The following is a 56,622-nucleotide window of genomic DNA, read 5'->3' on the forward strand; positions in this document are numbered from 1 at the left end:
TCTCGCCGCTCGTGGCCGACTCGGCGTCGGGGTAGACCTCGAAGTGCAGGTGCGTCCAGCGGCCGTCGTAACAGCCCGGGACGATGGTCTTGAAGGTCACCTGACCCTCGGCGTCGGCGACCTGGACACCGCGGAGGTACGTCTCGTCCTCGACCCCCTCGGAGTACATCGAGTAGCGGCCGAGCGCGTCGCACTGCCACAGATAGACCGCGACCCCCTCGAAGGGCACGTCGTCGTCGGCCATGTCGGTCACGGTGAAGGTGAACTCGAGCGGCACCCCTTCGACCGTGGTGCCGCCGTCGAGACTGGACGTGATGTCGCTGCGTACGATCCCGGACTCGGTCAGCACGTTCGTGCCGTTCGTGCCGTCGGCCGGATAGGGCCCGTTGGTCTCCTGCGGGATCTCCCCGTCGCTCGTCGTGCTCGCCGCAGCGCCGCCCGATGATCCGGACGAGCTCGACGAGCCGGCACCGCAGGCCGCCAAGGCTGCGGCCCCGACCCCGGCTCCGAGGAGCCCGAAGATCCGGCGGCGCGTCAGCAGCGTCGTGACGTCGAAGCCGGCGCCTTGGTCGACCACCTCCTCGCGTGGGCGGGCCAGCAGACGGCCTTCATAGGCGGGGCCGTCGGGGGTGAGGTCGGGTTCGGGTACGCGGCTCACTGGATCTCCTTGCAGTCGGTCGTTCGTGACCTGACTCTGGCGAGGCAATCCTTCAGCACCTTCGGTCTCGACTGTGATGTCTCTGTGAGCGTCGGCCTCGGGCTGTCATGCGCACAGGAAGACAGCGCGTCAGCCGGCGGCCGGCCGCGGAGCTGACGTGACGAGCTGCTGGGCCTGTTCCTTGGACACCTTCGAGGCGTAGCCGCAGTAGGTGCAGTCCATGCGGCGGGACGTACCGACGGGGAAGAGCGGGATGAAGAAGAGAGTGAACTTGTTGACGTTCTCGAACAGCCGCTGCGCGGCACGCTGACCGCAGTGAGGGCACACCAAGGAGAGGGTCGCGAGCAGGCGCGTGTAGGTCTTGACCCCGAAGATGATCATGTCGTGAGTCTTGCACGCGAGGGGCTGATTTACTTGCCCGGTGGTACGTACCCCCAACCCCCTCTGGCACACCCTCATCCACCTTCGCGGCAACCCGCGCGCGTGCGTCTGGACCGAGCCGATGTGGGGTCTGTCGATGGCGCTCGTGCTGCCGTACCTCTCGGTGTTCATGCTGGCGCTGGGCGTGCACGACGCGCAGATCGGCCTGATCGCGAGCGCGGGCATGGTCTCCCAGGTCTTCTTCGGCCTCGCTGGTGGGATCATCACCGATCGGCTCGGGCGGCGGGCGACGACGGCTCTGTTCGATGTGGTCGCCTGGGTGATCCCGTGCCTGATCTGGGCGTTCACGCAGAGCTTCTGGGGTTTCCTCGCGGCGTCGGTGGTCAACGGCGCACTGCAGGTGACCCAGAACTCCTGGGACTGTCTGATGGTCGAGGACGCCGAGCGCGGGCAGATCACCCGGATCTACTCGCTGGTGCGGGTGGCTGCGGACTGTTCGGCCCTCTTCGCCCCGATCGCGGCGATCCTGGTGGCGCGATTCGGGCTGGAGCCCGCGGTCCGGTTGCTCTTCATCAACGCCGCGGTGGTGATGACGGCGAAGATCATCTGGCTCTACCTGTGGTCCTCCGAGACCAAGCAGGGCCGGATCCGGATGGCAGAGACGGACGGGCACAGCCTCTGGCAGCTCCTGGCCGGATACCGCGGGGCGCTGACGCTGCTGGTGCGCTCGCGCGGCTCGGTCCTGGCGCTCGCGATCGCAGCGCTGTTCGCCGCGGTGACGCTGATCAACGCCACGTTCTGGCAGGTCGTGGTCAGCCAGCATCTGCACGTGCCGGACCCGCTGCTGCCGTTCTTCCCCATGGTGCGCTCGCTGATGTCGGTGCTCTTCCTCTTCACCGTCATCTCCCGGCTGACCGGCGGGATGGACCTCAAGAGGGCGACGCTGTGGGGCTTCGGGACCTACCTCGCCGGCCAGCTCCTCCTGGTCCTGATCCCGGCGTCGCGGGGCGACGCCGACCTTGCCACGTACGCACTCCTGGGCATCTGTCTGCTGCTGGACAGCTTCGGAGCGGGGATGCTGTTCATGCTCTCGGAGTCTCTGGTCGCGCTGCACGTCGATGCGGCCGAACGTTCCCGGGTGATGGCGCTGCAGCGGATGTCGGTCATGCTGGCCGCGGCACCGTTCGGCTGGATCTCCGGTTGGCTCTCGGGGATCGACCGTACGTATCCGTTCTGGTTGACCGCCGGGCTGCTCGTCCTCGGCGCCGTCCTGACCGCGACGCGCTGGGTGCCGACGCACCACGAGTCGGACCCGGAACCGGAGCCGGTCGCCTAACCCTGTCGTCTAACCCCGTCGCCTAGCCCCGTCGATGGACCTCCCGGCCGTCAACGTACGTGTGGGTGACCTGGGTGCGGCCGAGGACGGTGTCGTCGCCGAGGATGTCCTGGTCGACGACGACCAGGTCGGCCGCGTACCCGGTCTCGATCCGGCCCGTCGAGCCCTCCAGGCGGTTCAGGGAGACGGTCCCGGTGGTGTAACCGGCAAGGGCGTCGGCCACCGACAGCGCCTCCTCGGGGAGCAGCGCAGCGGCGTCGGGAGACTGGTCGGGGGAGCGGCGGTTGACCGCGACGTGCATACCGAGCAACGGCGCCGGGTCGGAGACGGGCCAGTCGCTACCGCAGGCGATCCGAGCACCCGTACGCAGCAGCGACCCGAACACGTACTGCTGCTCGCGTGCGGCCGGCGCCAGGAACGGCAGGGTCAGCACCTCCACCGCCTCGTCGAGACAGGCCCACAGCGGCTGGATGTTGGCGGTGACCTCCAGCGCGGCGAACCGCGGGACGTCGGCGGGATCGACGACCTGCACGTGGGCCAGATGGTGCCGCAGCCCGCTGGCCCCGTTGACCGCACGGGCGTGCTCGATCGCGTCCAGGCTGTCGCGTACCGCCCGGTCGCCGAGCGCGTGGATGTGCGCCTGGAACCCGGCCGCATCCAGCGCCGCGACGTAGGTGGCCAGAGAGTCCGCCGGGATGAAGGAGAGCCCGCGGTTGTCGGTGAGGTGGCCGTGGGAGTCGAGGTAGGGGGAGAGCATCGCGGCCGTGTGCGTCTCGCAGACACCGTCCTGCATCAGCTTGACGCTGGCAGCGTCCAGCCCCGACCGCGCGGCCAGCGCGCGGCGCGAGATCAGCTCGGGCAGCTGCTCCAGGCCGCGGTCGCGGTCCCACCACTGGGCGAGGACGACCTTCGCGGTGAGCTCGCCGGCCTCCCGGGCAGCGATATAGGTCGGCAGCGAGTCGGGCATGCCGAGGCCGTCACCGACCAGAGCGTCCTGCCAGCCCACGATGCCGACCGAGTGGAGGTGCCGCTGCGCGGTCAGCAGCGCCGCCCTCAGGTCGCCGGTGGTCGGGGCCGGCACGAGTGACCCGACCAGCGCCATCGCCCCTTCGTGCAGCGCCCCGGTCGGGCGGCCGGACCCGTCGCGTTCGATCCGCCCGTCGGCGGGGTCCGGCGTCTGCGCGGAGATGCCGGCGATCTCGAGCGCGCGGCTGTTCACCCAGGCCGAGTGGTGATCGCGGTTGGGCAGGAAGACGGGCCGGTCGGGCAGCAGGCGATCAAGAGGCGAAGCGCTCGGCACCCCTCCCGGGAACGAGTCCATCGACCAGCCGCCGCCGGTGACCCAGGCACGCTCCGGGTTCGCGGCGGCGTAGGACCCGATGGCGTCCAGGTATTCGTCGAGCGTGGACAGGCCGGTCAGGTCGCACTGGTTCATCTCCAGCCCGGCCTGGACCGGATGGACGTGCGAGTCGTGGAAGGCAGGCAGCACCCACCGGCCGTCGAGATCCTCGACCAGCGTCTGCGGGCCGGCCAGGGCCGACAGGTCTGCGCCGATCGCCGTGATCCGTCCGTCCTGGACCGCGAGATCCCTGTCCTCCCAGCGGCCCGAGCGCAGCACCCGGCCACCACGCACCAGCAGGTCCACCGGGCGCGCGTCCATTCAGTTCACGGCCATCGTGTCGGTCACCGAGGAACCCGAACGCCTGAGCACCCACGCCACGAACCCGAGCACAAGGAGCGTGAAGACCAGCAGGATCGTGGAGACCGCGGCGATCTCGGGCTTGAGCCCCGATCGGACCGAGGAGAGCACGTAGACCGGCCACGAGGTCGTGCCGGAGACGTTGATGAACGAGGAGATCACCGTGTTGTCGAGGCTCAGTGTGAAGGCGAGCAGCCCGCCGGCCAGGACCGCCGGCCCGACCAGGGGGAGCGTGACCTTGAAGAACGTCGGGACCGGGCGCGCATAGAGGTCGGCCGAAGCCTCCTCCAGCGACGCGTCCAGCCCGACCAGCCGGGCCCGGACGATGTAGGTGACGACCGCGGTCGCGAAGAGCGAGTGACCGATCACGAGACGTACGTAGCCGTTGTTGAACGGCAGCAACGACCAGTCCTGACCGAGCGTCACGAACCAGGGCAGCAGCGCGATGCCGTCGACGATCTCGGGTGTCACCGAGACCAGCAGCAACAGCAGCGTGAACGGGCCCGTCCACCGGCCCGGGAACCTGGCCATCGCCATCCCGGCCAGGGTGCCGAGCGCACTCGCCAGGAGCGCGGCGATGACGGCGGTCTGGAGCGAGACGGCGACGGTGTGGCGTACGGTCGGCCGCTCGATGATCGCCGTGAACGGCTCCAGACTGAAGCCGTCCCAGGCGGTGAGCAGGCGACCGCCGTTGAAGGAGTAGATGCCGATCACGATGATCGGGGCGAACAGGAAGAGGAAGACCAGCGTGGTCCATGCCCCGAGCGCGAGGTTGGTCCCGGACGGCTTGCTCATGTCGTTGCCAACTCCTTCCTTCCGGAGGTCTTCGTGCCGATGACCAGCCGACTCCGTCGCCCGACGAGCCAGCCCACCCCCCACAGCAGCGCGACGGCGAGGACGACGACGAGCATGGTGAGCAGGATGAGGACGACCGCCATCGCCGAGCCCAGCGCCCAGTTCTGAGCGGTCAGGAACTGGCTGGCGATCAGGGAGCCGACCATGGTGCCCTTGGCGCCACCGAGCACGGCCGGGGTGACGTAGTCGCCCGTCATCGGGATGAAGACCAGGATCACGCCGGCGATCATCCCGGGCCGCGCCAACGGCAGCGTGACCTGGAAGAACGTGCGCACCCGGTCCGCGCCGAGGTCCTTGGACGCCTCGCCGAGCGCGCCGTCGACGCGGTCGAAGGCGACGTACAGCGGCAGGATCATCAGCGGGAGATAGTTGTAGATCAGGCCCAGCAGCACCGCGCCGCGGGTGTTGAGCAGGTCGTGCGGGTCGCCGACCAGGCCGACGTCGGTCAGGAACCCGGCCAGGGCACCTTCGGAGGAGAGGATCACCTTCCAGCCGATCGTGCGGATCAGGAACGAGGTCCAGTAGGGGACCATCACCAGCGCGACCAGCAGCCCGCGCCGGTGGGCCGGGACCTTCACCGCCATGAAGTACGCGGCGGGCAGCGCGATCAGCAGGCACGCGACCGTCCCCAGCACGCTCATCCACAGGGTTGCCCGGAAGATCGTGAAGAAGGTCGGGCTGAACGCCTCCGCATAGCGGTCCAGCGACATCACCGCGTTGCTGTGGGTGCCGAACATCCCCGGCTTCTCACCGAAGCTGAACCAGGCGATCTGCAGGAACGGGACGACGAAGAAGACGGTCAGCCACAGCCACGCCGGGACGGCGAGGACGAACCCGGGGAGCCTGCTGGACCCGTTCCTAGGCACTGGCGGCGGCCTTCAGCTTGTCGTAGACCTCCGTACGCCGGTCCTGGGCCTTGTTGACGGCGCCGTTCTTCATCGTGGCGAGCTGCTCGTCGGTGAAGAAGATCATCTCGGGCAGCTCGACCTTGCGCTCCTTGGCCATCTCCTCGATGCCGAGCGCGCCGGTGTTGTAGCCGATGTAGTCCATCTCCAGGAACGAGTTCTCCGGCTCCAGCACGTAGTCGAGGAACGCGTGCGCAGCCTCGGGGTGGGGCGCGCCGGTGGGGATGCACCAGTTGTCCATCCACAGCTCCGTCGTCGGACCGGGCAGGACCCACTTCCAGCGGTCGGGCTGCTTGTGCTCGAGGATGCCGAGCCGGGAGTCGCCGTTCCAGTTCTGCATCAGCGCGAAGGTGTTCTGCTGCATCGCTCCGGTGGCCGGGTAGGAGTCGAAGCCGGCGATGTGCGGTGCCCACTTCTCGACCGCCTCGGCCTCGTAGGCGTCGTAGTCGGCCATGTCCTCGGTGTTCCAGTCGATGTCGTTGGCCCAGAAGTAGAGGCCGGCGACACCCTGCGGGTCGTCGAGCAGCGAGGTCTTGCCCGAGGCCTCGTTCTGCATCGCGTCGATGAAGTCGTCCCAGGTCGCCAGGTCGCGCTTGATCACCGTGGTGTCGTAGACGAACCCGGTGGTGCCCCAGCACTTGCAGACCGAGTATTCGTTCTCCGGGTCCCAGTCCTGGCCGAGGAACTTCGGGTCGACCTTGGCGAGGTTGGGGATCAGGTCCTTGTTGAGCGGGACGATGATCTCGTTCTCGATCAGCTGGGGGATGTAGACGCCTGTCGGAACGACGATGTCGTAGCCGCTGGTGCCCTTGGCCGCGACCAGCTTGGAGATCAGCTCCTCGTTCGAGCCGTAGGAGTCGAGGGTCACCTTCGGGCCGGTCTTGCCGAAGGCGTCGATCACCTCGGGGGAGTCGTAGTCGCCCCAGGTGTAGATCGAGAGCGACTTCTCCACCGGCCCGCCGGTCGCACCGGCACCCGGCTCGACCGCCGCCTCGCCACCACCGCCTCCGCCCGTGCCGCAGGCGCTGAGCGCGGCACCCGCGCCGGCGAGGGCCGCCAGGCTCAGGAAGTGGCGCCGCGAGAGCTCCTGACGGATCGCTCGCGCACCCGCATGGCTGGCCAGGATGCGTACGTTCCTGTTCGTGTCTCCGGGGTTGCTCACTGGGGGCTCCTAGCGGTGGTCGGGGCGGACGGGGTGTCGAGAGGGAAGAGACGTACGTCCTCGGCGGCCCAGCCGCAGAGGACCTGGTCGCCGGGGGAGAGCCGGGTGGCTCCGTGGGTCGGGCGGCGGATCAGCAGGCTGGTCTCGTCGGTGACCTTGACGAGGTACTGGATCACCTCGCCCAGCAGGGAGACCTGGAGGACCTCGCCGGCCACGGTGTTGAGACCCTCGGCCGCTGCCTTGTTCTCGAGCGCAGGCTCGATCGAGATCAGCTCGGGGCGGATGGCGGCCTGATGCGGCTCGCCGGGTCTTCCGTCGGGCTTCGCGGGACCCTCGATCACGACGACGGGGGTCTCGACGGTGGTGCCGTCGGCGCTGATCTCGCCGTGCAGGAAGTTCTGCTGACCGACGAAGCCGGCGACGTACGCGCTGGCGGGCTGGTTGTAGACGGTGTCGGCGTCGGCGAGCTGCTCGATCCGCCCGGCGCGCATGATCGCGATCCGGTCGCTCATCGCGAGTGCCTCGTGCTGGTCGTGGGTGACGAAGACGAAGGTGATCCCGAGGCGGGACTGGAGCAGCTTGAGCTCGAGCTGCATCTCCTCGCGCAGCTGGCGGTCCAGGGCGCCCAGCGGCTCGTCGAGGAGGAGGACGCCGGGCCGGTTGACGAGCGCCCGGGCGAGCGCGACCCGCTGCTGCTGGCCGCCGGAGAGCTGGGTCGGGCGGCGGTCGGCGAAGTCGAGCATCCGCACCATCCGCAACGCCTCGACCACCCGTTCGCGGATCTCGGCCTTGGGCGTCCTGCGCTGCTGGAGGCCGTAGGCGACGTTCTCGGCGACGGACTTGTGCGGGAACAGCGCGTAGGCCTGGAAGACCGTGTTCACGTCGCGCTGGTAGGGCGCGAGCCGGACCACGTCCTTGCCGCCGATCATGATGCTGCCCGAGTCGGGCTTCTCGAAGCCGGCGATCATCCGCAGCGTCGTCGTCTTGCCGCAGCCCGAGGGGCCGAGCAGCGAGATGAACTCGCCGGCCCGGATCTCCAGGTCCAGGCCGTCGACCGCCGTGGCCTGGCCATAGGTCTTGGTCAGGCCGCTGATGGACACTGAGCCGGAGGGTGGGGGTTCCGGGGAAGCTGTCGTGGTCATCGCTGCTCCAGTCGATTGTTCACTTAGCGCTGCATTCCACCACAGGATTCGGAGAAAAGTACGGAATCGGTTGTAAAGGAACGGTTACGAACTGGATTCCGTGCTCGGCGTCGTCGGTGGAGTCATCGGCAGAGGCTGGCCCTAGGGTTACACCATGCCGACCCTGTCTGCCGTCACCTCGTTGCTGGACGAGTGGTACCCGCCCGAGACCGCCGACGACTGGGATGCTGTCGGGCTGGTCTGGGGCGACCCGTCGTCGCCGGTCTCGAAGATCTTGCTCGCCGTCGACCCGACCCTGCCGGTCGCCGAGGAGGCGGCTGCGTGGGGAGCGGACCTGGTGGTGGTCCATCATCCGCTCTTCCTCAAGGGCGTGCACGGGTTCGCGGCGACGACGCCGAAGGGACGTACGCTCTCGACGCTGGTCTCCGCGCAGTGTGCCCTGCTCACCGCGCACACCAATGCCGACCAGGCCCTCGGCGGTGTCTCGGAGTCGTTGGCGCTCGCGCTCGGGCTGAGCTCCCTGCGGCCGCTGGTGCCGGGGCTGACCCCCGAGGTCGGCACCGGGCGCGCCGGGACGGTGGAGCCGACGACGCTGGGCGCGTTCGCCGAGACCGTGGCCGCGGCTCTCCCGGCCACCGCGTCCGGGATCCGGGTCGCCGGCGACCTCGACCGGCCGGTCTCCTCGGTCGCGCTGTGCGGCGGTGCAGGCGACTTCCTGCTCGACCAGGTGGCTGCGTACGACGTCTATGTGACCAGCGATCTGCGGCACCATCCGGCCTCGGAGTTTCTCGAGAAGGGCGGTGCGCTGATCGACATCCCGCACTGGGCCGCCGAGTGGACCTGGCTGCCTGTGCTGGCGAGGCGACTTCGGGAGGCATTCGGAGATACGGTGGACACCCGGGTCTCGGAGATCGTCACCGACCCGTGGACCAAGCGTCTGTGAATGCTGCGTTTGTGAATAGCTGAGGAGAATCCGCTGAAAGCCGACCCGTTCGCCCAGGTGAAGCTGCTCGACGTCTGTGAGCTCGACTCGCGTGCGCTCCAGCTGCGCCACCGCCGTGCGCATCTGCCGCAGGCCGCCGTCGTGGCAGAGCTGCAGGCATCGAAGAAGACCACCGACGATGCCGTGCGCGACGCCCGGGTCACCCGCGACGACCTCGAGCGGGTGCAGAAGAAGGCCGACGCTGACGTCGAGGCCGTCAAGACCCGCCGCCGGCGTGACCAGGAGCGGATGGACTCCGGGGCGATCAGCAGCGCCAAGGACCTCGAGCGCATGCAGCACGAGCTGGCCACCCTCGACCGCCGGATCGCGGTGCTCGAGGACGAGGAGCTCGAGGTCATGGAGCAGCTCGAGGAGGCCCAGGCCAAGGTCACCCGGCTCGAGGCCGAGCTCGCCGAGATCGACGAGAAGCTCGCGGTCGCGGTCGACTCCGTCGACGTCGAGACCGCGAAGATCGACACCGAGCTCGCCGGGGTTCTCGAGGAGCGTACGCCTGCGCTCGAGGGCATCCCCGATGACCTGCTCGCCCTCTACACGCGGCTCAGCGACAAGATGGGTGTCGGTGCGGCCGAGCTGCGCGCCCGCCGCTGCGGCGGCTGCAACCTCCAGCTCGACCCGGCCGAGATCTCCCGCATCCGCGGTCTCGCTGCCGACGAGGTCGTGCGCTGTGAGGAGTGCTCCCGCATCCTCGTCCGGACTGCCGAGTCGGGGCTGTGAGCCGGACGTCCACGTCGCGTGGCTGGGGCGGCGACGTCGCCGCCACCACGCTCGTGCTGGTGCGCCACGGAGTCACCAAGCACACGGCTGCGAAGGCGTTCTCCGGCGGGCTCGGCGGCGACAACCCGCCGCTGACCCAGGAGGGGCGTGAGCAGGCCCTGCTCACCGCGAAGTGGCTCGAGCCGCTGGCGCCCTCGGTCTCGACCGTGGTGACCTCACCGGTCCTGCGGGCCTTCGAGACCGGCGAGATCGTCGCCGGCGCGCTCGGTGCGCAGCTGGTCGAGGAGCCGGGGTTCGCGGAGATCGAGTTCGGCGAGTGGGAGGGCCTCACCTTCGGCGAGGTCGCCCAGCGGCACCCGGAGGAGATGAAGGAATGGATGGGTGCGACCGAGGTCGCACCGCCGGGCGGGGAGTCCTTCGACTCCGCGCAGGTCCGCGTCCTCGACGGCCTCGAGCGGGTGCTCGAGGCTCACACCGGGGAGACCGTCGTGGTCACCTCGCACGTCTCGCCGATCAAGCTGCTCGTCGCGCACGCGCTCGGCACCCCGATCGGTGGCGTCTTCAATATGGAGCTCTCGCCCGCATCCGCCACCGTGGTCTCGTTCTTCTCCGACGGCCGCGCCTCGATGCGCCTGTTCAACGGGCTCCCTCCCGCCCGCGACCACTTCGCCGCCACCACTTTCTGAGGCCGAGTCGGCCCGGCTCGGCGCGAGATGGTCAGATCTCGGTGACGACCACGTCGAGCTGGGTGCCCTTGGTGGTCGGGGCGCCCACCTCGACCGTCCAGCCGAGGTCGCGGAGAGCCTCGGCGAGCGCGGCCGGGGTGCGGGGGTTCGAACCGGACTCGAGGAGCGCTCGGACGAGGCGGCCCTTGGTGGCCTTGTTGAAGTGGCTGACCACCTTGCGCTGGCCGTTGTGCTCGTGGAGCACGCGGACGGTGGCGGTGCGGGCCGGCACCGTGCTGGAGCCGTCGGCACCGGGGCGCCAGAAAGCGGCGTACGTCCCGGACCGGAGGTCCACGAGCAGGCCGTCGCCGAGTGCCTCGGTCATGCCGGGGCCGAGGTGGGCACGCCAGTGGGCCTGGATGCCGCCGATACCGGGAAGCGTGGTGTCCCCCGAGAGACGGTACGCAGGGATGCGGTCGGCCAGCCCGACGAGGCCGAACAGCGAGCTGGTGACCATGACCCGGCTCGTCGCGCGACGCTTGGCGGCGGGCGACAGGGTCGTGGGGGAGAGGGCGTCGTAGAGGACGCCGGTGTAGATCCGGTCGGCGCGCGCGGTCGGTGCCTCCGTCAGGCGGGCGTTGAGGGTCACCAGCTCGGGCTGGGTCTTCGGGATGCCCAGGATCTCGACGGCGGCGTCCGGGCGGGTGGTGCACAGCTCGACCAGCGCGTCGACGACCTTGGCGCGTGCCGGGTTGAGGACCGGGAGCGAGAGCTCGTCCGACGAGAGCGACTTGCCACGACTCGGAGCGGTTTTACCTTCGGACGGCGGCAACAGGATCAGCACGTCGAATATCGTGCCTCGTATGTCATCAGCCCGCATCATCCGGGTGGCGCGCGCCGACAGCGGTGTCGCCGCCACCACGCTCCGCGACGGGATCGCCGCGCTCCAGGCGGAGCTGGGAGTGACCGCCGAGTTCCCGCCCGAGGTCGAGGAGGCTGCGGCCGCCGCTGCGGCCGCCCCGAGGCTCCCGGAGCTGGACCGCACCGACCTGCCGTTCGTCACGATCGATCCCGAGACGTCGATGGACCTCGACCAGGCGCTCCATCTGGAGCGCGACGGTGACGGTTACGTGGTGCACTACGCGATCGCCGACGTGGCCGCCTTCGTGGCGCCCGGCGACCCGGTCGACCTCGAGGCCAACAAGCGCGGCGAGACCCTCTACGCCGCCGACGCGAAGATCCCGCTGCACCCCAAGGTGCTCTCCGAGGACGCCGCCTCGCTGCTCCCGGACCAGGTGCGACCCGCGCTGCTGTGGACCCACAGGCTCGACGCCACCGGTGAGGGGACCGAGACCGTCGTCGAGCGGGCGCTGGTGCGGTCGCGGGCGAAGCTCTCCTACGACGGCGTACAGAAGATGTTCGACGGCGACGGGTTCGACGACACCGACTACGCCGAGTCGCTCCAGCTGCTGAAGGAGATCGGCGAGAAGCGGATCGCTCTCGAGGCCTCCCGCGGCGGTGTGAACCTGCCCCTGCGCGACCAGGAGATCTCGGTCGAGGGTGATCAGTGGTCGCTCGAGTATCGCGACCTGCTGCCCGTGGAGGAGTGGAACGCGCAGATCTCGCTGCTGACCGGTTTCGCCGCGGCCGACCTGATGGTCCGCGCCCGCGTCGGACTGCTGAGGACCCTCCCCGATCCCGATCCTCGCGACGTACAGCGCCTGCACCGCACGGCCCGCGCGCTCGGGCTGGAGTGGCCTGCGGAGATGCCCTACCCCGACTTCATCCGCTCCCTGGACGGCAAGAACGGCAAGCACGCCGCGATGGCGATCGCCTGCACCCGGCTGCTGCGCGGGAGCGGGTACGCCTCCTTCGACGGCGAGCTGCCGGAGCTGACCGAGCACTCGGCGCTCGCCAACGAATACATGCACGTCACCGCTCCGCTGCGCCGGTTGATCGACCGCTACGCCGGTGAGGTCTGCCTCGCGCTCTGCGCCGACGAGCCGGTCCCCGACTGGGTGACGAGCGCGTTCGCCACGCTCCCCGAGACGATGAAGGCCTCCTCGCGCACCAGCGGTGCCTACGAGCGCGGTGTCGTGGATCTGGTCGAGGCCGGACTGCTGTCCAAACGGGTCGGGGACACCTTCGCGGCGGTGGTCGTCGAGGTCGACGACGAGGACAAGACGAAGGGTTCGATCACGGTCGAGGAACCGGCCATCGAGGCCCGGGTGACGAGCACCGAGGCCCTCCCGCTGGGTGAGGAGGTCCAGGTGCGGCTGGAGTCGGCCGACGTCGTCGCCCGGAAGGTCGGCTTCACCATCGCCTGACCTCCCGGGCGTACGTCGGCCGAGCTTCAGGAGATCAGGTCGTCGAGGCGGTTGTAGACCTCGGCGGAGCCTTCGATCACCCGGCTGTGCTCGCCCTCGATGGAGACGGGGACGTCGCCCTGGACGGTGATGCGCCGCACCTCGCGCGGCAGCTCGTCGAAGTCGGCGACGGCGTAGTGCTGGGTGGCGCGGTTGTCCCAGATCGCGACGTCGCCCTGCTGCCAGTGCCAGCGGACGGTGTTCTCCAGGGCGGTGACCCGGTCCTGGAGAAGGTTGAACAGCGTCGCGCTCTCCTTCTGGTTCAGGCCGGAGAAGTGCTTGACGAAGTGGCCCAGGACGAGCGCGCGCTCGCCGGTCTCCGGGTGGATCCGCACCACAGGGTGCTCGGTCCGGTAGATCGTCGAGACGAACTCCTCGCGCCGACGCGCGGCGACGTCGTCGGTGGCCTCGGCCTGGTCGGGGCGTACGTAGTCGTAGTCGTTGGAGTGGACCGCCCACAGGTTGTCGACCAGCGCCTTGAGCTGCGGGTGGAGTCGCTCGTAGGCGGTGACGGTGTTGGCCCAGACGGTGTTGCCGCCGTACTCCGGGATCTCCGCGCCGCGCAGGATCGAGAACGCCGGAGGCCGGTCGACGAAGGTGACGTCGGTGTGCCAGGAGTTGGCGGCCATGCCGCGGTTGGCCTTGAGCGTCAGCACCCGGGCGCTGCCGGTGTTGACGGTCGGGTGCGCGGTCGTCAGCGGACCCAGGCGCTCGCCGAAGGCGATCTGTGCACGGTCGTCGAGGTGGTCCTGGCCGCGGAAGAACACGACCTTGTGCTTCAGGATCGCGGCCCTGATCTCGGCGACCGTCTCGGCGGGGAGGTCGCCGGAGAGGGTCACGCCGTCGATACGGGCGCCGATCCGGCCGCCGACCTTGCGGACGGTGAGCTCGTCGAGGTCGCGGGTGGGGGATGCTTCGGTGACGGTCATTCGTGGTCTCCTCTGGGACGGCATCGGACTTGATCTAAATAAAGTCTAGTGAATTACCTGACTTAAGACTACGGGTGTCTCACGAGACGTTTGTGCACTCCGGCCGATGATCCTCGTGCGGGCCGGTGGATATCGTGCGCTCATGACGCATGCCACCCCCGAGACCGTGTTCACCTATGGCTCCCCGCAGCTCAAGTTCGGCACCGGCGCATCGGCCGAGATCGGCTACGACCTGGCCTCGCTGGGCGCCCGCCGCGCCCTCGTGGTGACCGATCCCGGCATCTCCGCGACCGGGCTGCCGCAGCGGGTGGGCGAGCAGATGAAGGCGTACGACGTCGAGGCCGTCGTCTTCGACGGCGTCCATGTCGAGCCGACCGACGAGAGCATGCGGGCCGCGGTGGAGTTCGCCCGCGAGAACGGGCCGTTCGACGCGATCGTGGCTGTCGGGGGTGGGTCGAGCATCGACACCGCGAAGGCGGTCAACCTGCTGACCACCAACGACGGTGACCTGATGGACTACCTCAACGCGCCGGTCGGTCGCGGGCTCGCGCCGGCACGCCCGCTGCTGCCGCTGGTGGCGGTGCCGACCACCACCGGGACCGGCGCGGAGTCGACGACCGTGTGCGTGCTCGACGTGCTCTCGCTCAAGGTGAAGACCGGGATCTCGCACGCCCGCCTGCGACCCACGCTGGCCGTCGTCGACCCGGACCTGATGATGACCCAGCCGGCCGGGGTGACGGCCGCGTCCGGGATGGACATCCTGTGCCACGCGCTGGAGAGCTACACGGCCCGCCCCTACACCTCCTACGACCGCAAGGAGCCGGCCCAGCGGGTGCCCTACTGTGGCGCCAACCCGATCTCCGACATGTGGTCCGAGAAGGGTCTGTCGCTGCTGGCGGGCTCGTTCCGGCAAGCGGTCGCCCACGGCGACGACACCCTTGCGCGCGGTGATATGGCGTTCGCGGCGACCTTCGCGGGCCTGGGCTTCGGAAATGCGGGCGTGCACATCCCGCACGCCTGCGCCTACCCGATCGCGGGCCGGGTGCGGGACTTCCACCCGGCCGACTACCCGGGGGACGAGGCGCTGGTGCCGCACGGGATGGCGGTGTCGCTGACCGCTCCCGAGGCGTTCCGCTACACCTTCGACGCCGCCCCCGAGCGACACCTCCGCGCGGCCCGTCTGCTGGCGCCCGGCTTCGACGAGTCCCAGGAGGAGCCGCGCGACCTGCTGCCCCGGGTGCTGACCGACCTGATGCGGGACATCGGGATCCCGGCGGGGATCGGCTCGGTCGGCTACGGAGCCGCAGACATCCCCGACCTGGTCGAGGGGGCGCTCAAGCAGCAGCGGCTGCTCGCCACCGCCCCGAAGCAGCCGTCGGCGGAGGACCTGACCGGGATCTTCGAGAGGTCCGTCACGCTCTGGTGAGGAATGCCCGGCGGGGCTACGACGTTCGGTTGGTTGTCTTCTTCAACCACCCCTCCGGAGGTCTCCTCGGTGACGTCAGTCCCGCCGCGGCTCTTGCTCGCCCTCGCTCTGCTCTCGGCATCCGCGCCGCTGGCGATCGACTTCTACCTGCCGTCCTTCCCCCAGATCGGGTCCGATCTGGGAGCAGCGGCAAGCAACGTACAGCTCACCCTCACCGCCTTCCTGATCGGCCTCGCGCTCGGCCAGATCGCCTGGGGGCCGATCTCCGACCGGTTCGGGCGGCTCAAGCCGCTGCTGATCGGGTCGGTCGTGGCTGCGGTGGCCGGCGTGCTGGCCGCGCTGGCGCCCTCCGTCGAGCTGCTGATCGCCGCGCGCTTCCTGCAGGCGCTCGCTGCCGCTGCCGGGATCGTGATGGCGCGGGCGATCGTGGCCGACGTGCTCCACGGCTTCGCTGCGGCCCGAGCGATGTCGATCATGATGTCGATCAGCGGGATCGCGCCGATCGTGGCCCCGGTGGTCGGTGGTGCCATCGCCGGGTTCGTGCCGTGGCGCGGCGTGCTCGGCATCGTCGCCGCGATCGCCGTCGCGCAGGTCGTCGTCGTGCTGCTGGTGATCCGCGAGTCGCTCCCGGCCGAACGGCGCAGCCCCCGGGTCGAGTACGCCGACCTGGGCCGTCTCCTCGCCAAGCCCGCCTTCCTCGGCTACACGCTGACGCAGTCGCTCACGTTCGCCACCCTGATGACGTACGTCTCCTCGTCCTCGTTCCTCTACCAGTCGGTGATCGGCACGTCGGCCGCGGTCTACGGCATCGGGTTCGCGGTCAACGCTGCGTTCCTGACCGTCGCCGGCCTGTTCTCCGCGCGGCTGGCCAGGCGGCAGGTGCATCCGGCGCGGATCGTCCGGTCGGCGCAGCCGGTGCTCGCCGCGGCGGCGATGCTCGTGCTCGTCGTCGCGCTCCTGCCGGTGCCGAAGGCGCTCATCCTGCTGCCGATCCTGGTCGTCACCACCTGCGTCGGGCTGATCATGGGCAACACCGGGGCCCTGGCCATCGAGCAGGCCCGGCCGTCGGTCGGCTCGGGCTCGGCGCTGATGGGCGGGATCATGTTTCTCGGCGGTGGGCTCGCCTCGCCGCTCGGCGCCGTCGCCGGTGAGCACACCGCGGTGCCGCTGGCGATCACCATGGTGGTCACCTCGATCCTCGGCGCGGTCGCGTTCTCCTTCGCGCGGCGCTCGATCGCTCGCAACCCGGAGTCGGAGGCGGTCTTCGCGACGGCTGCCTGAGGTCCTCAAGGCCGCACCGGTAGGTTTGCCGCCATGGCGGAGACACCTGCGGTGACGGCCTCGGAGGCCGCGGAGATCCTGGCGAACCAGCCCTTCAGCAGGCTGATCGGCGTCGAGGTCGGTGAGGTCGGCTACGGGCACGCCACCCTGCGCATCCCGCTCCGGGAGGAGCTGCTGCAGCAGTTCGGCACGGTCCATGGCGGCGTACTCTCCTACGCCGCCGACAACGCACTCGCGTTCGCCGGCGGCACGATCCTCGGTCCGCACGTCCTCACCCGAGGCTTCTCGATCGACTTCCTGCGCCCGTCCAACGGCGACCACCTGCGGGCGTACGCCGAGGTGATCAACCACACCAGCCGCAACGCGCTGACCCGCTGCGAGGTCTTCACGGTCGCCGCGGACGGCTCCGAGGTGCTCGTCGCCGCCGCGCAGGGGTCGATCGCGCGGATCGACCGCTAGCCCTGCCGAGGCGTCGGCCAGGTCGGCCGAGGCGTCAGGTACGTCGGCCGAGGCGGCACCGTGCTGCCCAGTCGGGCGACGTACGCGACGCCTCGGGCGACGCGGGTGACGCCTCGGCTGACTAGGCTTCGCGACGTGAAGCTCCGGGTCCATCAGCAGCGTGCACTCTCCGCGCTGGGCGCGGCCTGGGAGGAGGGACGCAGGCGCGCGTGGGTGGCGCTGCCACCAGGGGCGGGGAAGACGCTCGTCGGGCTCGAGACCGCGCGGGAGACGATCGCGGACGGCGCGAAGGTCGTCGTGCTCAGCCCCAACACGGCGATCCAAGGGCAGTGGCTGCGCCAGGCGTCCGCGACCGGTGTGGCGGCGTCCGGGTCGCGGGAGCTCGAGGCGCCGCTGACGTCGCTGACCTACCAGTCGGTCGCGGTCTTCGGTGACCCCGACGACGAGGCGGAGACCGGCGAGAGCCACCTGGCCCGGCTGCACGACAACGGGCGGGCACTGGTCTCGGCGCTGCGTACGGCCGGACCGCTGCTGCTCGTGCTGGACGAGTGCCACCACCTGCTCGAGGTCTGGGGCGAGCTGTTGGGCGAGATCCTCCAGCTGCTCCCGGACGCGCGCGTGCTCGGGCTGACCGCGACCCCGCCCGAGGCGCTGACCAAGGAGGAGTCCGCGCTGGTCGGGTCCCTGTTCGGCGAGATCGTCTTCGCGACCTCGATCCCGGCCGTGGTGCGCGAGGGCGACCTGGCGCCGTTCGCCGACCTGGTGTGGCTGACCGCGCCGACGCCGGACGAACGGGAGTGGCTGCGGGGGAGCGCGGAGCGCTTCGAGGAGCTGCTCACCGCGCTGACCTCCGACGATCTGGGCAGCGTGCCGTTCCTGACCTGGCTGGACCGCAGGTTCGTGATGCGATCAGCCCCCGCCCCCTCCTGGGCCGAGCTCGCGAGGTCGTCGCCCGACCTCGCCACCGCCGCCCTGCGGGCGCACCACCGCGGTCTGATCGCGCTGCCCGAAGGGGCGACCCTCACCGAGGCGCACCGTCGCGACCCGTCCGCCGAGGACTGGGTGGCGCTGATCGGCGACTGGGTGCGGGGGCACCTGACGTCGTCCGAGGCGGAAGCCGACCAGGAAGCCCTGGCCGTGATCAAGAAGGCGCTGCCAGCGGTCGGTTACTCGCTGACGCGGCGCGGGATCCGCGCGGGGCGTTCGCCGGTCGACCGGGTGCTGGCGCGTTCGGAGGCCAAGACGACGGCGACCGCCGCCATCATCGACCACGAACGGCTGGCGCACGGTGACTCGCTGCGACTCATCGTCGTCACCGACCACGAGCGGGCCTCGGCCACGCTGCCGCTCGACCTACGAGGCGTGATCGCCGAGCAGGCGGGCTCGGCGCGGGCGGTGCTCGCGACGCTGTGCGCCGCCCACGACGACGTGCTGCTGGTCACCGGCGCCACCGTCGCCGGGCCCGCGCCGACCCTCACCGCGCTGGTCGCGCACGTCGCCGAGACCGACCCCGCGCTGGCGAGGGCGCTGGTCGTCGAGCCGGGGGAGGCGTACGCCACGCTCGTGGGGCGCTGGACGAGCCGGCAGTGGGTCGCGCACGTGACCCGGTTCTTCGAGACCGGCGGCTGCCGGGTCCTGGTCGGGACGCGGGGTCTGCTCGGCGAAGGCTGGGACGCCCGCTCGGTCACCGGGATCGTGGACCTCACCGCTGCCACCACCACGACAGCGGTCGTGCAGCTGCGCGGGCGGTCGCTGCGTACGGATCCCGAGCGGCCTGACAAGGTCGCGGTCAACTGGACGGTCGTCTGCGTCGAGGAGGAGCACCCGCGCGGCGACAACGACTGGAAGCGGCTGGTCCGCAAGCACGACGGCTTCTTCGGCGCCGACGAGGACGGCTCGATCGTCGACGGCGTCGGCCACATCGACGAGTCCTTCTCCCCGTACGCAGCGCCGCCGGAGTCCACGTTCGACGAGGTCAACGCCCGGATGGTCGCCCGGTCCGAGGACCGCGCGGCGATCCGGGAGCGGTGGCGGATCGGGGAGCCGTACGCCGACGTCGCCGGCCGCACCGTCCGGGTCCGGCTGCGCCGCGCCGGAGCGCTACGTGCGCCGGCGGGAGTGGTGCTCGCGCCGAGGCCGCCGGGCTTCCGGCTGCTGGAGGGCCGGGTGCCGGAGTGGCGGCTGCCGGCGAAGGCCGTCCTGGCGCCGGCAGCGCTGCTGAGCATCGCCGTGGTCGTGGTGACGGCCGTCGGCGTCGGTGGCGGCGTCGCGGCGCTCGGTGGCCTGGCCGCCGCGATGTGGGCGCTCTGGGCCGCGTACGTCTATCGCGACGGCACCAGGATCGCCTCCCAGCTGCGCCGCCGCCCCAGCGTCGGAGCGGTCGGAGCGGCTGTCGCCGACGCGCTGGTCGCGACCGGACGGACCTCGGTCGGCGCCGACGGGCTGGAGATCGCCGTGGACACCGACGGCAGCTACCGCCTTCACCTGGCCGGGGTGCCCGAGGAGGAGTCGGCACTGTTCGCGGCCTCGCTCGAGGAGGCGCTGTCCCCGATCGCCGCTCCTCGTTACCTGGTCTCGCGGCCCGTCGTCGGCGACCTGGACGTACTCGAGAGGTTGCGGCTCGGGATCTCGGGCCACCATCGCGCGCAGGCCGAGGCGTGGCACGCTGTCCCCGCCGCGCTCGGTCGCCGTGCCGCCGACGCGAGAGCCTTCCAGAACGCCTGGGAGCACTGGGTCGGCGGCTCCGGACTCCTCTACACCGCCTCGCCCGAAGGCGCCGGCATCCTGGCCGCCCAGCGCGGCGCCGACCCCTTCGACCTCACGACCGTCATCCGCCGCCACTGGTCCTGACCGTTCACCCTCGCCGAGACGTCGCTCCGGTCGGCCGAGGCGTCGCCGGCGTCGGCCGAGTGGGCGCAGCGCTGACGCCTCGGCCGACGTGCGTGACGCCTCGGCCGACGGGGCTGACGCCTCGGCTCTCAGCCGGCGATCGGCGTCCAGGTGGGGAACTTGGCGGAACGACCGTCACCCGAGGACCGTCCGGTGAGGCGGCGGTGGATCCAGGGGCCGACGAACTCGCGGTAGTAGGCCAGACCCTTCTTGCCGACCGCGGCCTCGAAGTCCAGGTCCCACCAACCCTCGGGGACGTCGACGCCGAGCGAGTCGAGGACGCGGGCGGCGACGCGGTGGTGGCCGCGGGCGTTCATGTGGAGCCGGTCCTCGGACCAGAAGCGACCGTCCATGAGCGTGGTGTCGGGCCAGTTGTAGGCCCGCACGATGTCGTCGCGGTCGGCGACGCGCCGCTCGACGAGGTCGCAGAGCTCGTCGCCGCGACGCTGGAAGACCCTGCCGAGCGGCAGCCGGGCCGACGGGTTGGCGCCGGAGAGCAGGATCAGCGTGATCCCGTTGGCGTCGCAGGCCTCCAGCACCGGGTTGAGCATGTCGGCGATCGCGTTGGCGTCGGCCTTCGGGCGGAGCATGTCGTTGCCGCCGCCGTTGAAGGACAGGTGGGTCGGCTTCAGCGCCAGCGCGGCGGGAAGCTGCTCCTCGACGATCGGGCGGATCAGGCGCCCGCGGATGGCGAGGTTGGCGTACTCCACCGGCGTCCCCGACGCCGCCCAGCCCTGGGCGACGAGGTCGGCCCAGCCGCGTACGTGGCCGTCGGGCATCTCGTCGCCGACACCTTCCGTGAACGAGTCACCGATCGCGACGTAGCGCACTGCCTCCACGAGTCCTCCAACCCCAACGATCCAATGCCGGATCCATCGCCAGCCTCTGGATTCTAGTCCGCCTCGGGTCTGACGAGCACATCCGTCCCCAGGCTGACGTCGCGACCGCCTCGGCTCCTCTACGGTGGGTGCGTGGAGGAGTTGGTACGCCCCTGGCGGCTCGGCCCGCGTGGGCGATGGTGGTTCGACGTACTGCTCGCCGGCACCCTGTTCCTGATCATCCCGTTCTACGCGATCCAGGCGCTCGTCGACGGCAACGCCGCCCAGGACGTCACGAGCACGAGCCACGTCGTCGACCTGCTCCTCGTGATCACCCAGCTCGTACCTCTGCTGTGGCGTCGCCGACATCCGCTGATCGTCTACACCATCGTGGCCGGCGCCTGTGGTCTGCAGGTGCTGCTCATCGACTATCCGCTGGTCTCGCAGGTCTCCTACCCGATCGCGGTCTACTCGGTGGCGCGCTACGCCAGCCCGCGCTGGGGCCTGGCCGCGCTCGCGGTCGGTCTGTTCGGCTCCGTCCTCGGCACCCATGACTGGATGCAGGCCGTCGACGCCTCCTCCAACGGCGAGCCCCAGGACGGCATCAACTGGAGCACGTACGTCCCGGTCGTCCTCTCGCTCGCCACCTTCCCGGTCGCCGCGTGGGCGCTGGGTGCGCTGGCGCGCACCAGAGCGGCGTACGTCGACTCGCTCATCCAGCGCAACGAGCAGCTGCGCCGCGAGGCCGAGCAGCGTGCCGAGCTCGGCGCGACCCAGGAGCGGGCGCGGATCGCCCGGGAGATGCACGATGTGGTGGCGCACGGGCTGAGCGTCATCGTGGTGCAGGCCGACGGAGCGCGTTTCGCGGCCGAGCAGGACCCGACCGTGGCTCCGCAGGCGTTGGAGACCGTCGCGCAGACGGCACGGGAGGCGCTGACGGAGATGCGTCAGCTGCTCGGCCTGCTGCGTGACGGGGACACGCTGACCCGCCCCCAGCCCCGGCTGAGCGACATCGCGACCCTCGTCGAGGAGACCCGGGCGGGTGGGATGGAGCTGACCGCGACGCTTCCCGAGCCCGGCCTCGCGGTGCCCGAAGGCGTTGCGCTGACCTCCTTCCGGGTGGTGCAGGAGGCCCTCAGCAACGTACGCAAGCATGCCGGTCCCGGCGCCGCGGCCACGGTCTCGGTGAAGGCCGACGGGAACGTGCTCGAGATCGAGGTCATCGACGACGGCCGAGGCGCCGCCGCGGACACCGTCGCGGAGTCCGGCGGCCTCGGGCTCCTCGGGATGCGGGAGCGGATCTCGGCCCACGGCGGAACCCTCGAGGCCGGCCCCGCCCCCGGCGGCGGCTTCCGCATCTACGCGAAACTCCCCGTGACATGACTGGCGCTGATATGACTGGCGCCATGACGCTCAGTGCCGAACCCATCAGGGTGTTTCTCGTCGACGACCAGGACCTCGTACGCGCCGGGTTCCGGATGCTCATCGACTCCCAACCCGACCTGAGCGTGGTCGGCGAGGCCGGCGACGGGCAGGAGGCGGTCACCGCACTGGCCCGCACCGACGCCGACGTGGTCCTGATGGACGTACGCATGCCGCGCATGGACGGCGTCGAGGCGACCGGCCTCATCGCCGGCCGTGAGGGCGCGCCGCGGGTGATCGTGCTGACCACCTTCGACCTCGACGAGTACGCCTTCGCCGCCATCCGGGCCGGCGCCGCTGCCTTTCTGCTCAAGGATGCCCGTCCCGAGGACCTGCTCAGCGCCATCCGCACCGTGCACTCCGGGGACTCGGTCGTCGCGCCCAGCACCACCCGGCGACTCCTGGAGCACTTCGCCGCCGCCGCACCGCTGACCCCGGCGACGGCCGCCGCCGAGCAGCGCCTGGCGATGCTGACGGAGCGCGAGCGTGAGGTGCTCACCCTCGTCGGGCGCGGCCTGTCCAACACCGAGATCGCCGACACCTTCGTGGTCGCCGAGGCCACCGTGAAGACCCACGTCGGCCGGTTGCTGGCCAAGACCGGTTCTCGTGACCGCGTCCAGCTCGTGGTGCTGGCCTACGAGACCGGCCTGGTCGGCCGCTGACTCCCTGCTGGGGACCTGACGGCGAACGAACTTCGTTCGCGCGTCGACCGCCCGCGGTCCAGTCCGCTACGCGAGATGATGCACCGGCGCCAGGTTGTAGACCGGCGTCTCGATCCCCTCGAACCGGGCCTTGAGCTGCAGCGCCAGATAGAGCGAGTAGTGGCGCGACTGGTGCAGGTTGCCGCCGTGGAACCACAACGCCTCCTGCTGGGTCGGCTTCCACATGTTGCGCTGCTCGCCCTCCCACGGCCCGGGGTCCTTCGTCGTGTCGGAGCCCAGGCCCCAGCACTTGCCGACGCGATCGGCGACCTCCTGGCTGATCAGGTCGGCGGCCCAGCCGTTCATGGAGCCGTAGCCGGTGGCGTACACGACCAGGTCGGCGGGCAGCTCGGTGCCGTCCTCGAGGACGACCGACGTCTCGGTCAGGTGGGAGACCTGCCCCTGGGCCAGCTTCACGTCCCCGTTGGCGACCAGCTCGGCCGAGCCCACGTCGATGTAGTAGCCCGAGCCGCGGCGGAGGTACTTCATGAACAGGCCCGAACCGTCGTCGCCCCAGTCGTGCCGGAAGCCGGCCTTCTCCAGGCGGGCGTAGAAGTCGGCGTCACGCTCGGCCATCTGCTGGTAGAGCGGGATCTGGAACTCGTGCATGATCCGGTAGGGGAGGGAGGCGAAGACCAGGTCGGCCTTCTCCGTGGTCATCCCGGAGGCGACCGCGCGCTCGGAGTAGAGGTCACCGAGGCCGATGTCCATTAGGGTGTCGCTCTTCACGATGTGGGTCGAAGAGCGCTGCACCATCGTCACGTCGGCGCCGTGCTCGAACAGGGCCCCGCAGATGTCGAAGGCGGAGTTGTTCGACCCGATCACGACGACCCGCTTGCCCTCGTACGCATCCGGGCCCGGGTGCTGGGAGGAGTGGTGCTGCTCGCCCTGGAAGATGTCCATGCCGGGCAGATCGGGGATGTTCGGCTTGCCGGACATCCCGGTGGCCAGGATGAGCTGCTTCGGGTGCAGTGTGATCTCCTCCCCGCCGCGCGTGACGTCGACCGTCCACTCACCGTCCTCATCGGAGTAGGAGGCACTGGTGGCCGTGGTCGAGGACCAGTAGGGCACCTCCATCACCTTGACGTAGGACTCCAGCCAGTCGCCGATCTTGTCCTTGGGCGCGAAGACGGGCCAGTTGTCAGGGAACTTCAGGTAGGGCAGGTGGTCGTACCAGACCGGGTCGTGCAGGCACAGCGACTTGTAGCGGCCGCGCCACTGGTCACCGGGCCGCTCGTAGCGGTCGATGACGAGCGACGGTACGCCGAGCTGGCGCAGGCGCGCACCGAGCGCGATGCCGCCCTGCCCGCCACCGATGACCAGCACGTACGGCTGCTCGGTCAGGCCCAGTGTCTCCGCCTCGGCCTGGCGCTTCTCGGCCCAGGTCACCCGGTCGCGGTTGACGCCGTGCTCGGCACCCTTCGGGCGCCGCTCGCCACGAGGCTCCTCGTGTCCCTTGAGCTCGTAGAGGGTGGTCAGGAACGTCCACGCCTTGGGCTGGCCGTCCTCGATCTTGAGACGGAGCAGCCCACGGCCACGGCCGATGGCCGTCTCGAAGGTGAACCACGCCGTCGTCACCCCCGCATCGGTGGCCTCCGGCTCCTCGAGCGCGAAGCCGGAGGGATCGACCCGGTCCAGCGTGGCCGTGAGCAGGTCGGCGACCCCGGTCGGGTCCTCGACCGTGGTGATGTTCCAGGAGAAGGCGACCAGGTCACGCCAGAAGCTCGTGGTGGCGAACAGGCCGGCGGCCCGGGGGATGTCGCGCGCCCTCAGGGCGGCCTCGAAGTCGGCGAGCCAGATCTGCGCCGGGCCGGACTGGGCGGCCACGGGAGGGGAGTCGAGTGTCTGCGTCATGCCTCCAGCACACCGTCGCGCGGGCGCTCGAGAAAGGGTTGCAACGGATTGCATGTGGCGCAGGTCACAGCGAGCACCTACCCTCGGAGGCGGAGGTGGACGCCAGATGACCGTGACCGGAGCAGTGCCGGCGGGAGCAGATCTGCCGCGTCTGGCCCGCGACCTCGTACGCGTGCACGACGCCGTCCTGTCCGGCAGCCGCCCGCCGAGCACGCCCAGGATCCTGGTCGAGCGCTCCTGGCGCCGCGTGATGAGCATGGGCCTGGAGCCCGGCAGCAGCAACGGCAGACGTACGCCGTCAGCCGCCGAGTGCGCGGCCAGGAGAGCCCGCTCGCCGCTGGCGACGGTGATCGGCGACCTGCGGGCGGTGCTGACCTCGGCGGCGGATGCCGCGACGTACCTGATGGTGGTCACCGACGCCGAGGGCGTGGTGCTGTGGCGCGAGGGCTCGGCGCGGGTGCTCAGGATCGCCGACCAGCTCGGCTTCGTCGAGGGAGCGCTGTGGACCGAGCGCGCGGTCGGCACCAACGCGATCGGCACCGCGCTGGCCGAGGCGGCACCGGTCGAGCTCTTCTCCGCGGAGCACTTCGAGCAGGCACAGCATCCCTGGTACTGCACGGCCGCCCCGATCCATGACCCACGCACCGGAGCGCTCCTCGGCGTCGTCGACGTCAGTGGGCCGGCCATGACGCTTCATCCGGCGATCGGTGCCCTGGTCGAGAGCGCGGTGCGCCTGGCCGAGATGAGCCTGTGGCGCCACCACCTGGAGTGGCTCGAGCGCCTGCGGCGCGAGACCGATCACGTCGTCTCCGGTGTCGAGGGCCCACTCCTGGTCGTCGACGACGACGGCTGGGTCGCCCACCACGCCGGGATGGCCGCCCGTGACCGGATCGCGGCGCCGCGACAGGACAAGATGCTGACCGTCCCGGGCCTGGGCCTGTGCCTGCCGGAGCGGGTCGGCGAGCGTGGCTGGCTGGTCCGGCCGACCTCGTCGGGCTCGGGAAGCCTCACCGCCCGACTCGATCCCGACGGCACCCTTGAGGTCGTCTCGGGCTCGGGCAGCTGGCGCACCACGCTGACCCGGCGCCACGTCGAGATCCTCTCCCTCGTCCACGCGGCCGGCCCCTCCGGCCTGACCGCGCGCGGGCTCAGCGAGGCCGTCTTCGGCGACGCCGAGCACATCGTCACCGTGCGCGCCGAGGTCTCCCGGCTGCGCCGCTCGATCGGCGCCCTGGTCTCGACCAACCCCTACCGCCTGGCTGACGGGGTGACCCTGACCCGGGGAAGACCCTGAGCCGACCCTTGCCGATCAACCCCAGGTCGTACGCCGGGATCAGCCCCCAGCCCGATGCGCGCTGATGCCTCCAGAAGAGAGGCTCGGTGGCATGACACAGACCTCTGTTCCCACGATGACGGCCGCCGCCCGAGCGGTGGGCCTGACCAAGACCTACGGCAAGGGTGCCACCGAGGTGCATGCGCTGCGTGGCGTCGATCTGGAGATCCGCCGGGGCGCGTTCACCGCGATCATGGGCCCGAGCGGTTCGGGCAAGTCGACGTTGATGCACTGCCTGGCCGGTCTCGACCGCCCGACCTCGGGCGAGGTGGCGGTCGCCGGGCAGCCGTTGGAGAACCTCAACGACGACCAGCTGACCATCTTCCGGCGCGAGAACGTCGGGTTCGTCTTCCAGGCGTTCAACCTGCTGCCGATGCTCACCGCCGGGCAGAACATCCAGCTCCCGCTGGAGCTGGCCGGCAAGCGGGTGACCGACGAGACCCGTGCGCGTGCCCAGATGATCGCCGACACCCTCGGTATCGGTCAGCGCCTCGGGCACAAGCCCTCCGAGCTCTCCGGCGGCCAGCAGCAGCGGGTGGCCATCGCCCGCGCGCTGGTCACCCAGCCGGCGATCCTCTTCGCCGACGAGCCCACCGGAAACCTCGACTCCGAGACCTCGGCCGAGGTGCTCGACCACCTCCGTCGCAGCGTCCGCGAGCTCGGCCAGACCGTGGTCATGGTGACCCACGAGGCCTCGGCCGCCGCGTACGCCGACGAGGTCGTCACCGTGAAGGACGGAATCATCGAAGGGGTGACGCGCTGATGCGGACGGTGTTGTTCGCATCCCTGCGAACCTACGCCCGTCGATACGCAGCGGCCGTGGTGGCGGTCGTCGCCGCGGTCGCCCTGATCGTGGTCACCAACGCACTCACCTCGGCGACGAAGTCGGGCCTGTTCGCGGGCATCGACGCGCCGTTCCGGAATGCCGCAGGCGCGGTCGACCTCCCCTCCGACGAGGTCACCGAGAAGTACGTCGACGAGGGCGGCTGGGTGCTGGCGATGTCGATGCAGCCGGTCCGCACCGACACGACCATGCTCGGCCAGGACATCATGGTCGGCGCGGTCGCGACCGAGAAGCGCTGGCAGTGGCAGGACCTCGAGAAGGGCCGGTTCCCGACGAAGGCCGGCGAGTCGGTCGTGGACGCCAACGCTGCCAAGACCAACGAGGTCGCCATCGGCGACACGCTGAAGGTCGGCAGCGGCCCGTCCGCGATCGAGACGACCGTGGTCGGCCTGGTGGATGCTCCGGCGATGTGGTCCTCGCCGATCTACGTCACCTGGCCCGAGATGCAGGGCTGGAAGGACCAGTACGTCCAGGCGGTGATGACCGCCGGCACCGGCGACGAGGCCGACACGTGGCTCGACACCGACGACTACCTCACCGAGCTGCAGACCCAGCTCAACCAGGAGGTCAACGTCGTCGCGTACATGGTCCTGATCTTCGCCTTCATCGCCCTGTTCGTCTCCGTCCTGGTCATCACCAACACCTTCTCGATCCTGTTCGCCCAGCGGATGCGTGACTTCGCGCTGCTGCGCGCGATGGGTGCGACGAAGCGTCAGGTCCTGAGGTCCGTACGCCGCGAGGCGCTCGCCCTCGGCCTGATCGCGTCCGCGCTCGGGCTGGTCGTGGGCACCCTGCTCGGCTGGGGGATCGTGGCGCTGGTGCGTCAGTTCGCCGAGACGGCGCCGCTGGGCGAGGTCGCCCTGGAGTGGCCGTGGCTGGTGAGCGCCTTCGTCCTCGGCACCCTCACCACGCTGGTCGCCTCCTGGCTGCCGACGCGTCGGCTGATGCGGCTCAGCCCGCTGGCCGCGCTGCGTCCCCAGGAGGGGTTCGACGTACGCGGCGCCGGGATGCTCCGGCTCGGCCTGGGCATGCTCGGCGTGCTGGCCGGCATCGCGATCATCTTCGTGGCCGTCGCCTGGGACGACGCCCAGACCGGGATGCTGATCGTCCTGGCCGGCTGCGCGGCGACGTTCCTCGGGGTGCTGTTCCTCGGACCGGCGCTGGTGCCGGGTCTCGTGCGGCTGGCCGGCGCAGCCCTCGCGAAGGTCGCCGGCTCGCCGGCGAAGCTGGCCGCGGCCAATGCCGGCCGCAACCCGAAGCGCACCGCCGCCACCGCGGCATCCCTGCTCGTGGGCGTCACGCTCACCACCGGCGTGCTCACCGGGATGAACACCATCCGCGCCGCGATGCTCGACGAGATGGCCGAGCAGCACCCGATCGACATCGCGCTGCAGGCGGAGTCCCAGCCGTTGGCGGACTCGGTCGCCGGTGACGCGAAGGCGGTCCCGGGTGTCGCGGACGCGGCGGCCGTGCCGGGTGCGCTGGCCACGGTGTCCTCGGCCGAGACCGAGGGCAAGCCCGTCCCGCTGCCGGTCGTCGCCCCGCCCGCGGGGGACATCGCGCTCGAGGATCTCAGCGTGAAGCCCGGCACGATGGTGATCTCACCGGTCGCGGCCTCCGCCTTCGTCGAGGACTCCTTCGAGGCGTCGGGGGAGAAGGTCGAGCTCGTCGTCGGTGACCGGACGGCCACGGTGACCCTGGACGTACGCGAGATCGACGGCGCCCCGCAGATCTCTGCGGAGACGCTCCGCGACCTGACCGACGACCCGCAGACGTACGCCGTCTGGGTCCGCGCCGACGCCGGGGCCGACCCGGAGGACGTGGCCGGAGCCGTCGGGGTGCTCGCCCCGGACGCCGAGCTGATCAACGGCAAGGGGCAGCGGGCCTGGGTCGAGCTGCAGCTGGACGTGTTCACCTGGGCGGTGATCGGGCTGCTGGCGATCTCGGTGCTGATCGCACTGGCCGGCATCGCCAACACGCTCGGCCTCTCCGTGCTCGAGCGCGGTCGGGAGCACGCGCTGCTGCGCGCACTGGGGCTGACCAAGCGTCAGCTGCGGCGGACGCTCGCCGCCGAGGCGGTGCTGCTCTCCGCGGTGGCTGCCGTCGTCGGCACGGCGCTCGGCGTCTTCTTCGCCTGGGGTGGTAGCGAGGTCCTGATCGGCGACATGCTGCCCGACGCCAGGTTCGACCCGCCGGTGCTGCAGCTGATCGGGGTGGTCGTCATCGCCGGCATCGCCGGCCTGGTCTCCTGCGTGGCGCCGTCCAAGCGGGCCACCAAGGTCAGCCCAGCGGAAGGACTCGCGCTGGACTGACCCGGAGCGGACCGCTCGATCAGACCTCCGCGTGCTCCTGCTGCTCCTCCTCGGGAGCGGTGGAGCGCGCGGAGGCGATCAGGCTGGTGGTCACGGTGACGGCGAGGATCCCGACGATGATCACCAGGGAGAGCCAGGTCGGCACGACCGGGACGCCGTCCCAGTGGCCGTGGGCCCAGTGCAGGCCGAGCTTGACGCCGATGAAGGCGAGGATCGCGGCCAGACCGTAGGAGAGGTGGACCAGCTTGGACAGGGCGCCCTCGAGCACGAAGTAGAGGGCCCGCAGGCCGAGCAGCGCGAACGCGTTGGTGGCGAAGACGAGGTAGGGGTCGCCGGTGATGCCGTAGACCGCCGGGACCGAGTCGACGGCGAAGATGATGTCGGTCGCGAAGATGGCGAGCACCACGATGGCCATCGGCTTCAGGCCGAACTTGCGGCCGATGCGCACGGCCAGCATCTCCTCGGGGTCAACCTTCTGGTCGTGACCCTGGAGCGCTTCGACGAAGAGCTTCACGGCGGTGACGAGCAGGATCGCGCCGAAGAGCAGGAAGACGATGTCCCACTGCGAGAGCGCCGCGGCGCCCAGGGCGATGAAGATGCCGCGGAGCACCAGTGCGCCGACGATGCCGAAGAGCAGCACCTTCTGCTGCAGGTGGCGGGGCACCGCGAAGGCCGCGAGCAGCAGCATGAAGACGAACAGGTTGTCGACGCTGAGCGACTTCTCGACGATGTAGCCGGTGTAGTACTCGAATCCGGTCTGGCTGCCGTGGGCGTTCCACACCCAGACGCCGAAGGCGAGCGGGAGCGCGATGTAGAAGGCCGACCAGCCGATCGCCTCCTTCATGGTGACGTCGTGCGGACGCCGGGTCAGGATGAAGTCGAGGGCGATCAGCACCACGACGGCAGCGATGGTGACCGCCCACAGGGTGGGCGTGGCGATGGAATGCATCAGGCAGGGTCCTCAGGCGTGTCGATGAAACGTCTGAGGTCTCCCTCACCCCGAGACCGGGGCGCCAATCCGGGACGGTGTCGGCACCGACGTACTGACCGGAATGAGCTTGGTGAGGTACTCCCCTCGAGGAGGAGCCTATCGGGTGGGTGGACGAAGCACTCAAACGCGGGTGAATCGAGGCCGGAACCAGGCACATGACACCCTGTATCCGTGCGTGTCGGAATTGCTGCTGTCGTCCTGACCCTCGGTCTCGCGGTCACCCTGATCGCCTGCGGTGGCGAACCGGAGGCCGCGGCCCCGTCGTCGAACCCCGGTGCGTCGGCCAGCGTGGCGACGGTCGTGACCGAGGTCAAGGGTGCCGACGGCACCTCGCCGACCGCGGGCGGCTACACGCTCGGTGACGTCAGCCTGCCCGCCGAGGCGGGCACCCCGGGAAAGGTGAGCTTCACGGTCACCAAGGGTGGCGACCCGGTCACCGATTACATCGAGGAGCAGACCAAGGACCTCCACCTCTACGTCGTACGTGACGACCTGGAGGTCTTCCGACACCTCCACCCGACACAGGACGAGTCCGGTACGTGGTCCGGCGATCTGACGCTTCCCGCAGGGGGGACCTACCGGGTGATCGTCGAGTTCGCCGCGCGGACCCCGGACAACAAGGGTGAGCAGGCGATGCTCGGCGCGTCGGCGAAGGTGGCGGGGCCGACCGAGGTCGCTGTACCCGGCTCCGACGACGGCACTGTGATCGCGGCGCTGGAGGAGACCCCGAAGCCCGGGATCGACCAGGAGATCGGGCTGCTGATCTCCGACGAGGCAGGGAACCCGGTCAACATGGGGACCTACCTCGGGGTCTACGCCCATGTGACCGCGTTCAGCCAGGAGACCGGCGAGGTGATCCACCTGCACCCGCTCGGCGGCCCCGAGAACGCCGAGGACGGCACCCGCCTCGGCATCCATGTGAAGCCGCCGAAGGCAGGTGACTACGTCTTCTTCGTGCAGGTGCGCGTCGACGGGATGATCCACACGCTTCGGCTCCCGGTCACTGTCTGACCGGGAACTCCAGCACCGCCAGCGGGCTCTCGAACTCACCCAGCCGCAGGCCGACGGTCGCCTCCCAGGTGCCGCCCTTGGGCAGGACGACGTCGGCCTCCCAGGTGCCGGCCGCGACCGAGGTCAGCGTCAGGCTGCCCAGGTCCAGGTCGCCGGAGCGCAGCTTGGCGGTCGGGATCGCTGCGGCCTCCACCGGCTCCCCGGCCACGTCCTGGATCTGCAGCCGGAGCACATTCGGACCCGCTCCAGCGGGGGTCAGCGTCCCGTAGACCCGATGGTCCTCGCCCAGCTCGGCGGCCTGGGTGTTGGTCTGCGCGACCGTGGCCGTGCCCGCGCCGGCCGAGCCGGCATCCGCCTGCGGCGGCTGGTCGACCAGGAAGCCGGTGACGCCGAGGACGACGACGAGCACGCCGGCCTCCATCAGCACCGCCCGGCGCAGCATCGAGCCGGCCTCGACGGTGTCGTCGTGCCCGGCCGCCTGACGGACGCGGGGGAGGACCAGCAACCGGTTGCCGGCCGCCATCACCGCGACCGCGACGACCAGGGCGACCTTGGTCATCAGCATGGTCCCGTACGTGCTGTTGAGCAGGTTGTCCCAGGAGCCCAGGATCCGCCAGCCCAGGAGCACGCCGGAGACGGCGAGCGTGGCCAGGGAGACGGCGGCCACGGTGGAGAAGCGGGTCACGATCTCGGCCGCGACCGTGCCGCGGCGCGTGATCAGCGGCAGGGTCAGCGCGAGGCCGACCAGACCGCCGAGCCAGAGCGCTCCGGCGATCAGGTGGATGACATCGGTGACGGTGACCAGCCAGGCGGGTACGACCGCGCGGGAGTGCCCCACCAGCGCCGGTGAGGCGATCGCGACCAGGCCGGCGGCCGCGGCGAGACGGGGTCGCGCACGCAGCGCAAGGGTCGCCACGATGCCCAGGATGCCGACCAGAGCGCTGAGCCACTCCTTGCCGACCGAGGCCGGTGACCAGGCATCGAAGGTGAGGATCGCACCTGGGCCGCTCTCGCTCTGCAGGGCACCGCTGGCCGGGGCCAGGAACACCAGCGCGAGGACCGCGACCATCCCGGCAACGATCTGGACGCGCTCGACCCGGGCGATCGCCCGGTCCGGGACGCGACGCTCACCGACACCGTGCCCACCCAGGATGATCGCGCGGAACCAGACCAGACCCACGACCAGCAGCAGTGCTGCGTACTGGATGAACTGGAGCGTCCCGTGGATCACCGCCGTCGCTCTCGACGGCTCCGATGATGGCGGTGGAGCGACGCTGAGGCTCGGTGCGCCGACCGCGAAGGTCAGCGAGCCCGAGATCGGGTGACCGTCGGCCGAGACCGCTCGCCAGGCGACGACGTACGTGCCGTCGGCGAGGCTGCTCGCGTCGGCGAGCTCGACCTTCATCTCGGTGCCGCTCGCGGTCGCCTCGGAGGTCACCTCCTCGCCCTTCGCGTCGTAGACCGTCACGCCGTCCGGGGGCAGCGTCACCGCCTCGTCGAAGGTGAAGGTGATCGTCTCCGGAGCCGCCTCCAGCACCGCACCCTCCTCGGGGTCGGTGCCGATGAGCGTCGCGTGCGCCTGGGCGGGCGAGATGCTGAGCAGGACCGCGTACGCAGCGGCAGCAAGCACCACCAGCAGCCGCCCCAGGGCGCGCCGGCCCGGACGGTCCAGACCGGGCCGGCGCGTCAGGGGAGCACTCACGCCTTACGACGCCCCAGTGCGAGAGCGGTCGTGCCGGCGATCAGACCGAGGATCCCGGCGCCGGCACCGATGCCGGCCCACAGGTTGCTGTCGCCGCCCTCGTCGACGTCCGCGGCGACCGGCTCGGCCTTCTCCGAGGACTCCTCCGCGCCGTGGCCGTCCTCGGCGGTCGCGGCGGTGACCTCGAAGGCCGGGGCCGGGTTCTCGGGCTCCTCGGTGGAACCCTCAGGGGCCTCCTCGATCCAGGCGGTCTCGCCCTTCTCGCAGGTCTGGATGACCGGGAAGGCGAGCATGCCCTCCTTCTCGGGCAGCTGCAGGGAGACCTCGAAGGCGTCGCGCTGACCGTCGGGCAGCGGCGTCTTGGCGGTGTAGACGACGCGCGCGTCGCGCTCCGTCAGCTTGTTGCCGTGGGCGTCCTCGATCGGCTGGTCCAGCTTCTCGGTGACGACCTTGACGTCGTAGAACGGCTGCCGGGTCGGGGTGACGTCGTTGATCCCCTCGGGGACCTGGATGGTGATCTGCTTGGTCGGGGAGCCTTCGCAGCCGTGACCGTTGCTGAAGGTCAGCACGGTGTAGGCACCGGCCGCCGTCTCGGTCGGGGTGACCGTGACGTGCGCCGAGGCCGGAGCAGCGACGAGGAAGGTGACGGCCGCGGCAGCGGGCGCGCCGAGGCGCGCGAGGGTACGTCGAGACATGTTGGTGCTTTCTTGTGGAGTGTCCTGGGCCTGAGGCCCAGTGGTCGGGGTCGGGGTCCTCAGCCGAGGACCGGCGGCCCCCGCCCAGCAGCGACGTACGTCCACGGGCCGGTGCGCGGCACGACCGGCTGCGCCTGCGTCGGCAGGCGGAACGGGATCGGGATCAGGGGTGCCGTCAGCGCCCGGGCGATGACCTGCCAGGCCCGGCGGTGCAGCAGCCACACGACGACGGTCAGCACCGCGGCCGCGGTGTGCGCGACCAGCATCGAGGGGCCGCCCGCGCCGGCGTCGTGCGCGTGGACGGCCGGTGCTGCGTACGCTTCGAACGCCTCGTGCATCCCCAGCTGTGCCGCGCCGGCCAGCACCGCTCCCAGAGCGATCCCGACCCTGCGCTGCAACACGACGACACCAGCGCCGAAGGCAGCGAACCCGGTCGCCACCAGCCACAACGCGTCCGGCAGCTCCCCGCCTCCGGCGAGGTGAGCGAGACTGGACCCGGTGGTGATCTCGATGGCCGCGAGCAGCGCCAGCCACACGCTGCCACGCGTAGGCCGCACCACCCTCAGATCCACGCCGGACATTCTCGCAGATGCCGAGAAGTCGCGCGCGTCGGCCGAGGCGTCACGCACGTCGGCCGAGACGTCACGTATGTGACATCTCGGCCGACGCGGCTGACGTCTCGGTGTCAGCGGAGGATCGGCGGCTCGGTCTTCTCCTCGACCTCGCCGATCGTGACGCCCGGAGCGAGCTCGACGAGACGCAGGCCCTCGGGGGTGATGTCGAGGACGCACAGGTCGGTGATGATGCGCTGGACCACGCCGAGACCGGTGTAGGGGAGCGAGCACTTCTCGACGATCTTGTAGGAGCCGTCGCGGGCGACGTGCTCCATCAGCACGACGACCTTCTTGGCGCCGTGGACGAGGTCCATGGCGCCGCCCATGCCCTTGACCATCTTGCCGGGGATCATCCAGTTGGCCAGGTCACCGCCCGCGGAGACCTGCATCGCGCCGAGGATCGCGGCGTCGATCTTGCCGGAGCGGATCATCCCGAAGCTCATGGCGGAGTCGAAGAAGCTGGCCCCCTTGCGTACGGTGACGGTCTCCTTGCCGGCGTTGATCAGGTCCGGATCGACGGCGTCCTCGGTGGGGTAGGCGCCAGTGCCGAGGATGCCGTTCTCGCTCTGCAGCACCAGCTCGACGTCGTCGGGGACGTAGTTGGGCACCAGCGTCGGCAGCCCGATGCCGAGGTTGACGTAGTCGCCGTCGGAGAGCTCCGCGGCGGCCCGGGCGGCCATCTCTTCACGTGTCCATGCCATCTCAGCGCACCGTCCTCTTCTCGATCCGCTTGTCGGCGGCCTGCTCCGGCGTCAACGGCACCACGCGGTGCACGTAGACCCCCGGAAGATGGATGTCGTTCGGGGCGAGCTCGCCGGGCTCGACGAGCTCCTCGACCTCCGCGATCGTGATCTGCCCGGCCATCGCGGCCAGCGGGTTGAAGTTGCGGGCGGAGTCCTTGAAGACGAGGTTGCCGTGGCGGTCGCCCTTCCAGGCGCGGACGATGCCGAAGTCGGCGACGATGGCCTCCTCCAGGACGAACTCCTGCTCGCCGTCGCGGGTCTCGAAGGTCATCACCGGCTTCTCGGGCGACGTCTTGATGACGTTGCCGGCGTCGTCGTACTTCCACGGCAGACCGCCCTGCGCGACCTGGGTGCCGACGCCGGTGCGCGTGTAGAACGCGGCGATGCCGGAGCCGCCGGCGCGCATCCGCTCGGCGAGCGTGCCCTGCGGGGTCAGCTCGACCTCGAGGTCGCCGGAGAGGTATTGCCGCGCGAACTCCTTGTTCTCGCCGACGTACGACGCCACGACCCGGCGCAGCCGCCCGGCGCCGAGCAGCAGACCCAGGCCCCAGTCGTCGACACCGGCGTTGTTGGAGACCACCTCGAGGTCGGTCACGCCGGCCTCGAGGAGAGCGTTGATGAGCACCGAGGGGATGCCGCACAGCCCGAAACCGCCGACCGTGAGGGTCGCTCCGTTCGGGACGTCCGCGACCGCCTCGGCGGCTGAGGAGATGACCTTGTCCATGATGATCAGTCAAGGGCCGGCGCGTCCGTCGGTCAATAGATGAGCGCGAGTTCACGCTTGATCTTTCGATGAACGGCCCCGGTGGCGCAGTAGCGTTCACTGAGTGGACGTCGCCTATCGTACGTCTCATGGAACCCGCAGCGACCCAGCCCAGCGTGATCCGTCGCAGCGCGCACCTGCTGCGGCTGCTCGCCGCGGGCGAGCCGGAGGGGGCGACGACCACCCAGCTGGCCACGAACGCCGCCATCCCGCGCCCCACCGCCCACCGGCTGCTCAGCGCGCTCCAGGAGGAGGGGCTGGTCGAACGCGACAACAGCACCGGCGCCTGGCACCTCGGCCCCGAGTGCTTCCTGCTCGGCGCCGCCGCGACCACCCGCCACGACATCACTCCGGCTGCCCGCGCGGCGGTGCTGCGCATCGCCCGGGAGACGGGGGAGAGCGCCTTCTTCTCGATCCGGCGCGGCGACGAGACCGTCTGCGTCCTGCGCGAGGACGGCAGCTTCCCGATCCGCTCGCACGTGCTCCACGAGGGCATCCGCTTCCCGCTGGGCGTGGCCTCGGCCGGTCTCGCGATCCTCGCCTTCCTGCCGGAGTCGCGGCGCGAGGCCTATCTGGCCCGCATCGACCTCGTCCCCGCATTCGGCGAGGAGCACGCCGCGTCCGCTCTGCGGAAGCGCATCGCCGCGACCCGCGAGCGTGGCTTCGCGGTCAACCCGGGCCTGCTCGTGGTCGGCAGCTGGGGTTTGGGTGCCGCGGTCTTCGACGCCCACGGACAGCCGTACGGAGCGCTCAGCATCACCGGCATCGAGGCCCGACTCGCACCACCCCGTCAGGCCGAGCTCGGCCGCCTCCTCCTGGAGGCGGCCCACGTGCTCAGCTCCGGGGCGGAACCTCGGCCCTGACCTCCGTCGTCATGATCTGCGTCGTCATGATCTGCGTCGTCATGATCTGGGCGAGCGCGGCGTCGGAGGCGAGCTGGGCGTCGCGGTCGTAGGTCGAGGTGAAGGCGAGGAGCTCGTCGGCGCCGGTGGTCTCGGCCAGCCGTTCGAGCCTGCGCCGGACGGTCTCGGGGGAGCCGGCGGTGGTCCGTGCGAGATGCGCCTCGACCCGCTCGCGCACCTGGCCCGACCACGTCTGCGACCGGATCGACGCGACCGGCTCGAGGGGACCGAACTCGCCGGTCTGCCGCGACCTGGCCATCGCCCACGCCTCCGGCAGCGCGAGCTCGGCAGCCTCCGCATCGGTGTCCGCGACCAGCACGTCGACGGAGACGATCACCGACGGTTCGGACGCCCGCGAAGAGGGTCGGAAGTCCTTCCGGTACGCCCCGAGGACCTCATCCAGCCGCGGGCTGTACAGCACGGGCCCGCCCACGACCACCGGCAGCCCGAGCCTCGAGGCGAGCGCGACCCCGCGCCCGGTCGCCAGCACGAACAGGGGGATCTGGTGCGCGGCGACGGGCCGAGCGGTGACCGCTTCGGTGCGGTCGAGGTAGCCGCGGAGCTCCTCGATGTCCTCGGCGAACGTGTCCGGCTCGTCCAGCTCGTGCCGCAGCGCGCGACGTACGGGAGCAGTGAAACCCAGCGTGCGTCCCAGCCCCAGGTCGAGTCGGCCGGGGTAGAGCGCGTCGAGCATCAAGAACTGCTCGGCGACGACCAGCGGCTGATGGTGCGGCAGCATCACCCCGCCCGACCCGAGCCGGATGGTGGAGGTGTGCGCACCGAGCGCACCGAGCAGCACCGGCGGCGACCCCGACGCGATCCCCGGCACCGCATGGTGCTCCGCGACCCAGAACCGGTGGTAGCCGAGCCGCTCGGCCGCCACCGCCCGCTCGATCGTGTGGGTCAGTGCAGCGCCGTCGGGATAGCCCGTCCGCGTACGGGAACGGTCCAGCATGGAGAGCCTCACACCAGAGCAACGGCGCTGGGCCGCTGAGGCTTCCCGAGCCTGTGGGTGTGGCGAAGAACGCACCCGGCAAGCGTGCGATGCCGGACACACATCCGTTGTCCAGCGTCTTGCTCTGGTTAGGCTGATCCACTCAAGCCACACGACGACAGGAGCGGCTGGGTAATGGATCAAGACGTGCTTCGGCACGCGCCGCTTTTCAGCGAGCTCGACGACGAGTCGATGACGGCGATGCTCGCGATGATGGGTCAGACCCGCCTCCGCCGAGGCGAGGTGCTGTTCCACGAGGGGGATGCCGCCGACCGGCTCTACGCGGTCGTGGACGGCAAGGTGAAGCTGAGCCGTTCCTCGGCCAGCGGACAGGACAGCCTGCTGGCGATCCTGGGGCCGGGCCAGGTGTTCGGGGAGCTGTCGCTCTTCGATCCCGGTCTGCGTTCCTCGACGGTCACGGCCGTCACCGACCGGGTCGAGCTCGCCTCGTTGTCACACGACGACCTGCTGACCTGGCTCGACGGACGGCCGAGCGTGACCCGCGGGCTGCTCGCGCTGCTGTCGGGTCGGCTGCGCCGGGCCAACGACGTGATCGGTGACCTGGTCTTCGCCGATGCGCCCCGCCGGGTCGCGAAGGCGCTGCTGGATCTCGCCGAGCGGTTCGGTCAGGAGACCGAGGAAGGCGTCCACGTACGCCACGACCTCACCCAGGAGGAGCTCGCCCAGCTCGTGGGTGCGGCCCGGGAGACGGTCAACAAGGCGCTCGCGGACTTCGCGGCCAAGGGCTGGGTCAGGCTGGAGTCGCGCTCGGTGATCATCACCGACATGGAACGGATCGTCCGCCGCGCCGGCTGAGCCGGCCCGATCTCTGCGACGGAGTCAGAGGCTGACGCGGACCAGCTGACGCAGTCGGCGAAGCCCTGCGGCGCTCGGCCGCTCGGCCGGGGCGAGGGCATCGGCGAGGCGTTCACGGACCGCGTCGGTCTCGAGCTCCAGGCCGATGGCGACGAGCTCGCTCGCCGTGTCCGGCGTCCGCGCGGCCGCGGCGACGTGGGCGCTGCGCCCGACCAGGTTGACGTGATAGCTGCGCGGGCCCTGCCCGGTCGCGACGGCGACGGTCCCCTTGATCCGGTACGCCGTCGCCGGCGGCTCCTCGAGCAGGTCGAGCAGCCGCGACGGCTCGATGGTGCCCGGCGTCGTCACGGTCACCGACCCCGCGTGCTGATGCGACTGGTGGTCGGAGGCCGCCTCGCGCAGCAGCGCGGCGATCGGCAGCTCGTCGGGCGGGTCCTCGGGGACCGCGGCGTCGTAGACGAGGCGCGGGTCGATGCGGCCACCCACGGCGTACGCGATCTGGACCTCGGGGTTGTGCTCCCGCACCCGGAGCTCGATCTGCCGAAGGACCTCGTCGCGCTCGGCGGCGGGCACCAGGTCGGTCTTGTTGACGACGACCAGGGACGCAGCCGCGAACCGGACCGGCGCCGGGCCGCGGCCGTCGTCGAGGGTGTCGAAGTAGGAGGCGGCGTCGACGACCTCGATGAGCCCACCGCGGCGTACCCGTTCGACGCCGCTGAACCGGACCAGCCTGGCCAGCGTGCCGGGCTCGGCGAGACCGCTGGCTTCGACGATCACCACGTCGAGCGCCAGCCGCGGGTGGGTCAGCTTCTCGAGTGCGTCGTCGAGACCGCCTGCGTCGGGCAGGCAGCACAGGCACCCGCCCGCGATCGAGGCCGGCTCGTCCACCTGCCCCGTGACGAGCCCGGCGTCGACGTTGATGTCGCCGAAGTCGTTGACGACCACACCCACCCGGGCACCGGGCTGACGCAGCAGATGGTTGAGCAGCGTGGTCTTCCCCGAGCCGAGATGGCCGGTGAGGATGACCACGGGAACCCGGGTCCTCGTCGCTGGCATCGACCCATCCTAGGACCGGTGAGAACAGTTCCCGATAACGGGCCGCCATCTTGACGGCCGGGATGGCCAGACCTAGGTTGTGCCGCACAACTTCACATCCGCCGTTCGAACCGCAGCGGGAGAGTCCTCACCATCCCGGGTGAGGCGCCGAAGGAGCAAACCTCCCCAGAATCTCTCAGGCCCCATGACCGCTGTGGTGAGGCGACCTCTGGAAAGACAGGGTCCGCAGGATCCTGCACCCACGGTGCAAACCGCTCTCGGGCGGTGAAGCTCTCAGGTAGCGATGACAGAGCGGGGAGGTCACCCGTCCACGGGTGCCTTCGGGCACCCACCAGCAGGGAGCCTCCCGCACACATGACCTCACCCGTCCCTACCCCTCTGCACGAGATCCACCAGGCGCTCGGTGCCTCGTTCACCGACTTCGCCGGCTGGAGCATGCCGGTCCGCTATCGCTCGGAGACGGCGGAACACCATGCCGTACGCACCGCCGCGGGCCTCTTCGACCTGAGCCACATGGGCGAGATCGAGGTGACCGGACCCGAGGCGGGACGCGCCCTCGACCATGCCCTGGTCGGCCGCCCGTCGGCGATCGGCATCGGCCGTGCCCGCTACTCGATGATCTGCGCCGAGGACGGCGGCATCATCGACGACCTGGTCGTCTACCGGCTCGCGGAGGAGCGCTACCTGGTCGTCGCCAACGCGAGCAACGTCGGCGTCGTCGCTCCGGCCCTGACCGAGCGAGCGGAGGGGTACGACGTCCTGGTCCACGACGCCTCGGCCGAGTTCGCGCTGATCGCCGTGCAGGGGCCCGCCTCGGCGGCGATCGTCGCGGCCCTGACCGACCTGGACGTTCCCTCCCTGCGCTACTACGCCATCGACGCCGGCACGGTCGCCGGGGTCGAGGTCCTGCTCGCCCGCACCGGCTACACCGGCGAGGACGGCTTCGAGATCTACTGCGCGCCCGCGTCGGCCGCTGCTGTCTGGGAGGCCATCACCGAGGCCGGTACGCCGCACGGGCTGGTCCCTGCCGGGCTCGCCTGCCGCGACACCCTGCGGCTCGAGGCGGGCATGCCGCTCTACGGCCACGAGCTGAACCGCGACACGACGCCGTTCGAGGCCGGCCTCGGCCGGCTCGTCTCCTTCGACAAGGCTGACGGCTTCGTCGGGGAGGCTGCCCTGGCGGTACGCCGCGAGGAAGGCCCGCGCAGCACGCTCGTCGGGCTCGTGGCCACCGGGCGCCGCTCCCCGCGGGCGGGCTACGCCGTCGTCGACCCGGCCACCGGCGACGAGATCGGCGTCGTCACCAGCGGCTCCCCGTCACCGACCCTCGGCCATCCGATCGCGATGGCGTACGTCCGCCCCGACCTCGCGGTCGTCGGCAGCAAGGTCCAGATCGACGTACGCGGCAGCCGCGAGGACGCCGAGATCGTCGACCTTCCGTTCTACTCCACGAAATGAGCACCGCCATGGCCAACCCGACCCACCTGTCCTACACCGCCGAGCACGAGTGGATCGAGACCCGCGGCGACGTCGCGCGCGTCGGGGTCACCGCCTTCGCCACCGAGGCACTGGGCGACATCGTCTTCGTCGAGCTGCCCGAGGTGGGCACCACGATCACCGGGGGCGAGAGCTGCGGTGAGCTGGAGTCGACGAAGTCGGTCAGCGATCTCTTCGCGCCCGCGGACGGCGAGGTGCTCGAGGTCAACGCGGCCGTCGTCGAGGACCCCGCGCTGATCAACAGCGACCCGTTCGGCACCGGCTGGCTCTTCGAGATGCGTATCTCGGGTGCTGCCGACCTGCTCGACGCCGCGGCCTACGACGCCCTGATCGAGGAGTGACGTGACCGCCGAGGTCGCCGGCTCCGCGGTCGTCGCGACGGCCCTGAGCGCCTTCGACCTGTACTCGATCGGCATCGGGCCGTCCTCCTCGCACACCGTCGGACCGATGCGCGCCGCGAAGACGTTCGTCGACGGTCTCGTCGCGGACGGTCTTCTGGATGCGGCCACGCGGGTGAAGGCCGAGCTCTTCGGGTCCCTCGGTGCGACCGGTCACGGCCACGGCTCGGAGGGTGCTGTGCTGCTCGGGCTCGCCGGGGAGGAACCGGAGACCGTCGACACGAGGGCGTCCTCTGCGCGGGTGACGACGATCCGCGAGACCGGCGAGCTGTGGTTGGGCGGGCGCCGAGCGATCCGCTTCGCCGGTGACACCGACCTGGTCATGCATCGGCGCAAGAGCCTGCCGGGCCACCCCAACGGCATGGTGTTCTCCGCGTACGCAGCCACGGGGGAGGTGCTGCGCGAGCGCACCTACTACTCCGTCGGCGGCGGCTTCGTCGTCGACGAGCATGCGTCGGGCGCCGCGCGGGTGGTGCCCGACCGCTCGCCCGTACGCTTCCCGTTCGCCACCGGCGCCGAGCTGCTCGACATCTGCGAGCGAGAGGGGTTCCGTGTCTCCGACCTCATGCTCGCGAACGAGCTCACCTGGCGTACGCCTGAGGAGATCCGTGCCGGCCTGCTGGAGATCTGGCGGGTGATGGCGGCCTGCGTGCAGGCCGGCTGCGATCGCGATCCGGTGACGGACGGCGTACTTCCCGGTGGACTGCGGGTCCCGCGCCGGGCGCCGCTGCTCTACCGCGACCTGGCCTCCGGAGCCGGCGCCCAGGACCCGTTCCGGGTCATGGACTGGGTCAACCTGTTCGCCCTGGCGGTCAACGAGGAGAACGCCTCGGGCGGCCGCGTCGTCACCGCTCCCACCAACGGCGCCGCCGGGATCGTGCCCGCCGTCCTGCACTACTGGGTACGTTTCGTGGCACCCGAGGCCGGGCTGGACGAGGCCGCGATCGAGGACGGCATCGTCCGGTTCCTGCTCACCGCTGCCGCCATCGGCATCCTGTGCAAGACGAACGCCTCGATCTCCGGCGCCGAGGTCGGCTGCCAGGGCGAGGTCGGCTCGGCCTGCGCGATGGCCGCTGGTGCGCTGTGCGAGGTGCTGGGCGGCACCCCGGAGCAGGTGGAGAACGCTGCCGAGGTCGGCATCGAGCACAACCTCGGGCTCACCTGCGACCCGGTGGGTGGCCTGGTTCAGATCCCGTGCATCGAGCGCAACGCCATCGCCAGCGTGAAGGCCATCAATGCCGCCCGCCTCGCCCTCAACGGCAACGGCTCCCACAAGGTCAGCCTCGACAAGGCGCTGAAGACGATGCGGGAGACCGGCGCCGACATGAAGGTGAAATACAAGGAGACCTCCCGCGGCGGCCTCGCGGTCAACGTCATCGAGTGCTGAGCCGAGAGGCTGCGTGGACGCGCGCCGCCATCGCATGAAATCGCTGGTCACGGGTACCGCCTCCGAGTATGGCGATCACCCTTGTCACCGGGGCATCCAGCGGGATCGGTCTGGCTGTCGCGCGTCTCGCCGCCACCCGCGGAGACCACCTCGTTCTGGTCGCCCGAGGTCGTGAGTCGCTGGACGCCGCTGCGCGTGCGTGCGTGGGGCTGGGGGCGGCATCGACCATGGTGCTGCCGCTCGATGTGGGCGACGACGATGCGGTCCGGGACTGTGTCGGGGCGGTGCTCGACCGGGACGGGCGGCTCGACACGGTCATCCACTGCGCGGGAGTGGTTGCGCTGGGTCGCACGGAGTCCCTGCCCTCCGAACTCTTCGAGGGTGTGCTGCGTACCAATCTCCTCGGGTCGGTCGATGTGGCCCGTCATGTGCTGCCCGTGTTGCGCGGCCAGGGCAGCGGGACGCTGGTCCTGGTCGGATCGGTGCTCGGCCACGTCACGGCACCGTCGATGAGTGCCTACGTCATCAGCAAGTGGGGTGTCCGAGCGCTGGCTCGTCAGCTGCGCCTGGAGAACCGCGACCGACCGGATGTCGCGATCGTGTACGTCGCGCCGGGTGGTGTCGACACCCCCATCTATCGCCATGCCGCGAGTGTCATCGGTCATGAGGGCCGGCCCCCGCCGCCGGTCTCCAGCCCTGAACGAGCAGCGCGGCAGATCCTGCGCCGGGCCGACCGCGGCCGTGGCCGGCCGCAGCTGAGCGTGGCCAACGAGGTGATACGGCTGGAGCACACGGTGCCCCTTCTCCACGAGCGGGTGGTCGCGCCGATCCTCGGCTTCCTGCTCACCGACCTCACCCGTCCCGTCGACCCACATCCGGGCAACGTCCTGGCCGCCATGGACGGCGAGAGCGCGATGCGCGGCGACCGTGGGAATGCGGCCCTGGGGATCGTGCGCAACCTGGTCCTCCGCATAACGCGCCGGGGGAGGGGTACCGCTACCGCCAGTGACCCCGAGCCGCCGAGGACGTCTCCATGAGCACAAATCACAGGCTGGTCCACGCTTCGCCCGAGCACGTGTGGGAGGTCCTCTCGGACGGTTGGCTCTACCCGCTCTGGGTGGTCGGCGCGTCTCGACTGCGTGACGCCGACAAGGACTGGCCGAACGTCGGCTCTCAGCTGCACCACTCGGTCGGCGTCTGGCCGCTGCTGCTCGACGACAGCACCGAGGTGCTCGAGTGCGATCCCGGGAGCAGGCTGTTGCTCCGTGCGCGCGGCTGGCCCGTAGGTGCCGCGCACGTCGAGATCACGGTGGAGCCGGCAGGAGAGGACACCGAGATCACGATTCGGGAGCAGGCCGTCGCGGGCCCGGGCGCACTGGTCCCACGGCTGGTGCAGGATCCGCTCCTCACGTGGCGAAACGTGGAGGCTCTGCGGCGCTTGGCCTTCATCGTCGAACGCCGCCCATGAGCGAGACCGCCTACGACGCGGTCGTCGTCGGGGCCGGACCCAACGGCCTGGTCGCGGCCAACCTGCTCGCCGACAAGGGCTGGTCGGTGCTGGTGCTCGAGGCCCAGGCCACCACGGGCGGAGCGGTCCGTAGTTCCGAGGACGTCCACCCGGGCTTCGTCCACGACACCTTCAGCGCGTTCTATCCGCTCGCGGCCGCCTCGCCCACCATCCGCGGTCTCGGCCTGGACGACTACGGGCTGCGATGGGTGCATGCCCCCGCTGTCCTGGGTCACCCCCTGCAGGACGGCAGCTGGGCGCTGCTGCACCGCGATCGACACGTCACCGCAGGGCTGCTCGATGCCCAGCATGTCGGCGACGGCGACGCGTGGCTGGAGCTGTGCGGCCTGTGGGACCACATCGGTGAACCTCTCGTGCACGCCCTGCTGACCCCGTTCCCGCCTCTGCGCCCGGGGGCTCACCTGCTCAACGCCCTACGTCGCGCAGGGGGCCTGGCGGCCGTGCGTACGCTGCTCACCCCGGCCGGAGACCTCGCCCGCAACCGCTTCGGCGGTGAAGGTGCACGTCTGCTCCTGGCCGGCAACGCCGGACATGCCGACATCCCGTTGGACTCGCCGGGCTCCGGGATGATGGGGCTTCTGCTCGCCATGCTGGGCCAGACCGTCGGCTTCCCCGTCCCGGAGGGCGGTGCCGGCGTACTCGCCGCCGCGCTGGAGCGCCGCTTCCGTGAGCGTGGAGGCGACGTCCGGTGCGGTGCCGAGGTCACCCGCCTCGGTGTCGAGGGCGGTCGCGTCACCGAGGTGCGCACCCGTGAGGGCGATCGGATCGCAGCGGTCCGTGCCGTGATCGCCGACGTCGCAGCACCCCATCTGTACGGTCGGCTCCTCGACCCCGCAGACGTACCGCGACGTGTCGCAGCCGGCATGGAGAACTTCCAGCTGGACCCGGGCACGGTCAAGGTCGACTGGGCCCTGGACAAGCCCATCCCGTGGCTCGCCGAACCTGCGTACGCGCCCGGCACCTTCCACGTCGCCGACTCGGTCGAGCAGATGACTCAATCGTTGTCGCAGGTGTCCGCCGGCGTCATCCCCGATGCTCCGTTCCTCCTGGCAGGTCAGATGACCACCACCGACCCGAGCCGGTCGCCGACCGGGACGGAGTCGGTGTGGGCCTACACGCACGTGCCGCAGACGGTGCGGCGCGATGCGGGACCTGACGGTCTGCGCGGGCGATGGGACGAGGAGGAGTGCGAACGGTTCGCCGACCGCATGCAGGCGCGCATCGAGCGCCTGGCGCCCGGCTTCGGCAGCGCCGTCGCCGCACGACGTGTCCTCGGGCCGCATGAGTTCGAAGCCCTCGACGCCAACCTGATCGGCGGCGCGATCGGCGGCGGCACGTCTCAGCTCCACCAGCAGCTGGTCTTTCGACCGGTGCCGGGCATGGGGAGGGCGGAGACCGGCATCACCGGACTGTTCCTCGGGTCCGCCTCCGCCCACCCGGGCGGAGGCGTGCACGGCGCAGCCGGCAGCAACGCGGCCCGTGCCGCCATCCTGCACGACCGCTTTCGATGGGGCGGCCCCTCCTCAGGAAGGCGAACCGCGTGAATCCGGCTGATGTTGCGGGCCGTGTGCTGCAGGCCGGCGTCGGTGTGCTCGCCCACCTGCGACCCGCCGACAAGCCCTTGCACCCGCACGGCGAGGTGCACCTGGCCGTGCTGCGGCGACACCCGGGAGCCGCCACGGGCGCTGCGTTCCTCGACCAAGGTGGGACGGACGAGGTGGTCGTACGACTCTCCCGTGCCGTGGGCCTGCCGGAGCCGGTGCCCGACATCAACGGCCTTGCGCTGCGCGTTCCCGCTCTCCGCGGCGAACACGCCGACCTCCTGCTCGCCACCACCGGTCACGGTCGATGGACCCGGTTCCTGCTGGCTCCCAGGACTCGCCTGCCCGACGGCTTCTTCAGCACGCTGCTCCCATACCGGACGCCCACCGGGCCGGTCTGGCTCGGAGCGCAGCTCGTCAGCGAAGGCACGTGGCAGCTGATGTGGGCACGGGCGGGGACGGACTGGACGACGTTCGCGACCCTCGAGCTCACCGTCGAGTCCGACCGCGACCCGATGCTCTCCTTCGACCCCACCCGCTCGACGCCACCCGGCCTCGAGATCTACGCATGGCACCGTCGGCTACGAGCGCGCGCCTATGCGACGGCCCGGCAGTCGCGATCACGCGGGTCGGAGGACCCTCGCGACGAATGAGTCGAGATTGCCGAGCAGCCGGTCGACCTTCTGCTCGATGCTGAGGGTCTCGTGGATCACCGGGGTGTCGAGCCTGCGCTTGTTGCGCGCTTTGAGGGAGCAGTCGAGGTCGGCGCAGATGTAGGTGCCGACCGAGTTGCCGTCCTGCCCGGAGCGCCCGGCGCGGGAGGCGACCAGCAGCGCGACGTCGCCGACCGTCGTGCACAGCGCGCACATCGTCTTCCGCGGCCCACGCGTCTCGCGTGAGGCACGCAGCGCAACGCCGCAGAGCCGGCCGTCGTGCTCGGTGACGAGGTAGTGGTTCTGCGGCGCCTTCGGGTCCTGCCAACCGAGGTAGTCGAGGTCGTCCCACGGCCTTTCGGGCAGGTCAGCGGGGAGATTGAGGCGCTTGGTCGCACCCTTGGTGAGGTTGACGAACGAGGAGCGTACGTCGGTCTCGGTGAGCGGCTTCATACGCATCAGGCTAGGATTTCCTACAACTGTTAGGCAACTCGTTATCTGGGAGAGTGTGGATGGGTCGTCCAGGACTGAACCGGACTGCTGTGATCGCAGCCGCCGCCGACCTGGCCGACGAGATCGGTTTCGACGCCGTCACGATCTCGGTCCTCGCCCGCCACCTCGGCATCAAGTCGCCGACCCTCTACTCCCACATCACCGGGGCCACCGACCTCCGCACCGCCATCACCGCCTACGTCCTCGACGAGCTCGCCGACGCCACCAGCGCCGCCATGGCAGCAGGGGAGGGCCGCGACCTCCTCGTCGCGTACGCCGATGCCATCCGCGACTTCGCCCGCCGCTCGCCCGGCCGCTACGACGCCACCACCCGCCAGCGCGTCCCACCCGCCGCGGAATCGACCTCGGCCCCGCCCTCAGTGGACACCGCAATCGCCGCCGGCCGCCGCAACGCCGACCTAGCCCTGGCCGTGGTCCGTAGTTACGGCATAACCGAGACCAACCAGACGTACGCAGTCCGCCTGATGTCCAGCCTCATCCACGGCTACATCACCCTCGAGCTAGCCGGCAGCTTCGCTCACAGCGAGCCTTCGGCCGAGGCCACTTGGATCGAGGCGATCGACGACCTCGACCGGTTGCTCGTTGGCCTCGCCGCGAGGACATCTGGCATCAACCTGGTCAGATAGCTTCGCGTATGCGAAACTATCTGTCATGCGTCTCCTGGGTGTAGCCGAGGCAGCCGAGCGCCTCGGTGTCTCCACGCGACAGGTGCAACACCTCGTCGCCAATGGAGAGCTTCGTCGGGTGGCGCGTGGTGTCGTGGACGAAGCCTCGGTCGAACGCCTCATCGCGGTTCGGGGTGGTTCGCACCGTCGCGCGTGGTCGGAAGCCACGGCGTGGGGTGCGGTGGCGATCCTGTCGGGGTCGGATGCCGACTGGATGGGGGAGCGGCAGCGATCCCGTGTCAGGGCGCGACTTCGCGAGCTGTCCGCGATCGACCTGGTCGATCGGGCCCGCGGGAGAGCTGATGTGACTCGCTACCGCGCTCATTCCAGCGCAGGCAAGTACCTCGTGGCGGAGTTGGTCTATCCGGTCGGTGCGGCCGCCGCCTCGCTTGGACTCGCAAACACGACCAACATCGACGGATACCTCGCGGTCGACGAGGTTGCCGGAGTCGTGTCGCGGCATGGGTTGACGCCTGACGAGGAAGGTCGCGTCTCGCTCCGCGCGACAACGATGGACCTCGATCGGGTGCGCGACCTATCGAAGAGGAGCGTCGTGCTCGCCGCAATGGATCTGGCCGAATCTCTGGACGTACGTGAACGACGAGCCGGCCTCGAGGCGATCGAGCGCGCGCTGGAGGCCTTTCGTGATTGAACGCTCCACCATCGAGGTGTCGAGTCCAGTCGGTGGATGGGGTGACCCGTGGCCGAACGTCGCTGAGATCGAGACTGTGTTGACTCACGCGAAGTGGACGCTCGTCGGAGGCCTCATGGCACAGCTCCACGCCATCCATCGAGGCATCGACACCATCCGGCCGACGAACGACGTGGACATCGTGCTGCACGTCGAAACCACTCGCGGCGTCGCTGCTGAAGCCGCGTACGCCTTGGAGTCGATCGGGTACGTGTTCGCTCCGTCGATCGATGCGCGAAACACAATTGCCCACCGCTTCGTTCGGGGAACCTCGCGGGTCGATCTCGTTGCCAGCGCTACGGATGTCGTCGACGTACTGGTGGCCGACCACGCCGCTCCCCGGGTGATCGAGAAGCTGCGTGGCAAGCACATGATGTCGATCGAGGGTGGAACTCAGGCGCTGCGGCGAACGATCAACGCCCGTCTGCGGATCGCGCCGGGACAAACGACGACGATCAGCGTGCCCTCCCCGTTCGGTGCGCTGATCCTCAAGGCTGCTGCGTACCAGACCGACTCACGCGACAAGGAGCGTCACCTCCAGGATGCGGCGCTCCTATTGTCGGTGATCGAAGATCCCTACGCAGAGCGCCAGCAATTCGCCGGGTCAGACAAGGCGCGCCTGGCGGCGCTCGCGAAAGCCATGCCGAACAACGCGAGCGCCTGGAGGGCCCTCCCTGCAGATCGACAGGCTGAAGGGCAAGCCGCCCTGCGCATCCTCACGGGTTGATGCCGTCCGGCTCGATTGAGACATTCGCGGCTACTAGAGGATTCCCATAGGGCCGGTGTCTGGCCAGACTCGGTCCAGGTGTCCGGCGGGAAGCTCTCCTTGCGGCTGCCCACCTGCTTGCTGGTGTGGCTCACTATCGGTCTGCAGCCCGCCGGACGCCGCTGACGAGGCGTGGCTCCAGAAGGGACTGCCCTAGTCGTAGTAGCGATGCCCACCTCGCCGTCCACATCGGAACAAGCACAGGCGGAGCAGCGCATGAGTCAGGACGTCGAGCACGTGATCATCGGGGTCGATCCCCACAAGCTGTCAGCCACGATCGAGGCCGTCGATCAGCAGGAGCAACTGCTCGGCTCTGGCCGGTTCACCACCGACCAGGCCGGCTACACCGCGATGCGGAAGTACGCGAAGAGCTGGCCGAAACGGATCTGGGCGGTCGAGGGGGCCAACGGTGTCGGGCGTCCCGTTGCGCAACGACTCCTCGAAGACGGCGAGCATGTCGTCGACGTGCCGGCCAAGCTTGCCGCCCGGGTCCGACTCTTCGACACCGGTCACATCCGCAAGACCGATGCTCGTGACGCGCACTCGATCGCGATCGTCGCGGTCCGCACCAAGACTTTGCGCGTACTCCAGGTCGGTGGCGAGCTGGAAGCACTCCGGATGCTCACCGATCGCCGCGAAGCACTGACTCGGCGGCGGGTGCAGACCGTCGATCGACTTCAGGCGCTGCTGGCTGAACTGCTGCCTGGCCAGGCGAAACGCGATATCACCACCGGCTAGGCCAAGGCGATGCTGGCTACGGTTCGCCCCCGAGACATCGCAGGCAAGACCCGTCGCCGGATCGCCGCCGAGGAGCTCATCGAGCTGATCGCAGTCGAAGCGAAGATCAAGAAGGCCACCGCCGAACTCAAGGCCATCGTGCTGGCCCGCGGCTCCCGACTGATGGACCTTCACGGCGTCGGCCCCGTGGGCGCGGCCCGAGTCCTGGCCGACGTCGGCGATGTCACTCGCTTCGCCGACCGCAACCGGTTCGCCTCCTGGACGGGCACCGCGCCCCTCGATGCATCCTCCGGTGAGCAGAACCGACACAGATTGTCCCGAGCCGGAAACCGACGGATGAACCACATGATCCACATCGCCGCGATCAGCCAGATCCGGCTCAACACCGAGGGCCGCGCCTACTACCTACGCAAACGAGCCGAGGGCAAGAAGTCCCTCGAGGCGATCAGGTGCCTAAAGCGCAGGATCTCAGACGCGATCTACCGCCAGCTTCTTGAGGACGCACAGCAAGTCGCGCTCGAGAGCGATGGCACGGGTCCGGGAGGGCACTGCAGGGCGTCTCAAGAATCCAGCGCGGCCGACCTCCCCCTGCTCATCGACACTTCGGATCAGCCACTTCCCGGACCCGCGGACAAGACGCTACGCCAGACCGGTTGACAACAGAAGGGAGCCGGAAAGACACGGGTCCTGAGTAGCGGGCTCGGAACGATGCCGCGGCCAGCTCGGCGGCCGTCATCGACAGTAGCTGGAACGGCAGCAGCTTGGATGCGGTGGACAATCGACACCTCACGTGACGGCCCACAGCGAGACCTGGCCTTGCTCGCCGCCAACACGGCGAGGCCCCCGGACAGGTCAACGCTAACGACGTTGGGGCCAGCGCCGCTGGCGGCGATAAGCCACGCCTCGCGCGCTCGCGACAGATCACAGCTTGACCTAAGGTGGGCATGCTTTCCGGCCCCGTTGTGTTCCGCCTCATACGTCTGAACTTCTCGCGCGAATCTCGATGATCAGTACTTGTACGAGCGATTCCTGCGCCCGCTCGACGCGGCCACGAGCACCTCGGTAGGCGGCGGCGTGCTTCTTGACGAACTTGCTGCCCAGAAGACGCTGTGCCTCGCCTTCGATCAATGGTCGGGTCGCCGGGTCCGCGAAGTTCTCCTCAAGATACTGCCTTGGAGCGCCCAAAAGTTTGGCAGTTGCATAATTGGCAGTGTCTGAGTTCTGCGAATGTATGGCGCTCCAACGCCGCACCGCGTCATGCAAGTTCTCGGCGTCGGTTTCGAGATCCCAAAGTGCGCTTCGGAACCGCCAAAGGCTGGCGGTCAGGTCACTGGCTGCTATTTCGTGCCAGAGGTCGAGGTCGGCGCTTTCAATCAGTTCAAGCGCGCGCTTGGATTTCTTCGGTATTGGAACGATGGAGGTGTAGTCCTCAAGGAGGCGAGGGCGCTGTAGGACCATGAGCAGTGGATGTACCAATCGTCGGCTCACTGCTCGGGCCTCAGCTTTGCGACGCTCAGTCGCAGCTCGGCGTTCGAAGATGTATAGCGCCAGAGCGACGAGGGAACCTGTGACGGCACCTACGATCAGGTCCGGAACAAAGCTCGACCAATTGCTGAGCATGAGTGGATTCACGGAGCAAGTCTCGCAGCGGCGCGTCCCGGTCGTCACCGAAATTTGTCCACATCCGAAAGTCGTGGCCTCGGCGCTGAAACCTCCGCCTGTGCGAGGACCAGAACGGGAACGTTCGTCTCCAGCCGTTGTCCAAGCGCAACCTGGGGCATGGCGTGAAGGGATCCAGGATGGTGTTGGAGATTGACCCGGTCACAATGGCCGCTAGGCGGCGATAAGATGCGACCGGGACGGCGCGCCGCCACACAGACGCAGCGACTCCGACCAGCCATTGCCGTCCCGCGCTTGCACTCGTGCGCAATCTGACGATGTCGGGTATCACGAGCAGCCGCGATCGGTGAGCGTCGGCTCTGCTCAGGAGTCCGTATGCGACCAGCCGCTGATGAAGAACGTCAAGGTCCGGGCGCCGTTGCGCACTCCGATTCCGTACAGCCACTCGACCCAGATCCCAGCCCCATCGTCTGGCGCGGCCGAAGCCTTTCGCAGTAGCCAGTTCTAGGCTTGATGGGATAGAAGAGCTCGGGCGGTGCGCCGAACTGCGCCAGAGATGTGGTTGGACGCGAGCTCTTCGATGTTGGGCAGCAACACCTTCGGTACCCGGAATTTGGCATCCTTGAGCGCAGAGAGAATCGCGGTGACAGACGTGGTTCCGTCGGCTGTCAGGAGTGCACGAACTCTATCGGTAGCGAACTGGTCCCACGCTGAAGTGGTTGAAAGCCCGGAGACCAAGCCGTGGCCCGCATACGCCCTAACCCAGGCATCACTGTCGTAGCTCATGTGGAGGACAAGCCCGAGAAGCCAAGGGTCCTCACTTGCCTCGAGGATAAGGCCGGCGGTTCGTGCAGCCTCTCTGCGCGCAGGGGCTTCTGGATCCTCCATTAGAGTCGAGATCGCGGCGGCGACGTCTGAGCGGGGGATGCAATTGCTGGCTGCCAGCAGGCGCAAAGCTGGCGGGAATGGCCGGATCGACGGCTTGATGATCGAGTGGCCGTCGGACGGGTAAAGCAATGCCTGAGCGTGGGCGGACATTGCCTCCCGCGTCGACTCCGGAAGGGGCTGACGAGACGAGGCGAGGCGATCGAAAGCCGCCCCTTTGTGCTCGCTAAGCACAGCAGGGTCAGTGAGGAAATCAGTGAGCTCCGTCCAAAGTTCAGTCACTCCTGCGCGGGTGATGAGGGCTGCGGCGACGTCCGATTCGGGTATCCCGCCCATGCTGAACATGCCGCGGGCCGCCTGCGTACGGGTGTTGCGCATGGCCTCGCGGACGACATCGAGTTCCAAGGGTCCGAACTCGGCATCATCTGTGAGTCCCAGGATCAGTCGATCAATGCGTTCAGCGACGGTGTTCAGCTGATGTAGCTCGTTAACCTCGCTGAGGGTACCCAAGCCATGCTCGACCACTCTACGAACCTCTCGCCCGGGTTGATCATTGCTAGCTTGCAGCCAATCATTCCATCCGGCTGTGTCGCCATGACCGAGGACGCTCCAGTCAAGCTGGTTCAGTGCAGTTGCGAGAGCTCGGTCGAGCAGTTGTTCCTCGGGATCCGCGTTGCGGACCTCGACCAGCATTAGTTGGCTGAAGGTTTCGATGCTCTGCGGCGTGTCGGCGAGCGACGCGAACGTCAACCAGGCTTGTTCGGACCGTAGGTAGCTGAGCTCGTGTTGTCCGGGTAAGTCGAACGGTCCGCCGGCGTCCAGAACGCGTTTGATTGCGTCGCGTCCGAACTTCTTCTCCTCGGGTGCGAGCAGTGGAGCCGAAGCACGGATGACACGGAGTTCCAGCGTTCGAAGTGCATAGACGTCTGATCGGCGGGACAGGATCTGCCTTGTATCTGCGAGCAGAACCTCGAGCGGACCGTTGGCCGTCAACCATCTCAGCATCAGTTCGAGATCGCGCTTTGCACCCGAGTGACGCAGGAGCCGGGGCACCTCGCGGATGTCCCCACGGCCTTGGGTCTGAAGGTCAACCACGCGCGTCTGGGCGAGTTCCTTGCGGGCTGCGTACACATCGTGATGTCCGAGCAACTCAAGACCAAGCACGACATAGAACGGGTCTGTTGGTCCGAGAATGTTGGTTTGGTTAGAGGGTGTCCCCGTGGCATGGAACGCAAAGTTTTGCGCGAGAACTCCGGCGTAACCCTCACCCTTCATCGCGTTCAAGAAGCGAATCTGGTCTGGCTGGCCGCGCGATGGTCGCGGCGGCCGGGTCTCGAAAGGAAGGAGACTATGCGCGGCGTCCTCGAGGGCCAGTTGAATATTCTGCAGCGTCAAGGCGAAATTCTCATACACCACAGTGGTCTCGAACGGCTCGCATAACTCGGGCTGGAAGTTCACCAGTTCTGCTATTGCGGCCTGGGCAAGTCCCTCGTAAGGGCGCCCGGCATCCCGATTCCGAAGGGCTCGCTGCTGGAACAGGGCGGCTCGCATAAGGCTTGCATCCGGCGACTTGTCGCGTTCGCAATGGTCAAGGCTGGCGTCCAACACGGCATCGCAGGTCGCGTAGTCATCTAGTTCCGCGGCTGCCGCACAGGTTACGAGCGCGGCCGCGACGAGCCGACCGTGATCGGAATGGGAATAGTTGAGCACGGTTTGCCGGAGCTGGGACAGGCCGGCATTGGCGGTTTCTGCTTGTATGGAGTCGGCGAACGCGGCAAGCAGCGGGTCGCGCTCGTAGCCATCAGCGGTCGAGTCCCCCCGACGTTGGTTCTGCTCGCGCATCTGGCGACGCCAGGATCTGCCTAGGACGCCCTCGGCGAGTTCGTTCCAGGGTTCCATGTGCGCGTCCGCGCGCGTGCTTCCGAGCATCACTTGAGGACGCAATACCGATGCTACCCATGCGAGGCTCAACTCTGATCTCCAATCTGACCGGGCTGCTCCAGAACGGTCAATGCGGTTCTCGAGGCGTCAGTTAACGGCCGACTGCGCGGGTCGCGTCGCACGACGCTTTGTATCCAGTCGGACAGCGCGAACTTCAACTCTTGATTGTCTTTGGCCCCTCGGACCATGACTGTTCGCGGCCCCTCGGCAGTGATCCACTTGGCTATGACCGGTACTGCCTGTTCGTGCACGTCGCCTACCGTCGCGAGCCCGACAGTCAGGTCATATTCCGCCCGAGCACGATTTGCCGCATCTCTGGCATTTTGCTCGTCGCGCTGACTTCCAGAGATAACTTCGGCGGCGTCGGAGACGGCGATCAGCAGGTCGATCGCTGTGCCATGTGGCATGTCGCGGTGGTCCTCGACGGCAATGGCGCCGGTGCTGCTCTCCCGTCGCGCATCGTTGTACTCTGACTCCCATCGGCCGCTCTGATGACCCCAGTACTCGGTGACCAGCGTCGAACGACCGCGCACGGCACGAGGCGCACGCCGTGCTCGATACTGCTGCTCATTGATCCTCTGTCGCGCGGCGACGACTTGTCCGATATTTTCAAGCAACCAGGAGACTTGAGGTGCCGACGACGATTCTGGCTTGACGATCGACGCGTGGGTGCCATTGAGGCGCAACTGCTGGTTATACGGGATTGCAAAGGTTGCACTGTAATCACTGACAAAGGCATCACTACCGGCGATGCATGCGAATCGCGGAAGCCACACCCGATGATCAGACGGGGGATCGCGCAGGTCGCTGGTCATCTCCCTCGTAAAGAAGTCTGCAACTCGATTGCCCTCCTTGGAGAAGCGCTTGAGCGCTCGAAGTTCAGGAAGCAGGTGTCGGACTCCGGGAATTGCCAGACCGGTGCCGGAACGCGGGGATGCAAAGTAAGTGATTGAGGCGAGTTGGTGTAGCGGGCGCAAAGCCTCTTGCTGGGGGTCCTGCACCACCTTCTTCAGTGCGGCATCGCTCATGACTCCGCCTAGGCTGTGCCCTACGAGGTGGATCCGCTGATATGCCCTGAGCTCGCGGATCCCGGCCACGAGTTGCTCCTTGTAGAACGACAGGCCAGCGGTCGTTAGGCCCGACCTGTCGAGGCGCCGCCGTGCAGTTCGATAGTCGAATGCTGCGACGTCCAGCTTCGCTGGCCCGTCGAAGACATGGGCCGGAAAATCGAGCCATGTTCCGCTCCCCGAACCGCCGAGACCATGGGTGAACAAGACAACGTCCTCGGTGGGAGTCCCTGAGTGCCGGTGGAGGGTCACTCCTGTCTCGTCGAATGTCATCGGCCCATTGAAAATGGGCTGAGTAACGGTGATCAACGGACACCTTCGTCTCGATCGTCAGGTCCACCGGTCGTCTCCTGATCAAGGTCGACCTTATCGAGGTCCTGGTTCTTGTGTGGGCATATCCGATGATCTCGAACGAGCCGGGCCAGTAGCGTTCACCCGCTCGCCGGACACTGCATCGGAGTCTTCGGCCAGGGCCACTTGTTACACAGGTCGCTGTTCTTGGTCAGTCTGCGCCCTCGAGCCGCTTCTCGCGTCACCCGCTGTCCGTGAGTCGAACTCAAACGGAGTGGTCGCGTCGGACCGGGCGAAGTTGACGTGCCCCTGCTCAGCGGTCGGATGCCAGCGACGTAGGCGGTGAGGAAGTGGACTCCGTGGCGGTCGAGGTTCCCGCGGGCGCGGTCGTAGTGCTCGGTGGTTCTGGGATCCGTGTGCCGGGCCAGGATCTGGGCGTTACGGAGCGGGACGCCCCGCATCGAGGGCGTTGGTGATGGCTGCGTGCCGCAACGAACGCGGGCTGATGTGCCGCGCTATCCCCGTGGCGTTCGCGACAAGCGTGACCATCCGGTAGGCATCGCGATGGTCGTTCGCTTGCCCGACACCGGCCGCAGGATCAGCCGGCCGGTCTTCCGTGCGCCCCGGCAAGCCTCCAGGACGCGGAGGACCGGGACGGTCAGTGGCATTGGCGCGGGCTTGTCGCCCTTGCCGACCAGGTGGAGCACTCGGTGGCCCCGCAGTGTCTCGGCGTAGTCCTCGATCCGGACCGCTGCGGCCTTGGAGGCGCGTAGTGCGTTGATGCTCTACAGGTAGGCCAGGGCGCCGTGGTGGACGGTGATGGTCTGGGCGATCGGAAGGAAGCGGATCAGTTCGAGTCGGTCGAGGCCTTGGGTTCGGGATTCGTCTGTGTGGACCTTTGGTAGCCGTGCTTAGACGGCGGGGTCGGCCGGAATTAGCCTGTCGATGTGAGCGAAGCGGAAGTAGCCCCGGAGTCCGTGCATCATCGTGTTGATCGAGG

At 69.4% G+C, this 56,622-nt stretch carries 53 protein-coding genes and 2 riboswitches (2 of these 55 running past the window's edge); of the genes, 29 read left to right on the forward strand and 24 right to left on the reverse strand.

Going from position 1 to position 56,622, the window contains the following annotated elements:
* Together WBG06_RS24940 and WBG06_RS24945 are read right to left on the reverse strand one after the other, a co-directional pair.
* Nucleotides 1-658: the 5' portion of an intradiol ring-cleavage dioxygenase gene (locus tag WBG06_RS24940; protein ID WP_336740278.1), read on the reverse strand. It extends 302 nt beyond the left edge of the window; 658 of the gene's 960 nt are visible here — the first part of the coding sequence; it begins with the start codon at nt 656-658; its stop codon lies off the left edge, out of view.
* A 129-nt stretch (nt 659-787) separates the two neighbouring features.
* Nucleotides 788-1,039 carry a zinc-ribbon domain-containing protein gene (locus tag WBG06_RS24945; RefSeq protein ID WP_336740281.1) on the reverse strand — a complete coding sequence of 84 codons (252 nt, stop codon included), beginning with the start codon at nt 1,037-1,039 and terminating at the stop codon, nt 788-790.
* 40 nt (nt 1,040-1,079) lie between these two features.
* Between WBG06_RS24945 and WBG06_RS24950 the strand changes: the two genes are divergently transcribed.
* Entirely contained in the window at nt 1,080-2,375 is a 1,296-nt protein-coding gene (locus WBG06_RS24950; protein ID WP_336740283.1) for an MFS transporter, read from the forward strand.
* A gap of 22 nt (nt 2,376-2,397) precedes the next feature.
* On the opposite strand, the gene WBG06_RS24955 is transcribed toward WBG06_RS24950, so the two are convergent.
* The 5 genes from WBG06_RS24955 to WBG06_RS24975 are packed head-to-tail and all read right to left on the reverse strand — an operon-like array spanning nt 2,398 to nt 8,096.
* Complete coding sequence (locus tag WBG06_RS24955; protein ID WP_336740285.1) at nt 2,398-4,035, reverse strand: amidohydrolase; 1,638 nt, start codon at nt 4,033-4,035, stop codon at nt 2,398-2,400.
* On the reverse strand, nt 4,036-4,869 hold the full coding sequence (locus tag WBG06_RS24960) for an ABC transporter permease (protein ID WP_336740287.1): 834 nt from the start codon (nt 4,867-4,869) through the stop codon (nt 4,036-4,038).
* Nucleotides 4,866-5,795: an ABC transporter permease gene (locus WBG06_RS24965; RefSeq protein WP_336740289.1), complete on the reverse strand. Its 930-nt coding sequence runs from the start codon at nt 5,793-5,795 to the stop codon at nt 4,866-4,868. Before WBG06_RS24965 ends, WBG06_RS24960 begins: the two co-directional genes overlap by 4 nt.
* Complete coding sequence (locus WBG06_RS24970; protein WP_336740291.1) at nt 5,788-6,996, reverse strand: polyamine ABC transporter substrate-binding protein; 1,209 nt, start codon at nt 6,994-6,996, stop codon at nt 5,788-5,790. The genes WBG06_RS24965 and WBG06_RS24970 overlap by 8 nt, the downstream gene beginning before the upstream one ends.
* Nucleotides 6,993-8,096, reverse strand: coding sequence for an ABC transporter ATP-binding protein (locus WBG06_RS24975; protein ID WP_336740293.1), 1,104 nt, complete (start codon nt 8,094-8,096; stop codon nt 6,993-6,995). Before WBG06_RS24975 ends, WBG06_RS24970 begins: the two co-directional genes overlap by 4 nt.
* A gap of 196 nt (nt 8,097-8,292) precedes the next feature.
* Between WBG06_RS24975 and WBG06_RS24980 the strand changes: the two genes are divergently transcribed.
* The 3 genes from WBG06_RS24980 to WBG06_RS24990 are packed head-to-tail and all read left to right on the forward strand — an operon-like array spanning nt 8,293 to nt 10,541.
* The gene (locus WBG06_RS24980) at nt 8,293-9,081 is read left to right on the forward strand and encodes a Nif3-like dinuclear metal center hexameric protein (RefSeq protein ID WP_336740295.1); all 789 of its coding nucleotides are present in this window, start codon (nt 8,293-8,295) and stop codon (nt 9,079-9,081) included.
* 57 nt (nt 9,082-9,138) lie between these two features.
* The gene (locus tag WBG06_RS24985; protein ID WP_336740297.1) at nt 9,139-9,855 is read left to right on the forward strand and encodes a zinc ribbon domain-containing protein; all 717 of its coding nucleotides are present in this window, start codon (nt 9,139-9,141) and stop codon (nt 9,853-9,855) included.
* Nucleotides 9,852-10,541 carry a histidine phosphatase family protein gene (locus WBG06_RS24990; protein ID WP_336740299.1) on the forward strand — a complete coding sequence of 230 codons (690 nt, stop codon included), beginning with the start codon at nt 9,852-9,854 and terminating at the stop codon, nt 10,539-10,541. Before WBG06_RS24985 ends, WBG06_RS24990 begins: the two co-directional genes overlap by 4 nt.
* Before the next feature lie 31 nt (nt 10,542-10,572).
* Here WBG06_RS24990 and yaaA read toward each other — a convergent pair whose 3' ends face one another.
* A complete protein-coding gene (yaaA, locus tag WBG06_RS24995) occupies nt 10,573-11,364 on the reverse strand; it encodes a peroxide stress protein YaaA (protein WP_336740301.1) in 792 nt (263 codons plus the stop codon).
* Between the two features lie 19 nt (nt 11,365-11,383).
* Between yaaA and WBG06_RS25000 the strand changes: the two genes are divergently transcribed.
* Entirely contained in the window at nt 11,384-12,847 is a 1,464-nt protein-coding gene (locus WBG06_RS25000) for an RNB domain-containing ribonuclease (RefSeq protein ID WP_336740303.1), read from the forward strand.
* A gap of 26 nt (nt 12,848-12,873) precedes the next feature.
* Here the strand turns inward: WBG06_RS25000 and WBG06_RS25005 are convergent, their stop codons facing one another.
* Complete coding sequence (locus tag WBG06_RS25005) at nt 12,874-13,815, reverse strand: TauD/TfdA dioxygenase family protein (RefSeq protein WP_336740305.1); 942 nt, start codon at nt 13,813-13,815, stop codon at nt 12,874-12,876.
* 142 nt (nt 13,816-13,957) lie between these two features.
* Between WBG06_RS25005 and WBG06_RS25010 the strand changes: the two genes are divergently transcribed.
* From WBG06_RS25010 to WBG06_RS25025, 4 genes are all read left to right on the forward strand, one after another.
* The gene (locus tag WBG06_RS25010) at nt 13,958-15,241 is read left to right on the forward strand and encodes a hydroxyacid-oxoacid transhydrogenase (protein WP_336740307.1); all 1,284 of its coding nucleotides are present in this window, start codon (nt 13,958-13,960) and stop codon (nt 15,239-15,241) included.
* 69 nt (nt 15,242-15,310) lie between these two features.
* Complete coding sequence (locus tag WBG06_RS25015; RefSeq protein WP_336740309.1) at nt 15,311-16,522, forward strand: multidrug effflux MFS transporter; 1,212 nt, start codon at nt 15,311-15,313, stop codon at nt 16,520-16,522.
* 33 nt (nt 16,523-16,555) lie between these two features.
* A complete protein-coding gene (locus tag WBG06_RS25020; protein ID WP_336740311.1) occupies nt 16,556-16,981 on the forward strand; it encodes a PaaI family thioesterase in 426 nt (141 codons plus the stop codon).
* 135 nt (nt 16,982-17,116) lie between these two features.
* Nucleotides 17,117-19,831, forward strand: coding sequence for a DEAD/DEAH box helicase family protein (locus WBG06_RS25025; RefSeq protein WP_336740313.1), 2,715 nt, complete (start codon nt 17,117-17,119; stop codon nt 19,829-19,831).
* Between the two features lie 128 nt (nt 19,832-19,959).
* Here the strand turns inward: WBG06_RS25025 and WBG06_RS25030 are convergent, their stop codons facing one another.
* Nucleotides 19,960-20,709 (reverse strand): SGNH/GDSL hydrolase family protein, encoded by a 750-nt coding sequence (locus WBG06_RS25030; protein ID WP_336740315.1) that lies wholly within the window; start codon nt 20,707-20,709, stop codon nt 19,960-19,962.
* Between the two features lie 132 nt (nt 20,710-20,841).
* Between WBG06_RS25030 and WBG06_RS25035 the strand changes: the two genes are divergently transcribed.
* Both WBG06_RS25035 and WBG06_RS25040 read left to right on the forward strand, forming a co-directional pair.
* A complete protein-coding gene (locus tag WBG06_RS25035) occupies nt 20,842-22,071 on the forward strand; it encodes a sensor histidine kinase (RefSeq protein WP_336740317.1) in 1,230 nt (409 codons plus the stop codon).
* A 23-nt stretch (nt 22,072-22,094) separates the two neighbouring features.
* Nucleotides 22,095-22,772 carry a response regulator transcription factor gene (locus tag WBG06_RS25040; RefSeq protein WP_336740319.1) on the forward strand — a complete coding sequence of 226 codons (678 nt, stop codon included), beginning with the start codon at nt 22,095-22,097 and terminating at the stop codon, nt 22,770-22,772.
* Between the two features lie 66 nt (nt 22,773-22,838).
* On the opposite strand, the gene WBG06_RS25045 is transcribed toward WBG06_RS25040, so the two are convergent.
* A complete protein-coding gene (locus WBG06_RS25045) occupies nt 22,839-24,665 on the reverse strand; it encodes a flavin-containing monooxygenase (protein ID WP_336740321.1) in 1,827 nt (608 codons plus the stop codon).
* A 106-nt stretch (nt 24,666-24,771) separates the two neighbouring features.
* On the opposite strand from WBG06_RS25045, the gene WBG06_RS25050 reads away from it, so the two are divergent.
* From WBG06_RS25050 to WBG06_RS25060, 3 genes are all read left to right on the forward strand, one after another.
* Nucleotides 24,772-25,959: a GAF domain-containing protein gene (locus tag WBG06_RS25050; protein WP_336740323.1), complete on the forward strand. Its 1,188-nt coding sequence runs from the start codon at nt 24,772-24,774 to the stop codon at nt 25,957-25,959.
* Nucleotides 25,960-26,050: 91 nt separating this feature from the next.
* Entirely contained in the window at nt 26,051-26,761 is a 711-nt protein-coding gene (locus WBG06_RS25055; RefSeq protein ID WP_336740325.1) for an ABC transporter ATP-binding protein, read from the forward strand.
* Nucleotides 26,761-29,154: an ABC transporter permease gene (locus tag WBG06_RS25060; RefSeq protein WP_336740327.1), complete on the forward strand. Its 2,394-nt coding sequence runs from the start codon at nt 26,761-26,763 to the stop codon at nt 29,152-29,154. Before WBG06_RS25055 ends, WBG06_RS25060 begins: the two co-directional genes overlap by 1 nt.
* Nucleotides 29,155-29,173: 19 nt before the next feature.
* On the opposite strand, the gene WBG06_RS25065 is transcribed toward WBG06_RS25060, so the two are convergent.
* Entirely contained in the window at nt 29,174-30,103 is a 930-nt protein-coding gene (locus WBG06_RS25065; RefSeq protein WP_336740329.1) for a TerC family protein, read from the reverse strand.
* A 213-nt stretch (nt 30,104-30,316) separates the two neighbouring features.
* On the opposite strand from WBG06_RS25065, the gene WBG06_RS25070 reads away from it, so the two are divergent.
* Nucleotides 30,317-31,156, forward strand: coding sequence for a hypothetical protein (locus WBG06_RS25070; RefSeq protein ID WP_336740331.1), 840 nt, complete (start codon nt 30,317-30,319; stop codon nt 31,154-31,156).
* On the opposite strand, the gene WBG06_RS25075 is transcribed toward WBG06_RS25070, so the two are convergent.
* The 5 genes from WBG06_RS25075 to WBG06_RS25095 all read right to left on the reverse strand — a co-directional run bounded on the left by WBG06_RS25075 (nt 31,146) and on the right by WBG06_RS25095 (nt 35,634).
* Nucleotides 31,146-32,858 (reverse strand): copper resistance CopC/CopD family protein, encoded by a 1,713-nt coding sequence (locus WBG06_RS25075; protein WP_336740333.1) that lies wholly within the window; start codon nt 32,856-32,858, stop codon nt 31,146-31,148. The genes WBG06_RS25070 and WBG06_RS25075 overlap by 11 nt on opposite strands.
* Nucleotides 32,855-33,553, reverse strand: coding sequence for a YcnI family copper-binding membrane protein (locus WBG06_RS25080; RefSeq protein WP_336740335.1), 699 nt, complete (start codon nt 33,551-33,553; stop codon nt 32,855-32,857). Before WBG06_RS25080 ends, WBG06_RS25075 begins: the two co-directional genes overlap by 4 nt.
* 59 nt (nt 33,554-33,612) lie before the next feature.
* Entirely contained in the window at nt 33,613-34,134 is a 522-nt protein-coding gene (locus WBG06_RS25085) for a cell division protein FtsQ (protein WP_336740375.1), read from the reverse strand.
* Between the two features lie 104 nt (nt 34,135-34,238).
* Entirely contained in the window at nt 34,239-34,868 is a 630-nt protein-coding gene (locus WBG06_RS25090) for a 3-oxoacid CoA-transferase subunit B (RefSeq protein WP_336740338.1), read from the reverse strand.
* A 1-nt stretch (nt 34,869) separates the two neighbouring features.
* On the reverse strand, nt 34,870-35,634 hold the full coding sequence (locus WBG06_RS25095) for a CoA transferase subunit A (protein ID WP_336740340.1): 765 nt from the start codon (nt 35,632-35,634) through the stop codon (nt 34,870-34,872).
* Between the two features lie 128 nt (nt 35,635-35,762).
* On the opposite strand from WBG06_RS25095, the gene WBG06_RS25100 reads away from it, so the two are divergent.
* On the forward strand, nt 35,763-36,536 hold the full coding sequence (locus WBG06_RS25100; RefSeq protein WP_336740342.1) for an IclR family transcriptional regulator: 774 nt from the start codon (nt 35,763-35,765) through the stop codon (nt 36,534-36,536).
* On the opposite strand, the gene WBG06_RS25105 is transcribed toward WBG06_RS25100, so the two are convergent.
* Nucleotides 36,508-37,530, reverse strand: coding sequence for an LLM class flavin-dependent oxidoreductase (locus tag WBG06_RS25105; protein WP_336740344.1), 1,023 nt, complete (start codon nt 37,528-37,530; stop codon nt 36,508-36,510). The genes WBG06_RS25100 and WBG06_RS25105 overlap by 29 nt on opposite strands.
* A gap of 174 nt (nt 37,531-37,704) precedes the next feature.
* On the opposite strand from WBG06_RS25105, the gene WBG06_RS25110 reads away from it, so the two are divergent.
* Nucleotides 37,705-38,385, forward strand: a complete 681-nt coding sequence (locus tag WBG06_RS25110; RefSeq protein ID WP_336740345.1) for a Crp/Fnr family transcriptional regulator — start codon at nt 37,705-37,707, stop codon at nt 38,383-38,385.
* 24 nt (nt 38,386-38,409) lie between these two features.
* Here WBG06_RS25110 and WBG06_RS25115 read toward each other — a convergent pair whose 3' ends face one another.
* Nucleotides 38,410-39,441 (reverse strand): CobW family GTP-binding protein, encoded by a 1,032-nt coding sequence (locus WBG06_RS25115; protein WP_336740347.1) that lies wholly within the window; start codon nt 39,439-39,441, stop codon nt 38,410-38,412.
* 106 nt (nt 39,442-39,547) lie between these two features.
* Nucleotides 39,548-39,642: riboswitch (glycine riboswitch) on the forward strand.
* Between the two features lies 1 nt (nt 39,643).
* Nucleotides 39,644-39,741, forward strand: a riboswitch (glycine riboswitch).
* A 54-nt stretch (nt 39,742-39,795) separates the two neighbouring features.
* On the opposite strand from WBG06_RS25115, the gene gcvT reads away from it, so the two are divergent.
* The 7 genes from gcvT to WBG06_RS25150 all read left to right on the forward strand — a co-directional run bounded on the left by gcvT (nt 39,796) and on the right by WBG06_RS25150 (nt 46,445).
* The gene (gene gcvT, locus WBG06_RS25120; RefSeq protein ID WP_336740349.1) at nt 39,796-40,899 is read left to right on the forward strand and encodes a glycine cleavage system aminomethyltransferase GcvT; all 1,104 of its coding nucleotides are present in this window, start codon (nt 39,796-39,798) and stop codon (nt 40,897-40,899) included.
* Between the two features lie 8 nt (nt 40,900-40,907).
* Nucleotides 40,908-41,279, forward strand: a complete 372-nt coding sequence (gcvH, locus tag WBG06_RS25125; protein ID WP_336740377.1) for a glycine cleavage system protein GcvH — start codon at nt 40,908-40,910, stop codon at nt 41,277-41,279.
* A gap of 1 nt (nt 41,280) precedes the next feature.
* A complete protein-coding gene (locus WBG06_RS25130; protein WP_336740351.1) occupies nt 41,281-42,723 on the forward strand; it encodes an L-serine ammonia-lyase in 1,443 nt (480 codons plus the stop codon).
* A gap of 68 nt (nt 42,724-42,791) precedes the next feature.
* Nucleotides 42,792-43,760: an SDR family NAD(P)-dependent oxidoreductase gene (locus WBG06_RS25135; protein ID WP_336740353.1), complete on the forward strand. Its 969-nt coding sequence runs from the start codon at nt 42,792-42,794 to the stop codon at nt 43,758-43,760.
* A complete protein-coding gene (locus tag WBG06_RS25140) occupies nt 43,757-44,191 on the forward strand; it encodes an SRPBCC family protein (protein ID WP_336740355.1) in 435 nt (144 codons plus the stop codon). The genes WBG06_RS25135 and WBG06_RS25140 overlap by 4 nt, the downstream gene beginning before the upstream one ends.
* Nucleotides 44,188-45,795, forward strand: a complete 1,608-nt coding sequence (locus WBG06_RS25145) for a phytoene desaturase family protein (RefSeq protein WP_336740357.1) — start codon at nt 44,188-44,190, stop codon at nt 45,793-45,795. Before WBG06_RS25140 ends, WBG06_RS25145 begins: the two co-directional genes overlap by 4 nt.
* Nucleotides 45,792-46,445 (forward strand): hypothetical protein, encoded by a 654-nt coding sequence (locus WBG06_RS25150; protein WP_336740359.1) that lies wholly within the window; start codon nt 45,792-45,794, stop codon nt 46,443-46,445. Before WBG06_RS25145 ends, WBG06_RS25150 begins: the two co-directional genes overlap by 4 nt.
* On the opposite strand, the gene WBG06_RS25155 is transcribed toward WBG06_RS25150, so the two are convergent.
* A complete protein-coding gene (locus WBG06_RS25155) occupies nt 46,413-46,898 on the reverse strand; it encodes an FBP domain-containing protein (protein ID WP_336740361.1) in 486 nt (161 codons plus the stop codon). The genes WBG06_RS25150 and WBG06_RS25155 overlap by 33 nt on opposite strands.
* A 59-nt stretch (nt 46,899-46,957) precedes the next feature.
* Here WBG06_RS25155 and WBG06_RS25160 point away from each other — a divergent pair, with 59 nt between their 5' ends.
* The 5 genes from WBG06_RS25160 (at nt 46,958) to WBG06_RS25180 (ending at nt 50,475) form a co-directional block, all read left to right on the forward strand.
* On the forward strand, nt 46,958-47,584 hold the full coding sequence (locus WBG06_RS25160; RefSeq protein ID WP_336740362.1) for a TetR/AcrR family transcriptional regulator: 627 nt from the start codon (nt 46,958-46,960) through the stop codon (nt 47,582-47,584).
* Nucleotides 47,585-47,609: 25 nt separating this feature from the next.
* Nucleotides 47,610-48,275: a hypothetical protein gene (locus WBG06_RS25165; protein WP_336740363.1), complete on the forward strand. Its 666-nt coding sequence runs from the start codon at nt 47,610-47,612 to the stop codon at nt 48,273-48,275.
* Between the two features lie 115 nt (nt 48,276-48,390).
* Complete coding sequence (locus WBG06_RS25170; RefSeq protein WP_336740364.1) at nt 48,391-49,041, forward strand: hypothetical protein; 651 nt, start codon at nt 48,391-48,393, stop codon at nt 49,039-49,041.
* Nucleotides 49,042-49,296: 255 nt separating this feature from the next.
* Entirely contained in the window at nt 49,297-49,818 is a 522-nt protein-coding gene (locus WBG06_RS25175) for an IS110 family transposase (protein WP_336740365.1), read from the forward strand.
* Nucleotides 49,819-49,827: 9 nt separating this feature from the next.
* Nucleotides 49,828-50,475, forward strand: coding sequence for a transposase (locus tag WBG06_RS25180; protein ID WP_336740368.1), 648 nt, complete (start codon nt 49,828-49,830; stop codon nt 50,473-50,475).
* Between the two features lie 315 nt (nt 50,476-50,790).
* On the opposite strand, the gene WBG06_RS25185 is transcribed toward WBG06_RS25180, so the two are convergent.
* The 4 genes from WBG06_RS25185 to WBG06_RS26540 form a co-directional block, all read right to left on the reverse strand.
* Nucleotides 50,791-51,450, reverse strand: coding sequence for a hypothetical protein (locus WBG06_RS25185; protein WP_336740369.1), 660 nt, complete (start codon nt 51,448-51,450; stop codon nt 50,791-50,793).
* A 492-nt stretch (nt 51,451-51,942) separates the two neighbouring features.
* Nucleotides 51,943-54,165, reverse strand: coding sequence for a hypothetical protein (locus WBG06_RS25190; RefSeq protein WP_336740371.1), 2,223 nt, complete (start codon nt 54,163-54,165; stop codon nt 51,943-51,945).
* 125 nt (nt 54,166-54,290) lie between these two features.
* A complete protein-coding gene (locus WBG06_RS25195) occupies nt 54,291-55,604 on the reverse strand; it encodes an esterase/lipase family protein (protein WP_336740373.1) in 1,314 nt (437 codons plus the stop codon).
* A gap of 929 nt (nt 55,605-56,533) precedes the next feature.
* Nucleotides 56,534-56,622 carry the 3' portion of a site-specific integrase gene (locus WBG06_RS26540; protein WP_442945505.1) on the reverse strand. It continues 154 nt past the right edge of the window, so the window shows 89 of its 243 coding nt (coding positions 155-243); the start codon falls outside the window, past its right edge; the stop codon is at nt 56,534-56,536.

Origin of the sequence: Nocardioides sp. CCNWLW239, from assembly GCF_037137035.1 — a bacterium.
Lineage (GTDB): Bacteria > Actinomycetota > Actinomycetes > Propionibacteriales > Nocardioidaceae > Nocardioides.

Bases quoted from the DNA above. Each gene is read 5' to 3' on its own strand.
- WBG06_RS24945 (WP_336740281.1), bottom strand. From the start codon at position 1,039: ATGATCATCTTCGGGGTCAAGACCTACACGCGCCTGCTCGCGACCCTC.
- WBG06_RS24955 (WP_336740285.1), bottom strand. From the start codon at position 4,035: ATGGACGCGCGCCCGGTGGACCTGCTGGTGCGTGGTGGCCGGGTGCTG.
- WBG06_RS24960 (WP_336740287.1), bottom strand. From the start codon at position 4,869: ATGAGCAAGCCGTCCGGGACCAACCTCGCGCTCGGGGCATGGACCACG.
- WBG06_RS24980 (WP_336740295.1), top strand. From the start codon at position 8,293: ATGCCGACCCTGTCTGCCGTCACCTCGTTGCTGGACGAGTGGTACCCG.
- WBG06_RS25000 (WP_336740303.1), top strand. From the start codon at position 11,384: ATGTCATCAGCCCGCATCATCCGGGTGGCGCGCGCCGACAGCGGTGTC.
- WBG06_RS25005 (WP_336740305.1), bottom strand. From the start codon at position 13,815: ATGACCGTCACCGAAGCATCCCCCACCCGCGACCTCGACGAGCTCACC.
- WBG06_RS25010 (WP_336740307.1), top strand. From the start codon at position 13,958: ATGACGCATGCCACCCCCGAGACCGTGTTCACCTATGGCTCCCCGCAG.
- WBG06_RS25020 (WP_336740311.1), top strand. From the start codon at position 16,556: ATGGCGGAGACACCTGCGGTGACGGCCTCGGAGGCCGCGGAGATCCTG.
- WBG06_RS25040 (WP_336740319.1), top strand. From the start codon at position 22,095: ATGACGCTCAGTGCCGAACCCATCAGGGTGTTTCTCGTCGACGACCAG.
- WBG06_RS25045 (WP_336740321.1), bottom strand. From the start codon at position 24,665: ATGACGCAGACACTCGACTCCCCTCCCGTGGCCGCCCAGTCCGGCCCG.
- WBG06_RS25050 (WP_336740323.1), top strand. From the start codon at position 24,772: ATGACCGTGACCGGAGCAGTGCCGGCGGGAGCAGATCTGCCGCGTCTG.
- WBG06_RS25055 (WP_336740325.1), top strand. From the start codon at position 26,051: ATGACACAGACCTCTGTTCCCACGATGACGGCCGCCGCCCGAGCGGTG.
- WBG06_RS25060 (WP_336740327.1), top strand. From the start codon at position 26,761: ATGCGGACGGTGTTGTTCGCATCCCTGCGAACCTACGCCCGTCGATAC.
- WBG06_RS25065 (WP_336740329.1), bottom strand. From the start codon at position 30,103: ATGCATTCCATCGCCACGCCCACCCTGTGGGCGGTCACCATCGCTGCC.
- WBG06_RS25080 (WP_336740335.1), bottom strand. From the start codon at position 33,553: ATGTCTCGACGTACCCTCGCGCGCCTCGGCGCGCCCGCTGCCGCGGCC.
- WBG06_RS25085 (WP_336740375.1), bottom strand. From the start codon at position 34,134: ATGTCCGGCGTGGATCTGAGGGTGGTGCGGCCTACGCGTGGCAGCGTG.
- WBG06_RS25090 (WP_336740338.1), bottom strand. From the start codon at position 34,868: ATGGCATGGACACGTGAAGAGATGGCCGCCCGGGCCGCCGCGGAGCTC.
- WBG06_RS25095 (WP_336740340.1), bottom strand. From the start codon at position 35,634: ATGGACAAGGTCATCTCCTCAGCCGCCGAGGCGGTCGCGGACGTCCCG.
- WBG06_RS25100 (WP_336740342.1), top strand. From the start codon at position 35,763: ATGGAACCCGCAGCGACCCAGCCCAGCGTGATCCGTCGCAGCGCGCAC.
- WBG06_RS25105 (WP_336740344.1), bottom strand. From the start codon at position 37,530: ATGCTGGACCGTTCCCGTACGCGGACGGGCTATCCCGACGGCGCTGCA.
- WBG06_RS25110 (WP_336740345.1), top strand. From the start codon at position 37,705: ATGGATCAAGACGTGCTTCGGCACGCGCCGCTTTTCAGCGAGCTCGAC.
- WBG06_RS25115 (WP_336740347.1), bottom strand. From the start codon at position 39,441: ATGCCAGCGACGAGGACCCGGGTTCCCGTGGTCATCCTCACCGGCCAT.
- gcvT (WP_336740349.1), top strand. From the start codon at position 39,796: ATGACCTCACCCGTCCCTACCCCTCTGCACGAGATCCACCAGGCGCTC.
- gcvH (WP_336740377.1), top strand. From the start codon at position 40,908: ATGGCCAACCCGACCCACCTGTCCTACACCGCCGAGCACGAGTGGATC.
- WBG06_RS25135 (WP_336740353.1), top strand. From the start codon at position 42,792: ATGGCGATCACCCTTGTCACCGGGGCATCCAGCGGGATCGGTCTGGCT.
- WBG06_RS25140 (WP_336740355.1), top strand. From the start codon at position 43,757: ATGAGCACAAATCACAGGCTGGTCCACGCTTCGCCCGAGCACGTGTGG.
- WBG06_RS25145 (WP_336740357.1), top strand. From the start codon at position 44,188: ATGAGCGAGACCGCCTACGACGCGGTCGTCGTCGGGGCCGGACCCAAC.
- WBG06_RS25155 (WP_336740361.1), bottom strand. From the start codon at position 46,898: ATGAAGCCGCTCACCGAGACCGACGTACGCTCCTCGTTCGTCAACCTC.
- WBG06_RS25160 (WP_336740362.1), top strand. From the start codon at position 46,958: ATGGGTCGTCCAGGACTGAACCGGACTGCTGTGATCGCAGCCGCCGCC.
- WBG06_RS25165 (WP_336740363.1), top strand. From the start codon at position 47,610: ATGCGTCTCCTGGGTGTAGCCGAGGCAGCCGAGCGCCTCGGTGTCTCC.
- WBG06_RS25170 (WP_336740364.1), top strand. From the start codon at position 48,391: ATGGCACAGCTCCACGCCATCCATCGAGGCATCGACACCATCCGGCCG.
- WBG06_RS25175 (WP_336740365.1), top strand. From the start codon at position 49,297: ATGAGTCAGGACGTCGAGCACGTGATCATCGGGGTCGATCCCCACAAG.
- WBG06_RS25180 (WP_336740368.1), top strand. From the start codon at position 49,828: ATGCTGGCTACGGTTCGCCCCCGAGACATCGCAGGCAAGACCCGTCGC.
- WBG06_RS25190 (WP_336740371.1), bottom strand. From the start codon at position 54,165: ATGCGCGAGCAGAACCAACGTCGGGGGGACTCGACCGCTGATGGCTAC.
- WBG06_RS25195 (WP_336740373.1), bottom strand. From the start codon at position 55,604: ATGACATTCGACGAGACAGGAGTGACCCTCCACCGGCACTCAGGGACT.